Source organism: Streptomyces sp. NPDC001796 (genome assembly GCF_042892355.1).
Classification (GTDB): domain Bacteria; phylum Actinomycetota; class Actinomycetes; order Streptomycetales; family Streptomycetaceae; genus Streptomyces.
Genome location: NZ_JBIAUC010000008.1, coordinates 56,168 through 113,838 on the forward strand (window position 1 = coordinate 56,168; position 57,671 = coordinate 113,838).

Here is a 57,671-nt window from a genome sequence, read left to right on the forward strand (position 1 = left end):
CGCGTGTGGGCCGATCTCGTGGCACACTGCGGCAGCGTCCGCGACGACGCGACGATGCTCCTGCTGACCCCGGAGCCGAGGACATAAGTCCGCCTTATGAGGTCATAGAGCGGACCCGTGTACCAAGTAAGGATTGCCTTAGTTTAGGGTTCCCGACGAGCCGTCCATCCCCGCTCGAAGGGAACCTGATCATGCCCCGCCCCCTGCGGGTAGCCATCGTCGGAGCCGGTCCCGCCGGCATCTACGCCGCCGACGCCCTGCTGAAGTCCGAGGTGGCCGCCGAACCCGGTGTGTCCATCGACCTCTTCGAGCGGATGCCCGCCCCCTTCGGCCTCATCCGGTACGGCGTCGCCCCCGACCACCCGCGCATCAAGGGCATCGTCACGGCCCTGCACCAGGTGCTCGACAAGCCTCAGATACGCCTGTTCGGCAACGTCGCCTACCCGTCCGACATCAGCCTGGACGACCTGCGCGCCTTCTACGACGCCGTGATCTTCTCCACCGGCGCGATGGCCGACCGCCCCCTCGACATACCGGGCATCGGCCTCGACGGCTCCTACGGAGCGGCGGACTTCGTCTCCTGGTACGACGGACACCCGGACGTGCCGCGGACCTGGCCGCTGACGGCGGAGAAGGTCGCCGTGCTCGGCGTCGGCAACGTCGCACTGGACGTGGCCCGCGTCCTGGCCAAGACGGCCGACGAACTGCTGCCCACCGAGATCCCGCCGAACGTGTACGACGGGCTGAGGGCCAACCGGGCCCGGGAGATCCACGTCTTCGGCCGCCGCGGCCCGGCCCAGGCCAAGTTCAGCCCGATGGAACTGCGGGAGCTGGACCACTCCCCCTCCATCGAGGTCGTCGTCGACCCCGAGGACATCGACTACGACGAGGGCTCGATCGCGACCCGGCGCGGCAACAAGCAGGCGGACATGGTCGCCAAGACGCTGGAGAACTGGGCCATCCGCGACGTCGGCGACCGGCCGCACAAGCTGTTCCTGCACTTCTTCGAGTCCCCGGCCGAGATCCTCGGCGAGGACGGCCGGGTGGTCGGCCTGCGCACCGAGCGCACGGCCCTGGACGGCACCGGAAACGTCAAGGGCACCGGCACGTTCCGGGACTGGGACGTCACCGCCGTCTACCGTGCCGTGGGCTACCTCTCCGACCCGCTGCCGAAGCTGCCGTGGGACGTCGAGTCGGGCACGGTGCCGGACGAGGGCGGGCGGGTCGTCGAGGACAGCGGGGCACACCTGCAGTCGACGTACGTGACCGGCTGGATCCGCCGCGGTCCCGTGGGCCTCATCGGCCACACCAAGGGCGACGCCAACGAGACGGTGGCCAACCTGCTGGACGACCACGCGAACGGGCGTCTCCAAACACCGGCTTCGCCCGCCCCCGAGGCCGTGGACGCGTTCCTCGCCGAACGGAACGTCCGCTTCACCACCTGGGAGGGCTGGTACCGCCTGGACGCCGCGGAGAAGGCGCTCGGTGAACCCCAGGGCCGGGAACGCGTGAAGCTCGTCGAGCCGGAGGACATGCTCCGCGAGAGCGGCGCGTAGACGCACGCACCGACGGCGGAGGCGGTCCGGCATCCGGCCGGAGCAGTCCCGCGCGACAGCCGGGCGCGCTCGTACGAGGGTGGAGGGCATGATCGAGGCCCATTCCCTCACCAAGCGCTTCGGCGAGCGCACCGCCGTCGACAACCTGAGCTTCACCGTGCGGCCCGGCATCGTGACCGGGTTCCTCGGGCCGAACGGCGCCGGCAAGTCCACGACCATGCGGATGCTGCTGGGGCTGGACGCGCCCACCTCCGGCCGGGCGGTGGTCAACGGCAGGAACTACGCCGATCACCGGGCGCCCCTGCACGAGGTGGGGGCCATGCTGGAGGCGCGCTCGGTGCACACCGGGCGCAGCGCCTACCACCACTTGCTGGCGCTCGCCGCGACCCACGGGATCACCCGGCGCCGAGTCGAGGAAGTCATCGACCTGGTCGGGCTGCGCGCGGTGGCACGGCAACGGGTCGGCGCCTTCTCCCTGGGCATGGGGCAGCGTCTCGGCATCGCCGGGGCGCTGCTCGGCGACCCGGCGACGGTGATCCTCGACGAGCCGGTCAACGGCCTCGATCCGGAGGGGATCCGCTGGATCCGCGATCTGCTCAAGGGGCTGGCCGCCGAGGGGCGTACGGTCCTCGTCTCCTCGCATCTGATGTCGGAGATGGCGCTCACGGCCGAGCATCTGATCGTGATCGGGCGGGGACGGCTGATCGCGGACACGTCGGTCGCGGAGTTCGTCGCGCGGGCCGCCGGCGAGGTGGTGCGGGTACGCACCGAGGAGGCGGAGCGGCTGCACCGTCTGCTGGCCGGCCCGGACGTCTCCGTCACGGCCGGGGAACCGGGCGTGCTGACGGTGACCGGGCTCGGCAGCGAGCGGATCGGGCGGATCGCGGCCGAGCACGGTATCGCGCTGGCCGAACTCACGCCGCAGCAGGCCTCGTTGGAGGAGGCGTTCATGCAACTGACCGGGGACGCCGCGGAGTACCGGACACCGGCGGCTCACCTGGTCGGCGCGGAAGGACGTGCGGCATGACGACGGCATCGGTGATTCCCGCGGCGGAACGGGGTGAGGTCACCCAGCTGCGGGTGATCCGCTCGGAGTGGATCAAGCTGCGGTCACTGCGCTCCACCCTGTTCACGCTCCTCGCAGCCGTCGTCGCGATGGTCGGACTCGGCTGTGTGTTCAGCTACTTCACCGCCCACCGCTGGGACGAGCTGCCACCGCAGGAGCGGCTCGCCTTCGATCCGACGCTGGTCAGTCTGCGCGGCTTCTTCCTGGCTCAGCTTGCCGTCGGCGTGCTGGGGGTTCTGGTGATGAGCGGGGAGTACGCGACGGGCATGATCCGCGCCTCGCTGGCCGCGGTGCCGCGCCGCCTCCCGGTGCTGTGGGCGAAGGTCCTGGTGTACGCGGTGGTGGCCTGGGTGCTGATGACGGGCGCCGCGCTGGCCGCGTTCCTGCTGGGTCAGGCCGCGCTCTCCGGACGTCACCTTGGAACCTCGCTGAGCGCACCGGGAGTGCTGCGCGCGGTCCTCGGCGCGGGGCTGTATCTGACGGTCGTGGGTCTGATCGGGGTGGCGCTCGGCGCGCTGATCCGCAACACGGCGGGCGGGATCGCCACCCTCTTCGGCGTCCTGCTGGTGCTTCCGGTGCTCGCCCAGGCGTTGCCGTCGTCCTGGCTCGACGCGATCAACCCGTATCTGCCGAGCACGGCGGGCCAGGGCCTCGTCCACGTCCAGCAGCAGCCGCACACCCTGACGCCGTGGGCCGGGTTCGCGGTGTTCTGCCTGTACGCGCTGGCGACGCTGGCCGGGGCGGCAGTGACGCTCCGGCGCCGCGACGCCTGATGCGGTGCACCCGGGGCGCCCTCACCGGCTCGTTCACGTGCGCGCAACGATCACCTGCGAGAATCGGGCACAGCACCGGCGTACGGCAGACATGCCACGGACACTGGAGGAAGCCCTGTGCCGCCGACCTCGCAACCGCTGCGGAAGCTGGGCTTCCTGACCATCGGCCTGTTCGACGAGGCGGATCCGGGCCCCGGTCACGAGTCGACGCTGGAGATCATCGAGCTGGGTGAGCGGCTGGGGTTCGACAGTGCGTGGGTGCGGCACCGGCATCTGCAGTACGGCATATCCTCGCCCGTCGCCGTGCTGGCGGCTGCCTCCCAGCGCACGAGCCGGATAGAGCTGGGCACCGCGGTCATCCCGCTCGGCTGGGAGAACCCGCTGCGCCTCGCCGAGGACCTGGCGACCGTCGACATCCTCTCCGGAGGCCGTCTGAACCCGGGTGTGAGCGTCGGCCCGCCGATGCACTACGAGCAGGTGAAGCGGGCGCTCCACCCGGACACCGCCGACGTCGAGGACTTCAGCTACGAACGGGTGCAGCGGCTGCTGGACTTCGTGCGCGGCAAGCCCGCCACGGACTTCAGCGGTGTCGAGGGGTTCGAGGTCTTCTCCAACCGAGTGCAGCCGCATTCCCCCGGCCTGGGCAGGCGCCTGTGGTACGGCGGCGGGAGCCTGCGCTCGGCCCAGTGGGCGGGCGAGCACGGAATGAACCTGCTCACCTCCAGCGTGGTCAAGGCGGAGGAGTCGGAGGACTTCGCCGAGGTCCAGCTCTCCCACATCCGCACGTTCCGCGCCCACCATCCGGACGGTGAGCGTGCCCGGGTCTCACAGGGGCTGGTGGTCATCCCCACCGACAGCGCCACGGCTGAGCAGCGCGCCAAGTACGAGGCGTACGCTGCGAAGCGGCTGCCGCGTACGGCGACGCCGCAGGGTCCGGCGCGGATGATGTTCGCGCCGGACCTCGTGGGAACGTCCGAGCAGATAGCGGAGCAGTTGTACGCTCACGCGGCGTTCCGTGAAGTGGACGAAGTGGCGTTCGCGCTGCCGTTCACCTTCGAGCACGATGACTACGTGCAGATCCTCACCGACATCGCCACGCGCCTGGGGCCTGCGCTGGGCTGGCGGCCGGCCGGCTGACCAGCCGGCGGCGGCGGGGGCCGTCAGGCCGACATGAGCCCCCGCCCGAGCCAGTCCGAGGAGTCCTTCACGCCGGGCAGGGCGAAGAAATAGCCGCCGCCGGTCGGGGAGATGTAGTCCACGAGGGGCTCGTCGATCAGCCGGGTCTGGGTGGCCTCGAACTGGCGCTGGACGTCCTGCTGGTAGCAGCAGAACACGAGGCCCATGTCGAGGTTGCCGACGTTGTCGACGCCCCGGTCGTAGTTGTACCCGCGACGCAGGATGCGGGAGTCGTCGGTCTTCGCGGTGCGGGGGTTGGCGAGGCGTATGTGGGCGTCGAGCGGGATCGCCGTGCCCTGCGGGTCCTTGGCGTAGTTGGGGACGTCGGTCTCCTGTGCGCCGTCCAGCGGGGCGCCGGTGTCCTTGCGGCGTCCGAACATCTTCTCCTGCTCGGTCAGCGAGACCCGGTCCCAGAACTCCACGAGCATCCGGATGATGCGGATGACCTGGTAGCTGCCGCCGGTCGCCCAGGCGGGCTCGCCCTGTCCCTCTTCGACCCAGACGAGACGGTCCATCTCCCGGGAGGAGGTGACGTCGGGGTTGGCTATCCCGTCCTTGAAGCCGAGCAGGTTGCGCTGGGCGCCGCTCGGGCGGGGGGTGTTCTGGAAGCCGTCGATGCGCCACTTGATCTGCATGGCGCCGCGGGTGTGCCGGGCGATGTCGCGCAGCGCGTGCAGCACGGTGTCCTGCCGGTTGGCGCAGATCTGCAGCGACAGGTCACCGTGGCACTCGGCCGGCTGCAGGTTGTCGTTGGGGAACGTGCGCATGGGGGTGAGACGGCGCGGTGTGGCCTTGGCGAGGCCGTAGCGGTCGTCGAACAGGGAGGCGCCGACGCCTACGGTGACGGTGAGCGCGTCGGCGGGGACCTGGGGGCCGAGGATGCCGTTGTCGGAGGGCGGCGCACCCACGCCGAGGTCCTCCGGGGTGCCGCCGGAGGTGAGGAAGCGGGCCCGCTCGGTGATCGTTCGCAGCAGGTCGGTGAGGCCCTTGCGGTCCTCGGCTATGACGTTGAAGGAGACGAAGGTGGCGGCGGCCGGGGCGGGGGTGATGATGCCCGCCTGGTGGGCGCCGTGGAAGGGGACCTTCGTGGCGTTGGCGTCGTCCGCCGCGTGCGCCTCGCCGGTGCCGGCCTGGCCGAGGGCGAGGCCGCCGCCGGCCAGGACCGCTCCCGCGGCCCCTGCGCCCAGGGCCGTCTTCACGAAGGAGCGGCGACCGTGACCGGCGGGGCAGCCGCCCTGGGGGGCGGGCGTTTCGGCGGACGGCATGGAGCGGTTCCCTTCGGCGTGTGCGTTCTCGGCTTCGGTACGGGCGTTCGCGGCGCGCTTTCGCACCATCAGGCGGACTTCCGGATCTCGAGCAGGTCCGGAACGGGGGCGAGGTCCTCGAGGAGTTGCCCGGTGGCCCCGTTCAGCCGGTCACGGGCGGTCGCGTCGAGCCGGTCGACGGGGGTCCAGGAGTCGCCGTGGTGGGCGGCGTCGAGCAGCTTCTGCATCCGGGCGATGTCCGCGTCCACGGCGGGCAGGAGGCGCGGGGCGCGGCTGGTGAGCAGCGGCCGCAGCACGGTGAGGAGTTCGCGGGTGCCGGCCAGGTTGGCGTCCGCGGTGGCCAGTTCGGTGCCGCTGCCCTGGTCGGCGTGGCCGGTGAGCTCGAACTGGAGCGTGTTCTCCAGGATCTCGTGGGCGCGCAGGGGCAGGTCGCCAGGGTCGAAGGTCTGGGTGGGGAACGCCTTCCGCAGTCCCGCGGCGTCGTCGGCGAGCTGCTGGGCGGGGGCCTTGAGCCGGTCCGGGGACTGGCCGTGCCACAGCCCGTACTCCAGGCGGTGGAAGCCGGTGAAGCCGTTGTCGTTCACCCCGCCGGGCAGGCCGTCGGGGCGGCCGTTGATCTTCTGGTCGTAGTCCTCGAATGTGCCGTAGGCGGCGCCGAGCGAGGAGTAGGTGCGGTGGGCGGTCAGCCAGTCGGCGCGGGCCGCGTCGAGGTGGCCCGCGCCGATGTCGTCGCTGAGCTCGCGGGTCTGGGTGACGAGGGTGGCCAGGCCCTGTTCGACGTACGTCCTGTACGCGGCCAGGGGCGCGGCGAGGTCCTTCTCGGAGACGGGGACGACGGCCTTGGCGCCGGCGCCGCCGCTCACGCGGACCGCCTTGGAGGTGACGGCCCTGCCGCCGGTGGGCACACAGCGCCAGGCGTAGCTGCCGCCCGCGACGGTGGCGACGAGGTCGCGCGTGGTGCCGGGGGCGAGGCCCTCGATCTCGCCGTACACCGCGTTGCTGGCCGGGTCGACCAGGTACACCTCGGAGGTCTTGTCGCCGGTGTTGTGCATCTGGAAGGTCTGCCGGCCGGGCTCGGGCGCGGTGAAGCCCTTGCCGCACTCGGTCTCGGAGACGGCGACGGTCTGGGTGCCGACCGGCTTGGAGCCGCTGAGGGCGACGACCAGCCCGGCGACGACGGAGGGGACGGCGACGACGGCGACGGGGACGGCCCAGACGGGGCGGCGGCGGACCGGAGTGGCGGACGCGGTCCGCGGTGCCTCGGCGGCCGGCCCGGGCTGCTCCTCCTGCGCCTTGCCGTCCTCCTTCCCCTTCGCTTTCGCTGCGGGCTTCGCCCGGTCGGCCGCCGCGGGCCTCGACCGGGTGGCCGGGGTCCCGGCCCCGCGCACGCCTCGTACGAACAGCGTCATCACCACGGCGAGGTATCCGGCGTAGGCGACAGCCTGCAGCCACGTCATCGTCGGCGTCAGGTTGAACACCCCCTGGATGAGGGTGCTGTACCAGGAGCCCGCGTCGACGCTGCCGCCGAGGTCCACGGCATAGGCGGTGCCGCCGGGCAGGACCCCGCCCTCCTGCAGGTCGCGCAGGCCGTAGCCCAGCACTCCGGCGGCTATCACGATGAGGACGGCGCCGGTCGCGGTGAAGAACCTGGTCAGGTTGATCTTCAGGACGCGGCGGTACAGACCCCAGCACAGGCCGGCCGCCAGGACGAGGCCGATGCCGGCGCCCGCCATCGGACCCGCGGACTCCCCGGCCGCGCGCGCCGTGGTCCACAGGAACAGGGCCGTCTCCAGGCCCTCGCGGCCCACCGCGAGGAACGAGGTGAGGACCAGCATGCCCGCGCCCATCGCGAGCGCGCCGGTGACCTTCTCCTTGATCTCGCCGGAGAGGCTGCGGGCCGAGCGGCGCATCCAGAAGACCATCGCGGTGACGAACGCGACGGCGATCACGCTGAGAGTGCCGCCGAACGCCTCCTGGGCGGTCGCGGACAGCGACGCGGCGGTGAACGTCAGCACCGCGCCGAAGCTCATCGCGAGCGCGATCGCGGCGAGGACACCGGTCCACACCTGGGGCAGCCGGGACTTGGCACCCGCTCTCACGAGGGTCGCGACGAGGATGGAGACGATGAGTCCGCCTTCGAGCCCTTCCCTCAGTCCGATGAGAAAGCTCGGAAACGCGTCATCCCACATGCGGCCCTCCCCGGCACGCCCCCCGCCGTCGGTCGCGCAGGTTAGCGAAGGCATGCCTTACCAATGCCGAACCATCATGACGACCGCTGTGTCGCCAATTGCCCATGGGACGGTAATGGGACGGCAAAAGGACCGACGTGGCGAGGGCTGAAGGGTCACTCGTAGGCAGCCCGTGTGATCTTTCGCACGAGCCGGGGACGGGGGATGCTTGCCCGTGAGGTCCTGACCCACCGCGGACGGAGCCCGTATGACGACGGACAGTGGTACCGAGGTCGAGGTGAGGCCCGTCGCGGGCCACATCGGCGCCGAGATCACCGGGGTCGACCTGGCCGGCGACCTGCCGGACGCGGCGGTCTGCGCGATCAGGTCGGCCGTGCTGCGCTGGAAGGTGGTGTTCTTCCGGGACCAGAAACTGGACCACACGGCGCACGTCGCGCTCGCCCGCCGGTTCGGCGAGCCCGTCGTCCTGGGCAGGCGCGGCAGCGCCTCACCGCCGGACTTCCCGGAGGTGGAGACCACGGCCGACCGGCTGGAACTGGGCGGGCGCTACGGCATGGACCACGACGAGTGGCTGCGGCGCAGGCGCCACTCGCTGCTGCGGGGATGGCACTGCGATCACGGGGCACGCGTCGATCCGCCGGCCGCGACCATCCTGCGCGCCGAGAGCGTGCCCCCGTACGGCGGGGACACCCAGTGGTCCAACCTCGCCGCCGCCTACGCGGGTCTGTCGGAACCCGTCCGACGTTTCGTCGACGGCCTGCGCGCCGAGCACCGGCTCGGCGTCGGGTACCAGCCGCGGCCCGGCGACGACGCCTACGTGCGTCATCTGCTGGACCACCAGGTGGCCACGGAGCATCCGCTGGTGCGGGTCCACCCGGAGACGGGCGAACGGGTGCTGTTCGTCAACGGCTACTACGTGGAGCAGATCCTCGGCCTGTCACGGGCGGAGAGCGCGCACATCCTGGAGATGCTCCTGGAGCAGGCCACGCGCCCGGAGTACACGGCCCGTTTCCGCTGGGAGGCCGGCAGCGTGGCCTTCTGGGACAACCGGGCCACCGTCCATCTGGCCCCGAGCGATCTCGTCACCCCAGGGCATCCCCGGATCATGCACCGGGTGATGCTCGCCGGGAACGTCCCGGTCGGCCCGGACGGCCGGCCCTCGGCCCCGATCACCGGTACGGAACCCGGCCGCTGGTGACGCCACGGCATCCGGCGTGGGGGCCGCCCGCGGCAGGGCACGGCGGCACTCGGCAACGACGCGCACAGAGCGCGACCGCACCAGGCGAGGACCCGCCCCGGTTCGCCGCCGCTCCACCCGGCACCGCCGGAGCGGCGGCGGGGGTTCATCGCCGTTTCCGGCACGTCCGGCTGAAACCTGGGCTACATTCGAGCACCGCCGATGCCGCATCCATCGGCGATCGAGCAGGGAAGCTTCGGGGGGCGGCGCATGCGCGACTTTGGGAACGCCCGTCCGGCCGCCCCGGGCCCGGTGTCAGGGGCCGTGATGACGGGCGGACTCGCCGACAGCGTCTTCGACACGGCGAGCCGGGATCCGGGGCTCGCCCTGGTGGCACGCCGGAGCGACGACGGCTCCTGGATCCCCATGTCGGCGGCCGGGCTACGGGACGAAGTGGTCGATCTGGCGAGGGGACTCGTCGCCTCCGGCATCCGCCCCGGCAACCGCGTGGCCATCATGGCGCGCACCCGCTACGAGTGGACTCTGCTCAGCTGCGCGCTGTGGGCGGTCGGCGCGGAGGTGGTGCCGGTCTATCCCACGTCCTCGCACGAGCAGGTCGAGTGGATCCTGAGGGACGCCGGCTGCGTCGCCGTGGTCGTCGAGGACGAGCAGGGCGTGATGACCGTGGGGTCGGTGTGCGGCTCACTGCCCCGGCTGCGCCACGTCTGGCAACTGGACGCGGGCGCGCTGGACGACCTCGTGGAGCGTGGCCGCCCGGTCCCGGCCACGACGGTCGACTCGCTGCGCCGGATCGTGCTGCCGGACTCGACCGCGATCGTCGCCTACACCTCCGGCACCAGCGGGCACCCCCGCGGGTGCGCGCTCAGCCACCGCAACCTGGCGAGCCCCTGCGACACGCTGCTGGCCGGCTGGGGGCACACCGCGGCACCGCCCGGTGAGCAGCCCTCCATCCTCGTCTTCCTGCCCTTCTCGCATGTGTACGGGCTGATGCTCCAGGCGCTGTGTCTGCGCGGCGGCATCCTCATGGGTCACGAACCCGAGCTGACCGCGGACGCCCTGGCCTCGTCGTTGCTGACGTTCCGGCCCACGTACCTGTACGCGGTGCCGTTCGTCTTCGAGAAGCTGTACAAGAAGTTCCTCCAAACCGCCCAGCAGGCGGGCCGGGGCGCCGTGTTCGAGCGGGCCGTTCGCACCGCGCAGGACTACGCGCTCGCGGCCGAGCGACACCGGCTGGGCACCGGGCCCGGCCCCGGCTTCGACCTGAGACTGCAGCACGCCCTCTACGACAAGGCCGTGTACCGCAAGCTGCGCGCAGCGCTGGGCGGGCGGGTGTGCGGGGCGGTGTCCGGCGGATCGCCGCTGAACCGCGAACTCGCCCTCTTCTTCGCGGGCATCGGCATCCTCGTCCACGACGGCTACGGGCTCACCGAGACGAGCGGAGGCATCACAGCGCAGCCGGTCGGGCGGGAGAAGTCCGGCACGGTGGGGCGCCCGCTTCCGGGTGTCGACGTACGGGTGGCAGAGGACGGGGAGATCCTGGTGCGCGGCCCGTCGGTGTTCCAGGGATATGTGGGTGACGACCACGGCACCCGCACGGCGCTGCGCGACGGCTGGCTGGCCACGGGCGACATCGGGCGGCTGGACTCCGAGGGCTATCTGTCCATCACGGGCCGCAAGAAGGAGATCATCGTCACGAGTGGCGGCAAGAGCGTGGCCCCGGCGGCGCTGGAGGAGCGGCTGCGGGTGCATCCGCTCATTCACCAGGCGGTCGTCGTGGGGGACAACCGGCCCTGCGTGGGCGCCCTGATCACCCTGGACCCGGAATTCGTGGCGCACTGGCGCGGCGCCCTGTTCACGCGCGGGGACACCCGGGGCCGGGACGCCCGGGAGGAGAACGCGCTGCGGCAGGAGATCGCGCGGGCCGTGGCCGCCGCCAACAGCACGGTCTCGCGGTCCGAGTCGATCCGGGTCTTCCGGGTGCTCCCGGAGCCGTTCGACGTCGCGAACGGGTTGCTGACGCCGTCGATGAAGCTGCGCCGGGACGCCATCGCCCGCCGGTACGCGGTCGAGATCGACGCCATGTACCAGTCGGCGGCGCGCGTTCCACGGGAGCGGCGGCCGGAGGAACTGCCCATCTGGGACGACTCCGACGATGTGTTCCGGCGCGTGCGGTGACCGCTTCCCGGCCGCCGGTCCGCCGGGATGCGCGCGCACGGCGGGGCGGCGCATGCTGACTGTGGTACGGACCCGACGGCCGGGGACGAGGGCAGACCGATGCGAGGGAGCATCGACGACACGGGCAGCGCACTCGGGACGCCGGCCACGGCGCTGACCTGCGCGGTGGTGGACACGCTGCGTTCCGTGGGCGGTCTGGCCTGCGGCGTGTATCTGCGCTCCGGCACGCCGGGTGTGCTGCGCCTGGCCGTGCTGTCCGGGCTGCCCTCGAAACTCTTCCGACCGTGGTCGCGGCTGCACCAGGACCGGCCCTTCCCCGTCGCGGACGCCTACCGACTGGGCGTGCCGGTGGTGCTCACCGACGCCACGGAGACGATGCGGCGCTATCCGCAGCTGTCCGCCGGGCTGCCGTTCCGCTTCGGCTCGGTGTACGTGCCCGTGCGCGCCGGTGCCACCACCTACGGTGTGCTGACGGTGCTGCGGCCCGTGGCGCCGTCCGCGACCGAGGCGCTGCCCGACCGGGGCCGGCTGACGGCCATAGCGGATCGGCTGGGGCACACCCTGGCCGCCTTGGAGGGGGGCGGGGATCCGGTGGTGTGGGACGGGCCGTCGCTGTGTGTACGACCCCCCGCGGCAGGCCGGCCGCAGGGCCGCATCGGGCACTTCGTGTGGAACCCGGGCGACGGGACGGTCACCACGGACGACACCTTCCGGGGGCTGGCCGCGGTTTCCGCGGACGACGTCGTGCGGTCGCCGGAGGCGCTCGCCGAAGCCGTCTCCGCCGACGACGCGCAGTTGGTGCTGTCCGCGCTGCGCGAGACGGCCGCCGGCGGCTCGCCGGTGCGGCCGTTGCGGGTGCGGGCCAAGGACGGTGGAGAGCGGCTGCTGGAGTTCTGGACGGAGGGGCCGGAGCACGGGAAGCACCGGGTGGGCGGTCTCGTCATCGATCCGGGGCCCGGCCCGGCGGCGGAGGGCGCCACGGACCTGCTCCCGGACGGGGTGTTCGCGTTCGACCGGCTGGGCCTGATCACCTACATCAACCCGCGGGCCGCCGGTCTGCTGGCGCGGCCGGCGGCGGAACTGGTCGGCCGGCCGCTGCTGGAGGCCGTGCCATGGCTGGACCGGCCCGCCTACGAGGACCATCTGCGGGCGGCGCTGCTGTCGTCGGAGCCGGTGCACTTCCAGGTCGAGCGCCCCTCGACCGGGCCGCACGGAGAGCGGGACGGCGACTGGCTCACGCTGTCCGTCTATCCCGGCCCCGACGTGGTGACCTGCCGGGTGGTGCCGCTCGGGCACACGGCGGAGGCGGCCTCGGTGGAGGAGACGGCGGCGACGACCGCCGCGGGGACGCTCGGCGCGCAGGGTGCTCTGGCCCCGGTGTACCGCCCCGTCGTGCTCGCGATCGCGCTGTCCGAGGCGCTGACCGCCCGTCAGGTGTCCGAGGTGGTGATGCGGGAACTGCTGCCCGCGTTCGGGGGACGCCATCTCGCCATCTACCTGCTGCACGAGCGGCGTCTGTATCTGGCCTGGGAGACCGGCTTCCCGGCGAGGTTCCTCGACCAGTTCGAGGGGGTCGGGCTCGAGGCCAGGCTGCCGGGCGTGGAGACGCTCACCACCGGCCGCCCCCTGTTCTTCGAGTCCATGCAGCAGCTCGAGGCGACCTATCCGGGCATTCCGCTGGACGCCCAGGTGGGCTCGCGGGCCTACCTGCCACTGATCGCCTCCGGTCGGCCGGTCGGCTCGTGCATCCTGGGTTTCGAGCGACCGCGGACCTTCAGCTCCGAGGAGCGCACGGTGCTGACCGCGCTCGCCGGGCTGATCGCTCAGGCCCTGGAGCGGGCCCGCCGCTACGACTCCGAGGCGGCCCTGGCCCGCGGTCTGCAGGAGGCCCTGTTGCCGCAGCGGCTGTCCACACACCCGCAGGTGGAGACCGCGGGCCGTTATCTGCCGGGCACGCAGGGCATGGACGTGGGCGGCGACTGGTACGACGTGGTGGAGGCCGGGGACGGTCTCGCCCTGGTCATCGGCGATGTGCAGGGGCACGGCGTGCAGGCGGCGGCCACCATGGGTCAACTGCGCAGCGCGGTGCGGGCGTTCGCGCTGAGCGACCATTCTCCGGACCAGGTGATGAGCGGGACGAACCGGTTGCTCATCGGCCTCGACCCGGGGCAGTTCGCGAGCTGCTGCTACATCCGTCTGGACCCGGCCACGGGGGCGGCGCGGGCCGCGCGGGGCGGACATCCGCAGCCGCTGCTGGGCCACCCGGACGGGCGTACGGACGTGCTGGACCTGCGGGGTGGGGTGGTGCTCGGGGTGGACCCGGAGGCCCGGTATCCGGTGACGTGGCTGCGGCTGGAACCGGGGGCTGTGCTGGCGTTGTACACGGACGGGCTGGTCGAGCGGCCCGGGGCGGACATCGACGAGGGGGTCGGTGAACTGCGTGCCACGCTGTCGCAGGAGTGGGGGGCGTCCCGCCGGCGGGCGGGGCTCACCCTGGCGGAGCTCGGGGACCGGCTCACGGACCGGGCGCGGCGCGCGGCGGACCGGCCGGACGACATCGCGCTGCTGCTTGCGGCGCGTCGGGGTGGGGGCGACGGCGCGTCGTAGCTCCGGCGCGTCGCAGGCCCGGCGCGCGGGTGGTGGGGGCTTCTTCCCGTCCAAGATCCGGGCCGCCTGTTGACTCCGGTGCCGTGCTGGTGCGGTGATGCTCCTTGGTACGTCGGCCGACCGTGAGGCGAGGACAGTTCATCGATGGCTCTGCAGATCAGCGCGACCAATCCGGAGCACCCCGCGCTCCTGCTCGAACTGCCCTGGCAGGTGCCCCTGGAGGAGTGGCCGGAGCATTACCTGGTGCCGCTGCCCCGCGGTATCTCCCGGCACGTGGTGCGCTACGCACGCGCCGGTACGGAGGTGGTGGCCGTCAAGGAGCTCGCCGAGCGGCCCGCGGTGCGCGAGTTCGAACTGCTGCGGGACCTCGACCGGCTGGGTATCCCGGCGGTGGACCCGCTCGCCGTGGTCACCGGCCGTACCGGCAAGGACGGCGAGCCCCTGGAGCCGGTGCTGATCACCCGGCATCTGCGCGGCTCGATGCCGTACCGCTCGATGTTCGAGACGACCATGCGGCCGGCGACCATGCACCGGCTGATGGACGCGCTGGCCGTGCTGCTGGTCCGTCTGCACCTGGCGGGGTTCGCGTGGGGGGACTGCTCGCTGTCCAACACCCTGTTCAGGCGCGACGCGGGCGCCTACGCCGCGTACCTGGTGGACGCCGAGACCGGCGAGCTGCACCCCCGGCTGAGCCCGGGGCAGCGGGAGTACGACCTCGATCTGGCACGCGTCAACATCAGCGGCGAGCTGCTCGACCTGGAGGCCTCCGGGGCACTGCACCCGTCCGTCGATCCGGTCGCGTTCGGCACGGAGATCTGCGAGCGGTACTCGGGTCTGTGGGACGAGCTGACCCGCACCTCCGTGTACCCGGCGGGCAAGTACCACTACATCGACCGCCGTGTCCGCCGCCTGAACGACCTCGGGTTCGACGTGGCGGAGATGCAGATCTCGCACTCCTCCAACGGTGACACCGTGACCTTCGTGCCGAAGGTCGTCGACGCCGGGCACCATCAGCGGCAACTGCTCCGGCTGACCGGCCTGGACACCGAGGAGAACCAGGCGCGGCGGCTGCTGAACGACCTGGAGAGCTGGATGGCCACCCAGGACGACTACGCGCCCGGCGATCCCCTCGCCGCCCGGCCCGAGGTGCTCGCCCACCGCTGGGTGCGGGACGTGTTCCGGCCCACCGTGCGCGCGGTGCCGCCGGAGCTGCGGGGGTCGATGGATCCGGCGGAGCTCTATCACGAGCTGCTGGAACACCGGTGGTATCTGTCCGAGCGGGCCCAGCACGACATCGGTCTGGACGTCGCCGTGAAGGACTACGTGGACAACATCCTGCCCAGGGTCCGCGAGACGCTGGCCGATCCGCAGGAAGAGGAGGACGGTCCCGTTCGACCCTCCTGAGCGACCCGACGACCGGCGTTGCGATGATGATCGCAAGGCCCGGCCGGGGTCGTCGCCGGCCGGACGTCGACAGGCAGGAGAACCACACATGACCGCCACCCGTGGAACGTCCGTGGACATCCCCACCGAGGACGGCACGGCGGACGCGTACCTCGCCCACCCGGACGACCGCGGCCCCCACCCCGCGGTCCTGCTCTACATGGACGCCTTCGGACTGCGTCCGTCCCTGAAGAAGATGGCCGACCGCCTCGCCGGGCACGGCTACACGGTCCTGGTCCCCAACGTCTTCTACCGCCACGGCCGGTCGCCCGTGATCGAGCTGCCCGACTTCATCGACCCGTCGGCGCGCCCGGAGATCTTCCAGCAGGTCATGCCGATGGTGCGGGCGCTGACGCCCGAGCGTGCGGAGCGGGATGCCGACGCCTATCTGCGCCGGCTGGCCGACTGCCCGCAGGCCGCCGACGGCCCGGTCGGTGTCGTCGGCTACTGCATGGGCGCCCGACTGGCCCTGCGCATCGCGGGCACGCACCCGGAGCGGGTCGCCGCCGTGGCCGGCTTCCACGGCGGGCAGCTGGCGACCGACCAGCCGGACAGCCCCCATCTGCTGGCCGGCCGCATCACCGCGGAGGCGTACTTCGGACACGCCGACAAGGACCACTCCCTGCCGCCCGAGCAGATCGAGCGGCTGGAGAAGGCGCTCACCGACGCGGGTGTGCGTCACCGCTGCGAGGTCTACCCGGGCGCCCCGCACGGCTACACCCAGGAGGACACCTCCAGCTACCACGCCGAGGCGGCGGAACGGCACTGGCGGGAGCTGCTGGCCCTGCTCGGCCGCGCTCTGTGAGAGGGAGCCCGCATCAGGCGGGCGGTACGACCGCCACCGGGCAGGGTGCGTGGTGCAGCAGCGCGTGCGCCACCGATCCGATGCGGGGTCCGACGGCCCGGGTCGCACGGCGTCCCGCCACCACGAGCTGGGCGTCGCCGGCCGCGGAGAGCAGCACCTGGGCGGCGCTGCCCATCTCCACGTGCTCGGTCACCGGCACGTCGGGGTAGCGGTCCCGCCAGGGGCGCAGCGCCTCGTCGAGCGCTTTCCTCTCGAACTGTTCCAGCCCACCGGCCTCGTCGAGCAGCTTGAGCGAGCCGGGGCTGTAGGCGAACACGGGCGGCAGGCTCCAGGCCCGTACGACGCGGACGGCTGCGCCCCGGGCGGCGGCCGTCTCGAAGGCGAAGGCGAGCGCGGGCGCGCTGTCGTCCGGCCCTCCGTGCTGTCCCACGACGATGTGGTGACCCGCCGCCTCGGCGGCGGGCCGGTCGTCCGCGCGGACCAGCACCACGGGCCTGGTGGACTCGGCGATCACCTGCTGACCCACGGAGCCGATCAGGAACCCGACGACCGCGCCGTGCCCGCGTGAGCCCAGCACCAGCAATTCGGCCGTGGCCGCCTCGGCGACCAGCGACTCGACGGGCGCTCCCTGGAGCGCCTCGGCGGTCACGGTCAGCTCCGGGTGCCGCTCGGTGAGTGCGCCCCGGGCCGCGTCCACGACCTGGCGGGCCCATCGGGCCTGGGCGTCCTCGTCGGCCGGCAGGGCGACGTCCAGGGCCTGCCACTGCCAGGCGTGCACGATCCTCAGCGGCAGGCCCCGGCGCACGGCCTCCCGGCCCGCCCAGGCCGCCGCGGCGACGCTCTCCGGCGATCCGTCCACTCCCACGGTGATCGGGCGGGTCATGCTGCTGCCTTCCTGTCGCTGCTCCGGTGGAGGCGATCATGCCACCGGTCAGGTGCTCACCGGGTTCAGGAGCGAAACCGGGCGATCGAACATACGATGGCCGAGACGTGGATGAGCTCGGGGCGGGAGACCTCATGGCACAGGCTGCGGGGGCAGCTGCACGGACCGTCATCCTGACCGTGGACGACGACCCCGGAGTGTCGCGTGCCGTGGCGCGCGACCTGCGCCGCCGCTACGGCGAGTCGTACCGCATCGTGCGCGCCGAGTCCGGTGAGAGCGGGCTCGAGGCGCTTCGGGAGCTGAAGCTGCGCGGCGACCTGGTGGCGGTGATCCTGGCCGACTACCGGATGCCGCAGATGAACGGCATCGAGTTCCTGGAACAGGCCGTGGACGTCTACCCGGGCGCGCGGCGGGTGCTGCTGACGGCGTACGCGGACACCAACGCGGCCATCGACGCGATCAACGTGATCGACCTCGACCACTATCTCCTCAAGCCGTGGGACCCGCCCGAGGAGAAGCTCTACCCGGTCCTGGACGATCTGCTGGAGGCGTGGCGGACCTCCGACTACCGGCCGGTTCCCACCACGAAGGTGGTCGGCCACCGCTGGTCGGCTCGCTCCTCGGGCGTACGGGAGTTCCTGGCCCGGAACCAGGTGCCCTACCGCTGGTACTCGGTCGAGACCCCGGAGGGGCAGCGGCTGCTGGCGGCGGCCGGGCAGGACGGGGAGCGGCTGCCGCTCGTCGTCACCACGGACGGCACGCCGCTGGTCGAGCCGGAGGACCCGGAACTGGCCGCGCACGTGGGCCTGGCGACGACGCCGACCTCGGAGTTCTACGACCTGGTCGTGATAGGCGGCGGGCCCGCCGGGCTGGGGGCGGCGGTGTACGGGGCGTCGGAGGGCCTGCGGACGCTGCTCGTGGAGCGGTCCGCGACCGGCGGTCAGGCCGGGCAGAGTTCCCGGATCGAGAACTACCTCGGCTTCCCCGACGGCGTGTCGGGCGCGCAGCTGACGGACCGGGCGCGCCGGCAGGCGAAGAAGTTCGGCGCGGAGATCCTCACCGCGCGGGAGGTGTCCGCTCTCGAGGTCAACGGTGCGGCCCGGATCGTGCGGTTCTCGGACGGGACCGCGATCGGCGCGCACAGCGTGATCCTGGCGACCGGCGTGTCCTACCGGCAGCTCCAGGCGCCGGGGCTCGCGGAGCTGACGGGGTGCGGGGTGTTCTACGGTTCGGCGCTGACGGAGGCGCCGGCCTGTTCCGGGTACGACGTGTACATCGTGGGCGGCGCCAACTCGGCGGGCCAGGCGGCGATGTACCTGTCCCGGGGCTGCAAGTCCGTCAACCTCCTGGTGCGCGGCGAGTCGCTGTCGGCGTCGATGTCGCACTATCTGATCCAGCAGATCAACGACGCTCCGAACATTCACGTCCGCACCCGGACCGTGGTGGACGCGGCGCACGGCTCGGACCATCTGGAGAAGCTGACGCTGCGGGACGTGGCGACCGGGCAGACCGAACTCGTCGACGCGCAGTGGCTGTTCGTGTTCATCGGGGCGGCGCCGCTCACCGACTGGCTGGAGGGGACGGTGCTGCGGGACGAGCGGGGATTCATCCCGACCGGCCCCGACATGACGAGCGACGGGCAGCCGCCGAAGGGCTGGGAGCTTGACCGGCCCCCGTACCACCTGGAGACCAACGTCCCGGGCGTGTTCGTGGCGGGCGACGCGCGCGCCGAGTCCGCCAAGCGGGTGGCCTCCGCGGTGGGCGAGGGTGCCATGGCCGTGATGCTCGTCCACCGGTATCTGGAGCAGTCATGAACTCGACGCGCGGGGAGCGGTGATGGGCGGTCGGCCGATGACGTGCGACCGGGAGGAGCTGAAGACCCTCTTCCTGTTCGAGAAGCTGGACGACGAGCAGCTGGCGCGGCTGTGCCGGGAAGGCCGGGTGGAGGAGTTCGACCCCGGCCCGGTCTACACCGAGGGCGAGCCCGCCACCTGCTTCTTCGTCCTCCTCAAAGGGACGGTCGTGCTGTCGCGGCGGGTCGGCGCCGACGACGTGGAGGTCAACCGGACCTCGCAGCGCGGTGTGTACGCGGGCGCCTTCCAGGCGTATCTGGGCGACCGGGCCGCGGCGTCGTACAGCGGCTCGATGCGGGTCACCGAGCCTTCGCGGTTCTTCATCCTGCCCGCGGAGACGTTCGCCTCGATCATGCGGGACTGGTTCCCGATGGCGGTGCACCTGCTGGAGGGGTTGTTCTTCGGCTCCAAGAACACCCAGCAGGTCATCAACCAGCGGGAGCGCCTGCTGGCGCTCGGATCGCTGTCCGCCGGTCTCACCCATGAGCTCAACAACCCGGCCGCGGCGGCCGTGCGCGCCACCTCGGCGCTGCGCGAGCGGGTCGCCGGGATGCGGCACAAGCTGGGCGTGATCGCCGCCGGACGCTACGAGCCGGACGCGCTGCTGACACTGGTCGAGATCCAGGAGCGGACCGCCGAACAGGTCGCCAAGGCCGCGCCGGTCAGCCCGCTGGAGGCGTCCGACCGCGAGGACGAGATCACCGACTGGCTCGACGACCACGGCATCGACGGCGGCTGGCAGCTCGCGCCGACGTTCGTGCAGGCCGGGCTCGACACGGACTGGCTGGACCAGGTCGCGGCTGCCGTCGACGAGCGGACGCTGGAGGGTGCGGTCCGCTGGCTCAACTACACGGTCGAGACCGAGCTGCTGATGAACGAGATCGAGGACTCCACGACCCGGGTGTCCACGCTCGTCAACGCGGCCCGGCAGTACTCGCAGCTCGACCGGGCGCCGTACCGGACGGCCGATGTGCACGAACTCCTCGACAGCACCCTGATGATGCTGTCCGGGAAGATCGGCAAGCGGATCACCGTAGTCAAGGACTACGACCGGTCCTTGCCCGACATCCCCGCCTATCCGGGCGAGTTGAACCAGGTGTGGACCAACCTCATCGACAACGCGGTGTCGGCCATGAACGACGCGGGCGGAGAGGGCACGTTGACCGTTCGCACGGCCCTCGACCACGACCAGTTGCTCGTGGAGTTCCGCGACACGGGTCCGGGTGTGCCGGAGGAGATCCGCGACCGCATCTTCGACCCGTTCTTCACCACGAAGCCGGTCGGCCAGGGAACCGGGCTCGGTCTGGACATCTCCTGGCGCATCGTCGTCAACAAGCACCACGGCAGCCTGAGCGTGCGGTCCGAGCCTGGCGACACGCGGTTCCAGGTACGGCTGCCGCTCACTGCCGTGGATTCCGAGACAGCACCGGAGGCGTCGTCATGAGCACAGTGCAGGGGATCGACCCGAACGTCCCGCCGAGCGGTACCGGGTGCGTGGAGTGCGAGGCGGCGGGCGGATGGTGGTTCCATCTGCGACGGTGCGCGCAGTGCGGGCACATCGGGTGTTGCGACGACTCGCCCTCGAAGCACGCGACGGCGCACTTCCAAGCCACCGGGCATCCCGTGATCCGCAGTTTCGAGCCGGGCGAGGACTGGTTCTGGAACTACGAGACGTCCGAGCTGTACGAGGCCGGGCCCGAGTTGGCTCCTCCGGCCTGCCACCCCGAGGACCAGCCCGCGCCGGGGCCGCGGGGGCGGGTCCCGGCCAACTGGATGGAGACGCTCGGCTAGCCGGGCCGTCCCGCACGGGGCGCCCGGTGCCGGTTCAGTGGCCCCGCGTGCAGCGGTGTGGTGTGCCAGTGGGCGGTGAACGTGCCCGTGCCGGGCGTGCCCGTGATGGTCAGGCGGTGCGGGGTCTCCAGGAACAGGACGTCGGCGCTCAGGGTGTCCGGGGTCGTCCAGCCGCCGCTCGTCGCCGTGGGAAGCGAGTCCTCCTCGACCGCCCAGGCGGAGCCCGGAAGGCGGAGCACGAGGCGGTCCTCCCCCTCGACCAGGGTCATCCTCCAGCTGCCGTCCTCGGGGGCGACCTCGACCGCCGTCAACGTCGGCTGTTCCGGGCAGTGGCCGCCCTGCGGTGTGAGGCGGATTCCTGACGGGATCCCGGGTTCGGCCTCCGCCGCCACCGGCGGCAGCGCAAGGCGTTCGAGGCGGTCCTGGAGCGCCTTGTCCTCGCCGTCGTGGTCGGTCAGCGGGGCAGGACCGAACGCGGGCAGCAGGTGCCGCCACATCGCGTCCAGCAGCTGCTGCATCTGCTCGGTCGCCGCCGTCGTCGCGATCACCGCGTCGTGCTCGGGCAGGACGACGCAGAACTGGCCGTACGCCCCGTCGCCCCGGTATCCGTGCCGTGAGCCCCAGAACTGGTAGCCGTATCCCTGCTGCCAGTCCGGCACCGGGCCCCCGGCCTTGAAGCCGGCGGTGGCGATGTGCGGGCGTGTCGCCTCCACCACCCAGGACGACGGCAGCACGCGCCTGCCCTCCCAGACACCCTCCTGGAGGTACAGCTGGCCCAGGCGGGCGACCGCGTCCGTGGCGGCGTGCAGCCCGGCGAATCCGAGGTCGCGGCCTCGCGGGTGCTGAACCCAGGCGGTCTCCCCGATGCCGAGCGGATCGAAGAGCCTCGGACGCAGGTACTGGGTCAGTGACTGTCCGGACTGCCGCTGCACGATCGCGGCGAGCGTGTACGTCGCGGACTGGTTGTAGGCGAAGACCGTTCCCGGGTCGCCGTCCGGCGGGATCAGGAGAAAGCCGCGCACGGGCTCCGCACGGTCGTGTGCCAGCGCCTCGGCCCAGGTCTCGGCGACGTGTCCGCTCGCCATGGATGCGACGTGCCGGACCAGCATGGCCCGGCTGCGCGGGTCGGTGATGTCCGCCTCGAACTCGGGGAAGTACGAGACCACGGGCGCGTCCAGGTCGAGAATGCCCTCCGCGACGGCCAGCCCGGCGGCGGTCGAGGTGAAGCTCTTGCTGAGCGAGTACAGCAGGTGGGGGCGGTCGGCGGTGTACGGCGCCCACCAGCCGGAGGCCACCAGGCGGCCGTGGCGCAGGATCATCAGGCTGTGCGGCTCGATGTCCGGCGCCGCCTCCACCGCGTCGAGGAACGCCTGGATCCCACGGGCGTCGACCCCTTGCTCCGCGGGTGTGCTGACGGGCAACGGGCGGGCACTCATCGGGCGGCCTCCTGCACGGTCTCGGCGGGTGATCGGACAACTGCCGGCCAGGACTGCTGACCACACCTGCTGACCGGACGGCTGATCGCTGTACCCGCCATCCTTCCGCGTCCGCCCGGCGGGTGTCCACGGTGTCGTCGCACGGACCCCCGTAGCCAGTTTTCGTCCCTTCCAACCGGGAACCCGTGCTTTATGGTGCGAATCGGATACACGATGATGACCGAACAGGCGGGCCCGCGCGAGCTCGTCGACCATGTGGTGCGGGCCGAGGAGGCCGGGTTCGACTTCTCCGTGACCTCCGACCACTACTTCCCGTGGCTGCGGGAGCAGGGGCACGCCCCTTACGCGTGGAGCGTGCTGGGCGCCGCCGCCCAGGCCACCTCGCGCATCCCGCTGATGACCTATGTGACCTGTCCGACCGTCCGCTACCACCCGGCGGTGGTGGCCCAGAAGGCGGCGACGATGCAGCTGCTGTCCCTGGGCCGCTTCCGACTGGGGCTCGGCGCCGGCGAGAACCTCAACGAGCACGTGGTGGGCCGGGGTTGGCCCTCGGTCGAGGTGCGGCACGAGATGCTGGAAGAGGCGGTCGGCATCATCCGCGACCTGTTCGGCGGAGGCCATGTCAGCCGGCGGGGCAAGCACTTCAGCGTGGACTCGGCGCGGCTGTGGGACCTGCCGGACGAGCCGCCGCAGATCGGCGTCGCCGTCTCCGGCGAGCGGTCCTGCGCGCTCGCGGGCCGGCTCGCCGACCTGGTCATCGCCACAGAACCGAAACAGGAGCTGCTGACCGCGTTCGACCGGCACGGCGGCGAGGGCAAGCCGCGGGTCGGGCAGCTGCCGGTCTGCTACGACCGGGACCGGGACGCGGCGATCCGGCGGGCGCACGAGCAGTTCCGCTGGTTCGGCTGCGGCTGGAAGGTCAACTCCGAGCTGCCTCATCCGGATTCGTTCGCGTCGGCCACCCAGTTCGTGACGCCCGACGACGTGGCCGCCTCCATTCCGTGCGGCGACGACCCGGCGGACTTCGTGGAGGCCGTACGACCCTATGCCGAGGCCGGGTTCACGGAGATCGCGCTGGTGCAGATCGGTGGCGAGTCGCAGCCCGAGTACATCGAGTGGTCGAGCAAGGAGCTTCTGCCGGCCCTGCGGAGCGCCCTCGGCTGAGACCGCGACGACGGGGGCGGCTGCTTAACGGCGCCTGGCCTGTGAGGGGTTGACGGTACGCCGTCATAATGACCGGATGATCGACTCCTCCCCCGCCCCCGTTCCCCCGCCCGAGCCACGCGTTCCCGTCGTCATCGTCGGCGCCGGTCCCGCCGGGCTGACGCTCGCCAACATCCTGCGGGACGCCTCCGTGGACTGTGTCGTCCTGGAGGCGGAGAGCAGGGAGTTCATCGAACAGCGGCCCCGGGCGGGGTTCCTCGAGGAGTGGGCCGTGCGGGCGCTCGAGCGGCACGGGCTGGCCGGGCGGCTGCTGGAGACGGCGCAGACGCACAGCGAGTGCGAGTTCCGCGTCGACGGGGAGCGGATCCGGTTCCCGTACGCGGAGATCTCCGGCCACCACCACTTCGTGTACCCGCAGCCGTTGCTCGTCACCGACCTCGTGCGCGAGTACGCGGACGTCAAGAGGGGCGACATACGGTTCGGTGTGCGGGACGTGGAGGTGCACGGCATCGACACCGACGAGCCGTCCGTGTCGTACACGGATCCGGATTCCGGTGAGCACCGGCGCATCGCATGTGAGGTGATCGCCGGCTGCGACGGCGCCCGCGGTGTGACCCGGAGCGCTGTGCCGTCCGGGCGCGCGCACCTGGCGCGGCTCGACCACGGGGTCGGCTGGCTGGCACTGCTCGCCGAGGCGCCGCCGTCGTCGGACTGCGTCGTCTTCGGGGTCCATCCACGCGGCTTCGCCGCCCACATGGCGCGCAGCCCACAGGTCACCCGCTACTACCTCGAGGTGCCGCCCGGCGACGACCCGGAGAACTGGCCGCACGACCGTGTCTGGTCCGAGCTGCGCGAACGGCTGTCCGTCGCCGGGACACCGCCGCTGACCGAAGGGCGGCTGATCGAGAAGCGCGTCCTGGACATGCACAACTATGTGGTCCAGCCGATGACGTACGGGCGGCTGTTCCTCGCGGGCGACGCGGCGCACCTGGTCGCTCCGATCGCCGCGAAGGGCATGAACCTCGCCCTGCACGACGCGCTGCTGCTCGCGGACGCGCTCATCGCCTACCACCGCACGGGGGACACCGGCGGCCTGCGCGGCTACTCGGCGGCCTGCCTGCGGCGCGTGTGGCAGTACCAGGAGTTCTCCGAGTGGTTCGCGGAGTTGCTGCACGGGCCGTCGTCGGGTGATCCGTTCCGCGCGGGCAACGCCCTCGCGCGGCTGCGACGGCTGTTCCACTCCCCCGCGGCGGCGGCCGCGTTCGCGGAGTCGTACATCGGTGCGGCTGTAGAGGTAACCGACGGTAAACTACCGACCAGTAGCCAAGAGGAAGCATTTTCGCACGTGTGAGCGGTGTACGGCGGGCCGGGGAAATCCGGCTCGTAGAAAATCGCCTTTCTTTGAACACCCACCGTCACGTCCGCCGTACATCCGGGAAAGGGAGAGTCCGGTGCGCTGCGAGGGATGACGATGGACCACGGGCAGGTCTCCACACGGGAGTTGGTCGCCGGACGGTACCGGACGCTCGAAGTCGTCCACCGGGAGGAGGGGCGCACCGTCTGGCTCGGCGAGGACGCAAACTTCGCACGGCCGGTCACCCTCACCGAGTCGCGGCTCGCACCCCTGCGGCCCGAGGTCACCTCGCGTCGCACGATCGCCCGGATCCTGCGCGAGTCGGAGGCCATGGAGTTGCTGTGCCCCGGCCGGATCGCCACCGTCCTCGACGTGGTCGACGACAACGGTGTCCTGTGGACCGTGACGGACCGGATCGACGGCACGCCCCTCGGGGTGATCCTCGATCGCGGACCCCTGAACCACGTGCGTGCCGCCCGCATCGGCCTCGGGATCCTCGACGTCCTGGAGGCCGCCCACCGGCGGGGGGTGACCCACGGGGACCTGAGCCCCGGGCAGGTGTTCGTGCAGGAGGGGGGCCAGGTCGTGGTGACCGGGTTCGGACTGATCGGATCGTCCGTCACCCAGCGGGTCACCGCGCCGTCGTACGCCTCCCCCGAACAGGCCCGCGGCTCGAGCGCCGGGCCGGCGGCGGACCAGTGGGCGCTCGGAGCGCTGCTGTACGCGATGGTGGAGGGCCGTCCGCCGATCCGCGACCGGGGGCCGGCCGAGGCGACGCTGCGCGCCGTGGACCGGCTGCCGCTGCGCCCCCCGCTGAGCGCCGGGCCGCTGGCCCCTGCCATCACGGGGCTGCTGCGCCGCGACGCCCTGGAGCGGGTCCCGGAGTCCGCGGTCCGTGCCTCCCTGATGCGCATCGTGAGCGACGACCTCGAGGAGCCCACGCAGGAGGCACTGATGCCGCGCCTGAGGGGAGCGTGGCTGGTCGCCCACCGGGCGGGGCGGGCCTGGGGCGGACCGGCCGTGCGCCGGTCGGTGCTCGTGGGGGCGGGGCTCGTACTCGTGGCCTCCTCGGTCGCGGTCCTCGTCGCGGCGCTCGGCTCGGAGGGAGGCGGCGCGTCGGCGACCGGGACGGAGCCGTCGCGCTCCGTCGCGCCCTCGCGGCCGGCCGCGCCGTCCGGGCACGGCACCGACGGCACGGCCCTTCCTCCCACGACGACTACGGCACCGGCACCGTCCGCGCCCCCGTCGTCACCCGCCGCCAGGAACCCGGCGACGACCTTCCGCCGCTACGACGCTCCGGAGGGCTTCTCCATCGACCTGCCCCAGGGATGGGAGACCCTTGACACCCTCAAGGCCGCCGAGGGCACCTACCGGGTGACGTTCGGCGCGAGCGGGGACCCTCGCACGCTGGCGGTCACCTACAGCGTGCGGCTCGGTACGGATCCGGTCGCCGTGTGGCGGAAGCTGGAGCCGTCCCTGAGGAGCACGTACGCCGACTACACACGGGTAGGCGACATCCGCCCCGTGACCTACCAGGGCCACCCGGGCGCCGACATGGTGTGGTCGTCCACGGTGAACGGCGTCCGGGTGCGCACCTTCGGGCGGGGCTTCCTCCTCGGCGACGGCCGCGGCTGCTCCCTGCGCTGGACGACTCCGGCGGCGGACGCGCAGAGCGCCGCCAACAAGCAGGCACTGGACGTGTTCCTGAGAACGTTCCGGCCGCCGGCGGGGTGAGTGGAGGCCGGGGCCCCGTAGGAGGACGGGGCGGAGCGGATCCGTACGGATCCGCTCCGCCGCGTCGGCTCCACGCCTACCAGCGGCTTTCCGGAGGCCGCCGGTCGGGTGTCCGCCGGGCCAGCCAGTGGGCGATCGACTCCGCTATCGGCTGGCCGGTTTCCAGTTCGATGAAGCCGAACTGGCCGCCCTGGTTGCACTCCAGGAACCACCACACGCCCTCGCCGTCCTCGGCGAAGTCGAAGGCGGCGTACGCGAGACCGGCCGACGCCAGGTACTCGTGGACCGACTTCACGATGCGGTCGGGCACCACGGTGGGCTCCCAGGAGTACTCGGTGTCGCCGTACCGGCCGTCCACCTGCCCGGGCGCCGCTCTCTTGCGGGCACCGAACAGCCGCGCGCCGACGCAGGTCAGCCGGATGTCGGCGCGCTTGGGGATGTAGCGCTGCAACAGGGCCGGGCCGGCCGCGACCGCGGAGAAGTCGGCGTCCGGGCCGATCAGCGTCGTCGGCAGGGCGAGTTCGGGGTCGTCCGGCGGCGGCCCCGACGCCGACTTCACCACCACGTCCCGGTACTCCTCGGCGAACTGCTGGGCCACACGCGGCGCCGTGGTGACGACGGTCGGCGGCACGGCGAAGCCGCTGAGGTGGGCGATCCGCAGCTGCCACGGCTTGTAGCGGGCCTGCTCCGCGTTGCGGGGATGGTTCATCCACCGTGTGGACGCCGAGTAGAGCATGCCGTACAGGGCCTGGCGGGTCTCCGCGGTCAGCCAGGTCGAGGGCTCCGGGGCGTGGGCGGCCGGTTCGCCGGGCCGGCGTACCCACACCGAGCGCAGGCCACCCATGCTCAGGACGTGCCCGCCCAACGAGAGGTGGCCGTCGAAGTCGCCGTGGGCGTAGTCGGCCGACAGCACCGCCCTGCCGGGGAGGTCGGCGGGGTCCAGGCGCATCACGGGCACCGCCCGCTCGTGCAGCTCGGCCACCACCATGTCGGCCGTCACGTCCTGCTCCGACGTGAGGATGAGAACCGTCATCCGGTCCGTGCCGTCAGTCGTCGAAGTGCGTCTGGGAACCCGCCGTCGACGTCGTCGTGCCGGCCGCCAGCAGCAGGGCACGGTCACTGACGGCGGGGCGGCCGTCCGGGAGCACGTTCAACTGCCGCGAGGCGTCGAAGCGGTACGGCGTCACCGCGGCCTGAGCCCCCCTGGGCACGGCATAGTTGAGGGTGAACGGTCGCACGTGAAACCTCCACGGTCTTGGGTTGCCACTTCCCAAATCTTTACGTCTTCCCCCCGTAAGGAATTCATCACTTTCCGACACATGAGGGTGAAGGTCGTCACATACCCGAGACGCAACCCCGTGACGTCACGGGGCGTCCCCGGCACGCCGGATGCGCGCTGTCAGTGCCCTCGGCAACAATGCGGGGTAAAGATCATCTCGCCTTCCGGTCGGGAGGATCACCGCCCTGCCCCGGAAAGGCTGACCGCCCATGACGCGCCCTCGGCTCAGTTCCCGTGCTGCCGAAGTGCTGCGCCTGATCATGGACGAGCGCCTGGCGGTCTTCCTGACGGTGCATGGGAACGGGCGCCGCCGGTACGGCTATTGGCAGACCGACGGCCGTCCGGTGGCCCTGCCGACCGAGGAGTGCGACGCGTTGCGCGCGGCGGGGCGGATCGTGCTCGGCGACCCGGTCGTCGACCGGTCGAAGACCGTCCACCGGGTCCGGGCCGCCGCGCGCGGCACATCCCGCGCGACCCGTTCCGCCCTGACGGCGTGAGGCCGGAACAGGCCGACGGGTCGGGCGGCTACCAGCGGTCCTCGACGTGCTCCTTGATCCGGCGGTCGTACAGGTCCCGGATCGCGTCGAGCGTCTCGCGCGGCAGCGGGGGCAGCTTGGCGACCGCCGAGTTGGCACGGGCCTGGTCTGCGGAGCGGGCGCCGGGGATGACCGTGGTCACGCCGGGCTGCTGGAGGATCCAGGCGAGCGCAAGCTGGGCCGGCGTGCAACCCTCGGGCGCCAGCGCGGCGAACTCGGCCGCCGCCTCCACACCGGTGGCGAAGTCGACACCGGAGAAGGTCTCGCCCTGGTCGAAGGCCTCACCGTGCCGGTTGAAGGAGCGGTGGTCGTTCGCGGCGAAGACGGTGTCCTTGGTGTACTTGCCCGACAGCAGGCCGGAGGCGAGCGGCACCCGGGCGATGATGCCCACGCCGGCCTCCCGCGCGGCCGGGAGGACCTCACGCAGCGGCTTCATGCGGAACGGGTTCAGGATGATCTGCACGCTCGCCACGTTCGGGCGGGCGATCGCGGTCAGCGCCTCCTGGCACGTCTCGACGCTCACCCCGTAGGCGGCGACCCGGCCTTCCTCGACCAGGGTGTCCAGGGCGTCGTACACCTCGCCGGAGGAGTAGACCGGCGTCGGCGGGCAGTGCAGCTGCACCAGGTCGATGCGGTCGACGCCGAGGTTGCGGCGGGAGCGGTCGTTCCAGACCCGGAAGTTGTCGAGGACGTAGTTCTCCGGGATCTGGTCGACGCGGCGGCCCATCTTGGTCGCCACCAGCACGTGCAGGTCGGGCCTGCCGTGCAGGAAGGAGGCGATGGCCTGTTCGCTGCGCCCGTCGCCGTACACATCGGCGGTGTCGAAGAAGGTCACCCCGGACTCGGCCGCCGCCTCCAGCACTTCGTGGGCGTCCTTGTCGTCGACGTCGCCCCAGTCGGCCCCCAGCTGCCAGGTGCCGAGGCCGATCACCGATGCGTGCTGCCCCGACCTGCGGAATTCTCGCTCTTCCATGCGGTCAGTGTGTCATCCGCACCCGGCCGCAGCCGGAACGCCCCTCCCGGACCGGATACATCCACATCACCCGTACGGGTGAATCGATGCGACAGAAGGGAGACACGTGTCAACTGGCGCCTACCGTGGGCGACATGACCGAACCACCAGCCGGTCCCGATGCTGCCATAGGCGGCGGGGAAGCCTTCTGGACGCGCCGGGGTTTCCTGCTCACCGCCGCTTCGCTGGCCACCGCCACCGCGGCCCTGACGCAAGGCACCGCCGCCGCGGACGAGCTGCCCGGATTCCCGCCGGACATCGGCCTGTACCGCACGGCGTACCGCAACTGGGTGGGCGAGATCACCGCCGACGGACTGTGGGCCTGTGCGCCGGCGGACTCGCGAGAGGTCGTGGACGTGGTCAACTGGGCCCGACGGCAGGGCTGGACGGTCCGCGCCCGCGGCTGCTCCCACGGCTGGTCGCCCCTGACCATCCCCGACGGCACGGGGGCCGGGTCGCCCGTACTGCTCGTGGACACCGCCGCCCATCTCACGGGGCTGTCGCTGGAGTCCACCGATCCGGCCGCCGTCCGGGCCGGCACCGGCGTCACTCTCGAGGCCCTGCTCGGCTTCCTGGAGGACCACGGCCTGGGTCTGACCGCGGCGCCGGCGCCCGGTGACCTGACCCTCGGCGGCGCCCTGGCCATCGACGCCCACGGCACGGCGGTCCCGGCCCACGGCGAGAGCCGGCTGCCCGGGCACACCTACGGTTCGCTGAGCAATCTCGTACTGTCCCTGACCGCGGTGGTGTGGGACCAGGACACTGACGCCTACGTCCTGCGCACGTACCGGCGCGACGAGGCCGAAGGTGCCGCGCTGCTCACCCATCTCGGCCGCGCCCTGGTCACCGAGGTGGTGCTGCGCGTGGGCGTCGACACCAACCTCCGCTGCGTCAGCCGCACCGACGTCCCGGCCGCCGAGCTCTTCGCGGCGCCCGGCAGCGACGGCCGGACGTTCGCGCGCTTCCTGGACGAGACGGGCCGGGCGGAGGCGATCTGGTTCGCCTTCACGGAGTTCCCCTGGCTGAAGGTGTGGAGCGTCGCCCCGCGGCGCCCGCTCACCTCGCGGCCGGTGACCTCGCCGTACAACTACCCGTTCTCCGACCACGTGCCCACGCTCGTGGCGGACCTCGCGGGACGGATGGTGTCCGACGCCGCCTGGTACCTCGCGCCCGAGCTGGGCAACGCGCAGCTGGACGCCGCCGTGCTCGGCCTGACCGCCACGCTCTCCGCGGACCTGTGGGGGCCGTCCAAGAACACGCTGCTGTACATCAGACCCACGACGCTGCGGGTCACCGCCAACGGGTACGCGGTCCTCACCTCACGCGACGGGGTGCAGCGCGTCGTCCACGAGTTCACCACCTTCTACCGGGAACGGCTCACCGCGTACGCCGCACGCGGGCGCTTCCCGGTCAACGGCCAGGTCGAGATCCGCGTGACGGGCCTCGACGATCCCGCCGACGTCGGGCTCACCGGCGCCCGGGCCCCGTCGCTGTCGGCGTTGCGGCCGCGCGCCGATCACCCGGAGTGGGACACCGCGGTCTGGCTCGACGTGCTCACCCTGCCGGGCACGCCCTACGCCGAGGAGTTCTACCGGGAGTTGGAGCGGTTTCTGCTCGACACCTACGACGGTGGGGTGGGCCTCGTGCGCGTGGAGTGGTCCAAGGGGTGGGCGTACACGGACCAGGCGGCGTGGTCGGACCCGGACGTGCTGCACGACGCCGTGCCCGGCTCGTTCGGCGACGGGCCGTCCTGGCCCCAGACGTCCGCGGTGCTCTCCCGGCTGGACCCGCACCGCGTGTTCGGGAACGCCTTTCTGGACCGGCTGTTCGCCTAGGAGGGCAGTCGGCGGTCTCGGGCGTGGAGCGCCGCAGTCTCCTTGTCGCCAGGGCGAGTTGCAGGCGCAGTCGGCTGTGCGGGGCGTGCACGTCCCAGCCGAGGACGTGCTCCAGCTGGGCCAGGCGTTCCTGCAGCGTGGAGTGGTGCACCGTCAGCTCCGCGGCGGCGGACCGCAGACTGGGCGCGGACGCCACGGCGTGCAGGGTCACCGCGGCCCACGGGGCCTCGGCGACGGCACGCTCCAGCGCCAGCACGTCCGGGATCGGCGGCGTGTCCGGGCCGACCGCACCGGCGAGCAGGGCCAGTCCGCCCAGGTCGTCCGCGTGGACGGTGCGGGGGCCGGGGTCGTGCGCGGTGCCCTCGGCGGTGAAGCGGAGCGCGGTGCGGGCCGCAGCCCATGACTCGGGCAGCCGTACGGGCTCCACAGCGGGACCTATCCCGGCCCGCGGCTCCTCCCCTGCCGGCCCTCGCACGGGTTCGGCGGGCTCCACTCGGGCGCCGCCGCCGTACAGCGCGACGGCCCGTACCCGCTGTTCGGCGTGGAGTCCCAGCCGGGCCGCCGCGCTGAGCCGTACCGCGGGTGGCGCGGAGGCGTCCAGCAGCGTCTCCAGGAGCGCCGGGTCGTCGGCCGCTGCCCGGCCCCGGGTGCGGTCCAGGACCAGGCGAACGGCTGCCACGGCCCGCTCCAGGATCATGGCGTGGACGCCGTCGGCCGGGCCGGGGTGCTCCAACCACAGCCCGGCTTGCTCCGGGTCGTCCGCAGGGGCATCGGCGCCCGTCGCCAGGGGCGCCCACGGCAAGGCGGGATCGGGCGGGTCCGCCGTGTCGTGGCGGCCCCCGTCGGGTTCGACACGGACGCGGACGCCGCGCCGTTCGTCGGCCAGCCGGGCCGGGCTGCCGGACAGGACCGCGGCGCCGCGCACCAGGGCCTCCAGGCCCGCACGCTCCTCCGTCAGGCGGTCGAAGTACGCGATGACGCGCAGCGCGGCGCCCGCGTCGGGATCGAGCGCCGCGAGCCGTCCTGCCAGCTCTTTCACGGGCCCCATCCTGCGGGTGCGCACGGCCCCTGCCAAGCTCCGGGGGCCGGATCCACCGCCGCCTCCCCGGCACGGCGGACCGCTCGCCCCGCACGGGGAGGGGCGTAGAGGGTGCCTTGTGAATCCGCGACGCCGCGCCGAACCGCAAGGCACCCCTACCCGGTCAGGCGCTCAGCAGCCGCCGCAGCCAGCGCAACCGGGCCGCCCGTGCCTCCTGGGAGAGCAGGGCCTGCGGGGCGAAGCCGTCGAAGCCGTGGAACCCGCCGGGCCACACATGGAGTTCGGCGCGTCCGCCCGCCTGCCAGATACGGGTGGCGTACGCGACGTCCTCGTCGCGGAAGGTCTCCGCGGAGCCGACGTCGATGAAGGCGGGCGGCAGACCGGACAGGTCGGTGGCGCGGGCCGGGGCGGCGTACGGGGAGACGTCCGGTCCGCCGCGCGCGTCGCCGAGGAGCGCGCCCCAGCCGGTGGCGTTGGCGGTGCGGTCCCATGTGCCCCGCCCGGCCATCTGGTGGGCGGAGACCGAGTCGTTGCGGTCGTCCAGCATCGGGCACATGAGCATCTGGCCCAGCAGTGCCGGTCCGCCGCGGTCCCGTGCGAGCAGTGCCAGCGCCGCGGTGAGGCCGCCGCCCGCGCTGCCGCCTGCGAGGATGATGCGCTCGGGGTCGACGCCGAGCTCCTTGGCGTTCTCGGCGGTCCACTTCAGGCCTGCGTAGCAGTCCTCGATCGGCGCCGGGTGCGGATGCTCGGGGGCCAGCCGGTACTCGACGGAGACCACGACCAGCCCCAGCTCCTCGGCCCAGTCGAGCGCCTCGTCCACGCCGAACCGGTTGGTGCCGAGGATCATCCCGCCCCCGTGCGCGTGGTAGATGGCCGGCAGCGGACCGGTCGCACCCGTGGGCCGGCAGATGAGCAGGGAGACGTCGGGCGCGCCGGCCGGTCCCGGTACCGCCCGCTCCTCCACCTCGAAGGCGCCGCCGCGGCGCAGCTCGTCGTCGGAGGGCGGGGGGACGATCATGCCGGCGCGTACGTCGGGGATGGCCTCGGGCGGGAAGCCCGGGGACAACTGCTCGCCGATCAGCTCCAGCGCGGCCGCCAGCTCCGGATCGAAGGGTGGCGGCGGAAAGGCGCGCTCGGCGTCTGTGGACGCCGGGGAGGTCGTCGGCTCGGCGGTCATGGCTGCTCCTCGCGTCGTGGCCACGCCCGTGTGGCCAGTGCCGTTCATGGTGTCCGCCGCCCCGTCGCCGTGGCACGCGCCGTTCGGCGGGAATCCCCCGCCGAACGGCGGGGCGGCACCTGGAACGAGCCGTCGGTGCCGGGCGCGGGGGCGCAGCCGCGGACGAGGGCAGTCCGCGGGCGGGGGCGGGGCGTTCGGGGCGGCCGCAAACCGAGGGCGGACGGGGCGGCCGCGCACCGAGGGCGGACGCGGACGGTTCACTTCCGTCCGCGCCCGCCCCACTGGTGCCCCGCGGCGGCACCGGCATGACGCCAAGGTGTGACGCTCAGGGCCGCGCCCGGCTCTCCAGGAGCAGCTCGACGTCGATCTCCTGGTCCCCGGCGACGACGCCGAGCTGGTGGACGGCGTACAGCTCGTCCAGGGCGCGGCGCAGTCGCTCCACGGCCCTGGGCTCACCCTGCAGCTCGGCCTTGACCGGGCCGGACAGCGGCGGTGGCGGCGACGGGCGCTCGTCCGTGCCGCGCGTGGCCGACGTGTCGAACGTCCCGGTCCACATCGTGGGCCTGGACGTGTGCGCCTCATGGGGCGCCTCCTCGGCGGTGCGGTCCGAGCCGAACTGCCGGCACAGCTCGGCGAACAGGTTCCCGGCGTCCGTCGCCGAGCAGTCGCTGACCACTACTTCGACCTGTGGTGCGTGCGTTTCGGACGCGTTCACGGCCGCTCCTCTCCTCGCGATGGCAGACCGATGGGCCGACCGGACGGCCGACGCGGGTACCCCGCACCAAGGGGCCCATGCACGACGGTACGGCGCGTGTCCCCGGCCCGCCTGTCGGGGAGCAGTCCGCGATATGGGCGGTAAGCCCCCTGGTCAGCGCTGTTGGTGAGCTATGTTGAAGGCCTCGGGACACGACGGAGGAGGTCCGGTGCCATCGCCGCAGCAGACACGCGCGCAGGCGTCTGCGATCACTGCGGGCAAGACGGCCCCGGAAGCGGGTGCCAGCCCGACGTCCCAGCTCAGAGAGTTGTTCGACGGTCCCCGGCTGTCCCCGGGGCACCGCCGGATCGCCCAGTACCTGATCGAGCACATCACCGAGGCCGCGTTCCTGTCGATCACGGATCTGGCCGAGCGGGTGGGAGTGAGTCAGCCTTCGGTGACCCGATTCGCCGCGGCCGTCGGCTTCAGCGGCTACCCCGCGCTGCGGGAGAAGTTGCAGTCCATCGCCCTGGGCACCCTGGGCAGCCCGGGCACTCCGGCGGAGCAGCGCGCCAACGAGTTGCAGGCGGCCGTGGACGCCGAGATCGAGAACCTGGAGAACCTGCGCCGGGACTTCGCCGACCCGGACCAGGTGATCCGGATCGGGCGGGCACTGTCGGCGTCGACGCCGCTGACCGTGATGGGCCTGAGGATCTCCGCCTCCCTCGCCGAGTACTTCGCCTACGGCGCCCGGCGTATCCACCCCGACGTACGGCTGGTGACGCGCGGCGGGACCGTCGCCTACGACGCGATGTTGCAGTCGCGGGAGGCCGGCGGCACCTGGGTGCTGGCCTTCGGGATGCCCCGGCACGCCCAGGAGAGCCTGACCGCGGTGCGGGTGGCGCGCAGCGCGGGGCTCAGGGTGGCCCTGATCACGGATCTGGGACTGGGTCCGCTCGCGGACGAGGCCGACGTCGTGTTCGCCACCGGCACCGGCTCCCGCCTGGTGTTCGACTCCTACGCCGCCCCCGGTCTGATGGCCGCGGCGTTGCTGCAGGCGATGACCGACGCCGATCCGGAGCGGACGCAGGCCCGCCTGGAGGAGTACGAGCAGATCGCCGACCAGCACCAGTTCTTCCTCAAGGACTGACCGGCCCGGGCGCCGGACCGAGGAACCTGCCAAACCGGATCTCTCGCACCAAACACAACATGAATTTTTTCATGTCCTTGCGTATCCGCCGGTATATATAAATACTTCTCGCGGATCGCGGACCGGTACGGCCGGGACGCGCCGTACGGACATCCGGAGTCGTCCGCTCCTACCCACGGGCCCCGGGTGTCCGGCCGGGCCCCGCTGCGCGGGCATCCGTGGTGGCGGCTCCGGCCCTCCCCTAGACCGGAGCCGCCCCCGAAGTCGCCGCAGCACCCTGAGCCGACGTGACCCGGAAGCGAACATCATGGCCTTGACGACGTACTCGCCGATCAGCTCGGACTGGCCGTGCCAGGTCAAAACCCCCGGCAGCTACGACTGGGAGCGGTCGGCGGCCAAGTGGCTGCGGGAACTGGTGCCCGCGCGCTACGGCAGCTACCCGGCCCTGATCCGTCATCCCGTCCTGCTCGCGCGGCACGCCCAGATCCAGGTGCAGAACGAGGTCCGGGTGGCCCGCACCGCACTGCAGACGGCCCGCGCGGAGTTGCCGGCTCTCGGTCTGCCGGAGTCGGTCATCGAGCACACGATCAGGATGTACGCCGCCGAGGTCATGCAGCTGCAGCACATCGCGCGCAGCGTACGCGCCGTCAGCCAGGCGCTGATGGACAGCAACGGGGCACGCCCCGGGCACTGACGCACCGGCACCACCGCCTTCCTCCGCGGCCGTCCGGGGCGTTCGGCCGGGCACGCGCACAGTCCACCGCGAAGCGGGCATCCGTAGGAGAGGACGACTCCTACGGATGCCCGGAGCTGTGCATGGACTCCACGACCTGGGCCGCGCTCGCCGTCGCCGCCGTCCTCGCGGCGGCCCTGCTCGGCGTGGCCCTCGCCCTGCTGCGACGGCTGGTCCGCACGCGCCGCGACCTGCGCCGTGCCGGGCTGCCCACCGGCCCGCGCTGGCTGTTCTGGGGCGCGGTCCTGTACCTGGTGCTGCCCACCGACCTGTTGCCGGATCCCGTCTACCTGGACGACATCGGCGTCCTGCTGCTGGCGCTGAGGTCGATGCGGGCCGCCGTACCGGCACGCGAACCCTGGCGCGAGGGCGGCACGTTGCCCGACTGAGGGGGCGACGGGTGCCCGCCCGCGCCGTGGCGGCTGTCGGCCGAGCGGGCCGCAGGTTGGGAGAATTGCCGGGATCCCGACGTGGTCACCCTGGCCCCGGCGACCTGTCAGCACGTGGGACACCTCGTGCTTCGCCTGCGATCGGAAGCACGGTGGTCCCGTCCGGCTCGGGCACACCGACCAGGAGCAGCGTCACGTCGTCGTCATGGGCGGCCGTGTCCGGGATGAGGGTCGCGATCAACCGGTCCGTGGCCTGATCGAGGATTTCCGGGTCGGCCGGAGCGCCCTTCAGCGCCGTGCCGAGGGTGTGGGCGAGGACGTCGATCTGGGTGTCGATGTCGGTGCCAGGTCTCTCGACCAGTCCGTCGGTGTAGAGGGCGAGTGTGCTGCCCGGTGACAGCCGATGGGTCGTCTCCCGGAACGGCAGCCCGCCGCCACACGAGTCGTTGACGCCCAGCGGCACGCTGACCGGAGCCCGCCGCCGCCGGGCGGAGCCTTCGCGGTTCACTGCGATGACCGGCAGGTGCCCGGCCGAGCACAGGGTGACCTCGCGGGCGCCCTGGTCGATCACGAGGTAGCAGCATGTGACGAGCTGGTCCGCCAGGTCGTCGACGAACGCGTCCAGCCCGGTCATGAGCCGCCACGGCGGTGTACCCGTACGGGCCAGCGCATGGGCGGCGGCGCGCAGCTGGCCCATGACGGCCGCCGCGTCCAGGCCCCGGCCCATCACGTCGCCGATGACGACGCCGGTGCGGTTCTGGTCCAGGGGGATGATGTCGAACCAGTCGCCGCCGACCCCGGGGTCCTGGACGGATGCCAGGTACCGGTGCGCGCTGGGCAGGTGCGGCAGGCGGGGAGGATCGCCCATGAGGCTGTGCTGCAGCGTGTAGGCGATGCGTCGTTGCTGCTCGTAGCGCTCGGCGCGTTCGGCCTCGGCCTGCTTGCGTTCGGTGATGTCCCGAACGGTGAGGAAGACCAGAGTTTCCTGTTCGGCCTGGAAGGTGCTGATGCTGACTTCCACGGGGAACTCACTGCCGTCGCTGTGCAGCCCGTACAGGCCCCTGTCCAGTACCGTCGGCTTCGGGTCGGGCAGGTGCAGATACCGGCGCAGGAGCGCGCTGTGCACTGGGCGCTGCGGGCCGGGCACCAGGTCCTCGACCTTGGTGCCGACGACACCGGCCGGCGCACGGCCGAACAGTGGCTCCACCTGTGCGTTGGCCATGACGATGACACCGTCGCCGTCCGTGATCAGGGTGGCGTCGGGTGCGGATTCCAGCAGCGCGAGGAAGCGCCGGTTGGCCCGCTCCACCTCGCGCTGGGCCGCCACCCGTTCGGTGATGTCGGTGAGCACACCGGCCACGGCGTAGGGCGCGCCGTGCGGATCGTTGAGCGGGAACACAGTGGTGAGGAAGTCCCGTGGCCCTCCCGGCAGGTCGAAATGCTCCTGCCGCTGCACGGGGGTGCCCCGTGCCAGCATGTCGAGGTCGGCAGCCCGCGCGTGACGGGCTACGTCCGGCGGCAGGACATCCTGGTCCCGCCGGCCCAGTAGCCGTTCGCGGGACAGTCCGATGCTCTCCTCGAACTTCGTGTTGAGCGCCAGCAGGCGACCGTCCAGGTCCTTGATGAACATCACCGCGGGCGTGTGGTCCATGAACGCCTGGAGCAGTTCGTTCTGCCGCACCTGATATTCGGCACGCGCGTGCGCCACCTCGATACGCCGGCCCACGGCCAAGGCGGAGAAGACGACCACGGTGAACACGATCAGGTGGCCGCACACCAGCAGCGCGGTGCCCAGACGCCTCCCGTACAGACCTGCGTCCTCACCGGCCAGGACGCCCCAGCCCAGCAGCGGCGGCGCGACCAGGATGGTGGCGAACAGCCGGCGGCCCAGCGCGCCCGTGGTGCCCGCGTTCATCAGCAGTCCCGCGGGGCCTTGGTCCGGCCGGGTCAGGAAGGCGGCGATTCCGAGCAGCACCAGGGCCAGCGCGGTGTGCAGGGCCATGCTGGTGTACCCGCCGAACCGCTCCAGCTGAGGCACGGCGTAGGCGAAGCCGTAGAGCCGCAGCATGCCCAGGGTGAGGACGGCCAGTGCCGGGATCTGACTCGTCCAGGCGGGCAGCCGGAAGGTGCTCGCGCACAGTGACGCCACGCTCCCGACCGTCAGTGCCACAGCCGTGTTCGGGGCCATCCGTCCCGGCGCCCCGGTCGCCACCCGCGCGGTGTCATCCCTGAAGAGAAGCTGATCGATGCCTGCGTTCGCCCTGGTCAGGTACTCGAGAAGGGTGACCCCGCCGATCACCGCGGCCAGGACCGCGGCCGCACGGGCCGCGTTGGTCTTCAGCGGCGTCACGGGCCGGTGAGCCACCATGAACACGGAGAGGCCCAGCGCGAGCAGTCCCACGGCGGCGTTCGGCTTCATGGACGCGGCGACGCCGGGCAGCACGCTCTTCAGCACGCCGATGCCGAAGACCCAGCCGGACAGGCCCATGACGCCGAACGCGGCAGTCATCAGGGCCGCCACCTGAGCCACGGCACGGACACCGGCCACAGCGGGCTCGTGGAACCGCAGTCCCTCGGCCTGCTCTCTGCGTGTCACCAGATCATCACCTTGTGGACAAATAGCCAAATCGGCTTAATTGGCCCAAGTATCGCAAAGAGGCAAGTCTGGTCCAGCCCATCGGAGGGGCCCCGCGGACAGGCGTTCGAGGCCGGCCGGCGCAGGACAGCGGTCACTGCCGTGCGGCCGGCGGCTCTCAGCTGGACTCGCGCACCACCAGCCGGCACGGCACCGTGTGCAGGCCAGGCACCGGTTCGGCGTCGATGGCCTCCAGCAGGCGCAGGGCGGCGATCCTGCCGATCTCGGCGAGGTTCATGTCGATGGTGGTCAGGGGCGGGCGGCTGGCCAGCGCCATCGTGTCCCAGTTGTCATAGCCCACGACCGCGATGTCACCGGGCACGCTCACCCCGCGTTCGCGCAGCGTGTCGGTGACACCCCGGGCGATCTGGTCGTTGCCGCAGAAGAAGGCGTCCGTGTCCGGTGCCGTGCGCAGGACGGCGTCGGCGGCGCGGCGGCCCCACGCCTCGCTCCACTCGCCGAAGTGGGCCCGCCCGGTCGCCAGCCGCAGCGAGGATCGCTCCAGGTGCTCGATGGTGTGCCGGGCCCGGTCGCGGGCCGCCGCGTGGTGCTCCGGGCCGGTGACGTGCGCGATCCGGGTACGGCCGGTGGCCAGCAGGTGGTCCACGGCGAGGTGTGCCCCGCCCTGGTCGTCGGATACCACCGAGGTGTCGGCCGGGTCGGTCGAGGGCGAGAGCGCGTAGACGATGGGGACCGACTCGATGCCGGTCAGCGGGGGGCGGGGGTCCGTGCGGCGGCCGGTGACGATGATGCCGTCGACGCGGCGGTCCATGAGGTTGCGCAGATGGTGCTGCTCCCGGATGGCATCGCCGCGCGTGTCGCACAGCAGCACGGAGATCTTCCCGGCCCCGAGGGCGTCCTCCGCGCCGAGCAGCACCGGGGTACTGAACCGGCCGATGCCGTCCGTCGTCATCAGCCCGACCGTCCAACTGCGGCCGGTGTGCAGGCTCTGGGCGTGCTGGTTGGGCCGGAACCCCAGTGCTTCCACCGCTTCCAGCACCCGCTGCCGGGTCTCGGGACGCATCCTGCCGCCGCCGTTCAGCGCCTTCGACGCCGTGCCGACGCTGACACCCGCCAGGGCGGCGACATCGGCGAGCCTGGCCCGGCCGGCGGAGGGGATGCCTGCAGCAGGGGTCACGGGCAAACCTTTTCCTCGAGGGTAACGGTACGCACCATCCTGGCAGCAGCGCGGGCCCGAGCGCCAGCCCGTGAGCAAGCGGAAAAATATCGCGTCATCCCCCTTGACCGCCGCCTGCTGCCGTCCACTACTTTCACCGAAGAAAAACGGTTGCTCAAACATGCACCGCTTCGCGTCTCAGTCTCCTTGTCTCCTTGTCTCCTCGCAGCCGAAGCGACCGCGTCGGCTGCTCCCGTCCCGCGACGCACCCCGGAGAACCATGCCCCGCACACGCACAGCCCCGCCCTCCCCGGGCCCCGTCCGCCCGGGTACGGGTGCCCACACCGCGCTGCGTCCCGCCGCCGTCGGCATCCGCGAGGGCTTCTGGCACGCCCGGCGCGAGGTCAACGCGCGCACCTCCATCCCGCAGGGCCCACACCTGCTGGAGTCGGCGGGAAACCTGCACAACCTGCGGGTGGTGGCGGGCACCGCCGAGGGCGAGTTCCAGGGCACCTACCCGTTCCAGGACTCCGACGTCTACAAGTGGCTGGAGGCCGCCTCCTGGCAGCTCGCCCAGCGGGCGGAGCCCGAGGACGACGGTGAACTCGCCCACGCGGTGGACCGGATCGTCGCGCTGGTCGCGGACGCCCAGCAGCCCGACGGCTATCTCAACACCTGGCTCCAGCTCCGCGAGGGCGGCAGGCGCTACGAGGACCTCCGCTGGGGCCACGAGCTGTACTGCGCCGGCCATCTGATCCAGGCCGCGGTGGCCCACCACCGGGCGACCGGAGGGACAGAACTGCTCGATGTGGCCCGCCGTTTCGCCGACCACATCGACTCGGTCTTCGGTCCGCCCGGCAGCGGCAAGCCCGTCGACGGCATCGACGGTCACCCCGAGGTGGAGACCGCCCTGGTCGAGCTCTACCGGGAGACCGGCGAACAGCGCTACCTGGACCTCGCGGCCTACTTCGTCGACCGCCACGGCCACGGCCTGCTCGGCAACGAGGCGTACTGCCAGGACCGCGTGCCGTTGCGCGAGGCCACCGACGTGGAGGGGCACGCCGTACGCCAGCTCTACCTGCTGGCCGCCGCGGCCGACCTGGCGACCGAGACCGGGGAGGCCGAGCTGCGCGCCGCCGCCGAACGGTTGTGGCAGGCGATGACCGCCACCAAGACCCACGTGACCGGCGGCCTCGGCGCCCACCACGACAAAGAGGACTTCGGCGACCCGTACGAGCTGCCCAACGAGCGCGCATACTGCGAGACCTGCGCCGCCATCGCCTCCGTGCAGTGGAGCTGGCGCATGGCCCTGCTCACCGGTGAGGCCCGCTACTCGGACCTGATCGAGCGCACCCTGTACAACGGTTTCCTCGCCGGGGTCTCCCTGGACGGCGAGCGCTGGCTGTACGTCAACCCGCTGCAGGTGCGCGACGGTCACACCGACACAGGTGGCGACCAGTCGGCCCGCCGCACCCGCTGGTTCCGCTGCGCCTGCTGCCCGCCGAACGTCATGCGGCTGCTGGCCTCCCTGGAGCACTACCTCGCCTCGACCGACGCGGGCGGCCTGCAGATCCACCAGTACGTCACCGGGCGCTACGAGGGCGAGATCGACGGCGTCCCGATCGCCGTGAGCGCCGTGACGGACTACCCCTGGCACGGCGCGATCGCCCTCATGGTCGAGGAGGCCCCTGAGGAGCGACCCTGGACGCTGTCCCTGCGCGTCCCGCAGTGGTGCCGCCAGTACCGGGTCCGGGTCGGGGACACGGCGTACGACCACACCGACGCGCCCGTCGACGACGGCTGGCTGAGGCTGGAGCGCAGCTGGGCGTCCGGAGACCAGGTCGTCCTCGAACTCGCCCTCGAACCACGCCTCACCGCGGCCGACCCGCGCGTGGACGCCGTACGCGGCTGTGTGGCGATCGAACGCGGACCGCTCGTGTACTGCCTGGAGCAGGTCGACCACCCCGGCGGCGGTCTGGACGACGTCGTCATCGACACCACCCGCCCGCTCGCCGTGAAGCACCGCCCGGACCTGCTCGGCGGTGTCACCACCGTCGTGGCCGCCGGGCACCGCCGGCACATCCCCGACGCCGGCTGGTGGCCGTACCGGACCGCGGAGGGCGCCGACGACCCCTCGGCCGGCGAGCCCCTCGAGCTGACGGCGATCCCCTACTACGCCTGGGCCAACCGCCAGGACGGCAGCATGCGCGTCTGGCTGCCGACCTCCTGAGCGCGCTCCTCCTCCACTCCCCTCCCCCAGCCCCGCGCCACCCCAAGACATCGAGGTCACCCGTGAGACACACCCGCCGCACCCTGCTCGCCGCCGTCGCCGTCATCGGCACCCTCGCCTCCGCCACCGCCTGCGGCGGCGGTTCGGGCTCCTCCTCGTCCTCGTCCGGCAAGTCGGGTGCGACCTACACCTTCTGGGACCCGTACCCGCAGTTCGACGCCTCCTCGGCATGGGGCAAGCTCGTCACCAGGTGCGGTACCGACGCCGGGGTCAAGGTCAAGCGCACCGGGATGGACACCACGGACCTCGGCAACAAAGCGCTGCTGGCCGCGCAGCAGGGCAACGCCCCCGACGTCATGCTCGTGGACAACCCGGTCGTCTCCACGCTGGTGGAGGCGGGCATCCTCAACAAGACCAGCGACCTCGGCCTGGACACGTCCGCGATCCAGAAGAACATCATCGGCGCGGGCACCATCGACGGCTCCGCCTACGGGGTCCCGATCGGCGCCAACACGCTCGCCCTTTACTACAACAAGAAGGTCCTGTCCGCCGCCCACGTCGACCCCGCCTCCGTCACGGACTGGGCCTCCCTGACCGAGGCCTTGAAGAAGGTCAAGGCGGCCGGCATGAAGGGCATCACGTTCTCCGCGATCAACACGGAAGAGGGCAGCTTCCAGTTCCTGCCCTGGTTCTGGGGCGCGGGTGGCGACCTCACCAAGCTCGACTCGCCCAAGGGCGTGGCCGCCCTGTCGCTGTGGAAGCAGTGGGTCGACGAGGGCTACGCGCCCAAGGACGTCCTGCAGAACACCCAGACCACGAGCTGGCAGGAGTTCGCCACGGGCGACTACGCGTTCGGCGAGAACGGCACCTGGCAGCTCGGCAACGCCGCGAAGGCCGGGTTCCCGTACGGGGTCATCGGCATCCCGGGGCAGAACGGCGGTTCGGCGCCGGTACCGACCGGCGGCGAGTTCGTCACCGTCCCGGTGCAGAAGGACAGCTCGCGCTACGAGGCCGACAAGAAGATCGTCACGTGTCTGACCAGCTCCGCCAACCTGCTCTCGACGGACAACACCCTGATGTACGTCGCCCCCACCCAGGAGGTCCAGGCCCAGCAGGTGAAGGCGAACCCGGAGCTGAAGCCGTGGGTGACTGCGGTGGGCGCGGCGCGCGGTCGCACCAGCGGCGGTCTGGGCACCAAGTACCCGACGATCTCCCAGCCGATGTGGACCGCCGTGCAGTCCGCCCTGTCCGGCAGCAAGAGCCCGCAGGACGCCCTCGACACCGCGCAGACGGCCGCCGCCAACGGCAAGAGCTGACACCCGGACGCCTCCGCCCCGGACACGCCACCCGCATCCAGGAGTTCGCATGACCATCGCCCGCGTCGACCGCCGCTCCCAGCGGTCCCCGGCCAGGTCCGGGGCGACCGGCGCCACCTACGGGAAGGACTCGTCGGCACTGCGGCGCCGTCAGCGCCGCAGGAGCCGGCTCACCGCGCTGGCCTTCCTCGCTCCGCTGGTCGTCTACCTCGCCGCCTTCTACCTCTACCCGCTCTACCGCAACCTCGACCTGAGCCTGCGCAACTACACCGTCCGTTCGTTCGTGGCGGGCGACGCGCCGTTCTCCGGGTTGGACAACTTCAGAACGGTCCTCGGCGATCCGACGTTCGGCCCGGCGATGCGCCACACCATGATCTTCACCTTCGTGTCGATCGCCTTCCAGTACGCGGCCGGGCTCGCCCTCGCGGTCTTCTTCAACCGGCACTTCCGGCTGGCCGGCACGCTCCGGGCGCTGTTCCTGATCCCGTGGCTGCTTCCGCTGATCGTGTCGGCGTCGACCTGGTCGTGGATGTTCAACAGCGAGTCCGGTGTCATCAACTACGCCCTGCACCTCGTCGGTGCGTCCCCCGTCGACTGGCTCAACTCCCCCGACTGGGCACTGACGTCGGTCGTCATCGCGAACATCTGGATCGGCATCCCGTTCAACCTGGTCATCCTCTACAGCGGTCTGCAGAACATCCCCGCGGAGCTGTACGAGGCGGCGTCCCTGGACGGGGCCGGCGCCTGGCAGCAGTTCCGGCGCGTCACCTTTCCGCTGCTGCGCCCGGTCTCGGCGATCACGCTGCTGCTCGGTCTGGTCTACACCCTCAAGGTGTTCGACCTGATCTGGATCATGACCAAGGGCGGTCCCGGTGACGCCTCGTCCACCCTGGCGACGTGGTCCTACCAGCTCGGTTTCGGCACGCTCCTGCCGGAGTTCGGCCCCGGCGCCGCGGTCGGCAACATCCTCATCCTCATCGCCCTCGTCTTCGGGCTGCTGTACATCCGCGTCCAGAGGAGGCAGGAAGCATGACCGCCCACCGCGGCTCCGCCCGGCGCTCGCGCCTCTACACCGTCATCGGCGTCCTGCTCACCGCCGTGATGCTGTTCCCGGTGTACTGGATGCTGAACGTGTCCCTCACCCCGCAGCAGGACATGCGCAAGAGCCCGCCCGACCTCCTCCCGCTGCACCCCACCTTCGAGGGCTACCGGGCCGTCCTCGACGACCAGATGCCGTACCTGGGCACCAGTCTGCTGATCGGCCTGGGCACGGTCGTCCTCACCCTGGTCCTCGCCGCGCCGGCCGGCTTCGCGCTGGCCAAGCTGCGGCCCCGGGGCGGCGGCTTCCTCGGTCTCGCCCTGCTGGTGGCCCAGATGATCCCGGGCATCGTCATGGCGATGGGCTTCTACGGGATCTTCCTCGACCTCGGGCTGCTCAACTCCTGGTGGGGGCTCATCATCGCGGACTCCACCATCGCCGTGCCCTTCGGCGTCATGATCTTCACGGCGTTCATGTCCGGTATCCCCGGTGAGCTCATCGCCGCGGCCCGCATCGACGGCGCCGGCACCTGGCGCACCTTCCGGTCCGTCGTGCTTCCGGTGAGCCGCAACGCCGTGGTCACCGTCTCGCTCTTCAGCTTCCTGTGGGCCTGGTCCGACTTCGTCTTCGCCAACACCCTCGACGGCGGCGGCGATCTGCGCCCGATCACCCTCGGCATCTACCACTACATCGGCAACAACAACCAGGAATGGAACGCGATCATGGCCACCGCCGTCGTCGCGTCGATCCCCGCAGCCGTTCTGCTGGTCCTCGCACAGCGCTACGTGGCCGCGGGTGTGACCGCGGGCGCGGTGAAGGACTGAGTCCGACCAGGACGGACATCCCCCCGATTCCCTCTGCTCAGGAGACAGACTTTCATGAGCCGCACTCGCAGACGCGTCGGCCTGACCGCCGCCGTCGGCACAGCCGTCCTCGCCGCCGGCCTCGCCACCGCCTCCCCCGTCCAGGCGTCCCCGACGTCCTCGACCACCCTGGTGGTGAGCGCGAACCAGACCCTCCGCCCGGTCACCCACGTCGCCACCGGCAGCCTTTACGGCCTCGCCGACGACACCACCCCCGCCGACAGCCTGGTCACCCCGCTGAAGCCGAACACCTTCGTGCAGATGGCCCCGGGCGGCTCCCAGTTGCCCAACGGCGAGCCCAAGCCCGCCGGGGACGCGCTGGTCGTGGCGCCCAAGGCCGCCAGGGCCGGCGCCAAGGTCGTCGTCCGCATGCCGGACTGGTACCCGAACTTCCCCTACAAGTGGGTCAGTTGGAGCGACTGGCTGTCAGCCGTGGACAAGCAGGTCGCGTCCGTGCGGGCGTCGGGTGCCACCGACATCGCCGCGTACGAGTTGTGGAACGAGCCCGACTGGACGTGGGACACCACCGACGCGGGCGCCTTCGACGCCGGCTGGGCGCGCACGTACAAGGAGGTCCGCAGCAAGGACAGCAAGACCCCCATCCAGGGGCCGAGTCACTCGGGGTGGAACCAGAGCTGGATGAGCACCTTCCTCACCGACGCCAAGGCCTCCGGCACCCTGCCGGAGATCATCTCCTGGCATGAGCTGCAGGGGTCGAGCAACATCGCCGCGCACGTGTCGGCGTACCGCGCCCTCGAGTCCAGCCTCGGCATCAGCCCGCGCCCGATCGCCATCGAGGAGTACGGCACCACGAGCGAGGTCGGCGTGCCCGGGCCGCTGATCGGGTACGTGGCCAAGTTCGAGCGGGCCGGGGTGCACGACGCCGAGCTGGCCTTCTGGGACCACTACGGCACCCTCGGTGACACCCTCACCGACACCGGCGGCTCACCCAACGGCGCGTACTGGGCGTACAAGTGGTACGGCGACATGTCCGGCAACATGCTCGTCACCACGCCCCCGGCCCAGACGGGCATCGACGGCATCGCCTCCCTCAACGGCTCCGGCAACCAGATCAGCGTCGTGGCCGGCGGCTGCACCAATTCCTGCGCGGTGACGGTCAACGGCCTGAACTCCCTGTCGGCCTTCGGCAGCACGGTCCACGTCAAGCTGGAGTACACGCCCTCGAAGGGCCGCACGACCGCGGTGTCCGGCCCGATCACCATCTCCGACACCGACTACACGGTCTCGAACGGCTCGATCACGGTGCCGGTGACCATGAACGCCTCCGACGGCTACCACATCGTCGTCACCCCCACCGGCACCTCCACCTCGCTGGCCGGGCGCTACCAGATCACCAACAAGAACAGCGGCCTGGCACTGGACACCCAGAACGCGGGCACCGCGCAGGGCACGTCCGTCGTCCAGGCGACCGCCACCACCGGCACTGACCAGAACTGGAGCCTGGTGTCCGCGGGCCGTGGCCTCTACAAGATCGTCCAGCAGTCCAGCGGTCTGCTGCTCGGCATCCAGAGCATGACCACCAGTAACGGCGGCACGGCCCTGATCTGGGGCGACAACGGCACGGACGACCACCTCTGGCAGCTCGTCCCGTCCGGCGACGGCTACTACAAGATCGCCGACTACAACAGCGGTCTGCTGCTCGGCGTGAACAATATGAGCACCTCTTCCGGCGCCCAGGTTCTGCAGTGGTCCGACAACGGCACCGCCGACCACCTGTGGAAGCTGACCTCGCGCTGAGGTCAGGGGCAGTCGCTGCTCACTGTGCCCGACGGCATGGTGAGCAGCGGCGTGTGCGGCCTCATGCCTCGTTCGGGTCCGGGTGGTTCGGGCGCCGGTGCGGTGGCTGGTCCGGAGCCGGCCGGGGCTTGAGCGGCGGGATGTCCAGGGTCTGCGGCTTGTCCGCGTCGACCGTGAGCGGCTCGCCGTGGTGGTGGATGGTCAGCGGGTCGCCGTTCTGCAGCGTGTAGGTGGCCGCGCTGCGGCCGATCTCCACCCGTAGTCGGCGGCCCCGCAGTTGCAGCGTGAAGGCGAGGCGGCCGAACCTCTCCGGCAGGCGTGGGGCGAAATCCATCCGCTGCCCGTGGTGGCGCATACCGCCGAAGCCCGCGACGAGCGCCATCCAGGTGCCCGCCAGGGACGCGATGTGCAGGCCGTCGCGCGTGTTGTGCTCCAGGTCGTGCAGGTCCATCAGCGCGGCCTCGTGCAGATAGTCGTAGGCGAGCCGCATATGGCCCGTCTCGGCCGCCATGACCGCCTGGCAGCAGGCGGACAGCGACGAGTCGCGAACGGTGAGGGGTTCGTAGTAGGCGAAGTTGCGGGCCTTGTGCTCCGCGTCGAAGAAGGTACTGCACGTGTATATCGCCAGCACCAGGTCCGCCTGCTTGATGACCTGCTTGCGGTACAGGTCGAAGTACGGGAAGTGCAGCATCAGCGGATACTGGTCGGCGCCGGTGGAGGCGAAGTCCCAGCGCTGGTAGCGGGTGAACCCGGCGTGCTGCTCGTGCACGCCGAGCTCCTGGTTGTACGGGATGTGCATGGCCTCGGCGGCGTCCCGCCAGGCCGCGGCCTCCTCGTCGTCGACGCCGAGTTCCTCGGCGCGGCGCGGATGGCGCTCGACCACGTCGGCGGCGGCCAGCAGGTTCGCACGGGCCATCAGGTTGGTGTACGTGTTGTCGTCGGCGATGGCGCTGTACTCGTCGGGGCCGGTCACCCCGTCGATGTGGAAGGTGCCGTGGTGGTCGTGGTGGCCCAGCGACCGCCACAGCCGGGCCGTCTCCACCAGGAGTTCCACTCCGGTGTCGCGTTCGAAGCGTTCGTCGCCGGTGGCGGCGACGTAGCGGACGACGGCGTCGGCGATGTCCGCGTTGACGTGGAACGCGGCGGTACCGGCCGGCCAGTACGCCGAACCCTCCGAGCCGTCGATGGTCCGCCACGGGAACGCCGCTCCCCGCAGCCCCAGTTGGACGGCGCGCTCGCGGGCGGCGGGCAGGGTGTTCTGCCGCCAGCGCAGCGCTTCGGCGACGGCTCCGGGTGAGGTGTAGGTGAGCGGGGGCAGCACGAACATCTCGGTGTCCCAGAAGGCGTGTCCGTCGTACCCGGAGCCGGTGAGTCCCTTGGCGGGGATCGCGCGCTGCTCGGCGCGGGCCCCGGCCTGCAGGACGTGGAAGAGGGCGAAGCGGACCGCTTGCTGGATCTGCTCGTCCCCGTCGATCTCGACGTCCGAGCGCGCCCAGAACTCGTCCAGGTACTCCCGTTGTTCGGCGACGAGCCCCGACCAGCCGACGCTGGTGGCGGCGGCGAGCGCCGCGTCCACCTGGTCGCTGATCGCGGGCAGGGACCGGGTGCCGGACCAGCCGTAGGAGACGAACTTCTCCACCCGCAGCGTCTGGCCCGGGGCGAGCGCGGAGGCGACCGTGAGGCGGGCGAGGTCGTCGGTCGCCTCGCTCTCGGTCGTGGTGGGGTCGGGGCCGGAGACGACGTGGTCGGCCGCGGCGCCGACCCTCAGGCCGCTGCGCCGGGTGCGGTGCACCAGCCGCAGCCGGGTGCTTTTCGCGAAGTTCTCCTCGGCCTCAAGCGGCGACTCGAGCACGATCGCGGCACGTGGGTCGCGGTCACGACCGGGCAGTTGTTCGTTGGCGACCAGCTCGGACTGGACGACGATCCGGGCGGGTTTGCCGACCGGTTCCACCTCGTAGGCGACGGCGGCTATGGCGCGCTGGGTGAAGGAGACGAGGCGGGTGGAGCGCACGCGGACCGTGGAGCCGGCCGGTGAGGTCCACTCGCAGGTCCGGGTGAGCAGTCCGGTGCGCAGGTCGAGGACGCGTTCGTGAGAACTCAGCCGGCCGTAGCGCAGGTCGAAGGGCTCGTCGTCCACGAGCAGCCGGATGATCTTGCCGTTGGTGACGTTGATGACGGTCTGCCCGGACTCGGGGTAGCCGTATCCCGCCTCGGCGTAGGGCAGGGGGTGGGTCTCGTGGACGCCGTTGAGATAGGTGCCCGGCAGTCCGTGCGGTTCGCCCTCGTCGAGGTTGCCGCGCCAGCCGACATGCCCGTTGGACAGCGCGAACACCGATTCGCTCTGGGGCAGGACGTCCAGGTTCAGGCCGCGTTCACGCAGGGTCCAGGGCTCGACGGTGTACGAGTTGTGCGTGATCACGACCACTCCCCCAGGTTCACCAGGTCCGCTACGACGACGTCGGCGCCGTGGGCGCGCAGCGCGTCCGCCTGGCCGACGCGGTCCAGGCCGACGACGTATCCGAAGTGGCCGGAGCGCCCGGCGTCCATGCCGGCGAGCGCGTCCTCGAAGAGGGCGGCGGCCTTGGGCTCCACGCCGAGGTCGTGTGCGGCGGCGAGGAAGGTGTCCGGCTGCGGTTTGCCGGGCAGGTGCCGTTCGGCGGCGACGACCCCGTCGATGCGTACGTCGAAGAGGTGCTCGGCGTTGATCGACCGCAGCACGTCACGGCAGTTGGCGCTGGAGGAGACCACGGCCGTGCGCAGGCCCTCGGCCCGTGCGACCCCGATGTACCGGATCGTGCCGTCGTAGGCCTCGACGCCGCGGGTTCGGATCAGCTCCAGGAGCAGCTCGTTCTTGCGGTTGCCGAGGCCGTGCACGGTCTGCCGGTCGGGCGGGTCGTCAGGGGCGCCCTCCGGCAGCTGGATGCCGCGGGAGGCCAGGAAGGTGCGGACGCCGTCGGCGCGGGGGCGTCCGTCGACGTACTCGTCATAGTCGGTGTCGTCGAAGGGGCGGAAGTCCGCACCGTCCCGCGCGCGCAGGAAGTCGTCGAACGTCTGTTTCCACGCAGCCGCGTGGACGACGGCGGTCTTGGTGATGACCCCGTCGAGGTCGAAGAGGCAGGCCTGGATACCGTCCGGAAGACCGAGCTTCGTCATAGGAGCCACCTTCCCTCATGAACGCCGGGCAGAGGGTGGCGAATGCCACATTGCGCCTTCTCGACACTCCGTCGGCGCCGGCCGGGGCCGCCGACGGGCGTACGGACGGTGCGTCAGGACCGCGTGAACCGCCTGCCGGTGCGGGCGCGGCCGAGTGCGTGCAGGTACTCAAGGGCGTTCACGACCACCGTGTGGTCGTACCAGGCCAGCCACTGGCCCGCCTCGGTGCCGACGGCCTCGACCGCCTTGGTCTGCGCGGGACGTCAGCCCCTCGAGCCTGCGGTCGAGGTGGGCCGAGACCATGCCGACGCACACCCCGGAGGCAGTCGTCAGCGGCACGCTGCGGCAGGCACGCCAGGTGGCGCCATGAACGCGCCTTCCCCGTCCCTCACCCCGCACACCAGTGACTTCTCCGGACAAATCAACGGATGGACGTCTCGCAGGATCACCAGCCTCGCGATCGGGCGCGACCTCTGGTGCAATGGCGGAGACCCGGCCCGCCCCCGCGGGCCACCGCCCACCACCCGACAGCGAGCGACGTACTCCATGACCTTCGACGATCTCCTCGAGCGGGCCGCGGCCCTCGTCGGTCCCGGCCGCCGTGCGGTCCTCGGCGTCACCGGCAGCCCGGGAGCAGGCAAGACGACGCTCGCCGAGCATCTGGTCCGCGAGCTGAACGGGGACGGGCCGGCATGGGTGGCGCACGTCCCCATGGACGGCTTCCACCTGGCCGACGTCGAACTGGACCGGCTGGGCCGCCGCGACCGCAAGGGCGCGCCCGACACGTTCGACGCGGCGGGGTACGCCGCGCTGCTGCGGCGGCTGCACGAGGAGCAGGAGGGCGAGACCGTGTACGCGCCCGGCTTCGAACGGGTCCTGGAGCAGCCGATCGCGGGTGCGATCCCGGTGCCGCCGTCGGCCCGGCTGGTCGTGACGGAGGGCAACTATCTGCTGCTCGGCACGGGGGCGTGGGCCCGTGTGCGCGCACACCTGGACGAGGTGTGGTACTGCGAGACCACGGAGGAGGAGCGCGTCCGGCGACTGGTGGCCCGGCACGAGGAGTTCGGCAAGGACCACGAAGCGGCGGTGGCGTGGGCGCTGGGCACGGATCAGCGCAACGCGAACCTGATCGCGGCGACCCGGGACCGGGCGGACCTGATCGTGCCCGGGACGGCTCTGCCGGCACCGTACGGGCCGCCCCCGGCCATGCCGGGCCGGGAGCCGCTCACCCGCTCGAAACACTGAGCGTCCCGGGCGGGTCGGCCGAGCGGGCCCTCCGGTGTGCCGGGGCCGGCTCGGCCTCCTGCGCGGTGGACGCGGCCAGGTGGCTCCGGCCCCCGTCCGGGTCGCCGCGCCCCCACCGCGTCAAGACCCGCAGGACTACCGGCCGACCGCCAGGTCAACGGTAGTGAGGCTGCGCGACAGGTTCGGGTCGGCGAGCACGCAGTGCGACGCTCAGTGTGTGCGGGCCGTATCCACCGACGTAGACACGTTCCCCGGTCATCGCATCGGTTCCGCCCAGCAAGGTGTAGTCCTGACCCGGGTCGTAGCGCAGGATGTCGGTCCGGTCCGGCTCTGCGAGCGGCTCCCCCGCGTGGACGCCGACCTCGACGCGGATCTCACTGTCGCCCGCCCGGTAGGTCATCGGCCCGGTCCCGAGACACCAGTGTCCGTCGCCGATCGGTACGGCCCCGTGCAGCACCCCTCCCGGCCGGAAGGTCAGTTCGAGCGCCCACGGCACCCGTGGTCCGCTCATCTCGATCCGGAGGTCGGCACCGTCTTCGCGAAGGTCCACGTCGATGCCGGTCGTCAGTGCGACCTCGTCCCGCGGCCGGTCCGGGAAAGCCATCGCGGCCGAGAAACGTCCCTCGTCCGCCATCCGGTAGGCACCGTCGGGTCGCCGCTTGCCCGTCGGGAGCGGCTGGTAGTAGGCGGCCGTCAGGGTTTCGGTGAGCCGGTACCGGCCGTCGGCGAGCTGTCGCATGTCCGTGGCACGGAAGGGGCCCATGTCGAAGAATCCGCGCGAGAGCCGGACCGCGTCCAGGATCGCGTCGCCGGCGAACAGCCGCAGGAATGTCGGGTTGTTGGCGAGTCCCGAGCGAATGCGCCGGTGCTCCGGCACGTCCGAGCCGCCGTACACGACGGTGTGCGCGGCCGCGCAGGCGCGTGAGACAAGGCGCGCAGTGGTGATGTACCGCTCGCGAGGAAGGGCTTCCGGCGTCGGCGCCGGCAGCGCACGGCACAGGTCCGGGGTCAGGATGGTCTCGGCGAGCAGGTTGGCGTCGTCGATGCCGCAGGCCGCAGCCAGCCGCGCCGCTCGGCTGAAGTCGCCCCGGCCGGTACGAATCGCGAGCAGCCGGAACTGCGGCAGACAGGGCGCCAACGAGAACCGCTGGCTCTGGTCCTGCCGCCGAGAGTGGACGGTCTCCACCGTGCCGTCCGGTCTGATGAGGTCCAGGGTCGTGCTGAGATTGCGTTCGACGGCGTCCTGCAGGTCGGTGCGGCCGAGGGTGTCGGCCAGCAGCAGCAGTGACGGGTTGGACACGTGGGCCGCGTAGTTGGCGCTCCGCTCCGAGTACAGGCCCTCCGCATCGATGTCGACACCCTCGGTGAGCCATGCCTCGATGCGGTCGAGCAGCCGGCCGTCCGGGAACGACCGGTGCAGCCGGGCCAGCGCCGCGCACAGCTCCCATCGGTGGTTGGGGGTGTGCACCCCGCCCGTGCGGAGGCTCTCGGAAGCGGCGCAGGCGATCTCGGCGAGTGCGGCGGCGACCTCACGCAGTTCCGCCCCCGCGCTCGCCGCGATGAGGTGCGCGTCGCACACGTCGTTGATGGTGAACGCGGAATCCGGGGGTGACTGCACGTTGTCACCGCCGGCGAAGAGGCCGGAGGGGGTCTGCAGGGCCCGAAGGGCACGGAGGTGGGTCATCGTGGCGGCGATCGCCTGACCGCTGCCGTGCAGCGTCGAGTCCGGCGAACGGTAGGCCGCGAGCAGAGTCTTCACCCGGCGTGCCAGACCACGGTGGGCCACGCCTGCGGGTTCTTCCTCGGGCCGTGCCGCCAAGGGGACGGCCAGCCGATCCGCGGCGCGGGCGACCGTGCGGACGAACTCGCGGTCGAGTGTCATCTGCACGGTCAGTCCTTCAGTCCGGCGTTGATGTCGGCGTTCATGACGTAGCGCTGGAACACCAGGAAGACGGCGATCAGCGGGATCATGGAGATGACCGATGCGCCGAGCAGCACCGACCAGTTGATGTTCTGCGCCCCGACGATGCTCTGGATGCCGATCTGCACGGTGAACTTGCTGGGGTCGTTGAGCATCAGCAGCGGCCAGATGTAGTCGTTCCACCGCCACTGGAACGACAGGATGGCGAGCGTCAGCATGATGGGCCGGGAGAGCGGCACCATGATCCTCAGGAAGATCGACAGCTCACGCGCGCCGTCGATGCGGGCGGCCTCGACGAGGTCGTCGGGGACCGTCTTGAAGAACTGGCGGAACATGAAGCATCCGGTCGCGGTGAGCACGGCCGGGAGGATGACGCCGCCGAACGAGTTGTACAGGCCGAGGTTGCGGACCACGAGGAACTCGGGGGCGAGCATGACCTCGGACGGCAGCATCGTGGTGGCCAGGATGCAGATGAAGAACGCCTTGAGCCATTTGTTGTCGTATTTCGCCAGCGCGTACCCGGTGCAGCAGCTCGCCCCCACGGTGAGGATCGTGGTGATCACGCACACGATGGCCGAGTTGGTGAAGTACTGGTAGAAGTTGGCGCTGCGCCACGCCTGCAGGTACCCCGACAGGGTGGGGTGGTGCGGAAACGCTGTCAGCGGATAGGAGAACAGTTCACCGGCCGGCTTGAAGGAGCTGAGGACGAACCACAGCACCGGCAGCCCGTAGAGGAACGCCAGGACCCAGAGCAGTGTCGTGGCGGATATCACGCGCCGAAGCCCACCGCCGCCCCCGCTGTGGCGCCGCTTTCCGGCGACGGCCCGCACCGAACCGGCGTCGACCGGGCGCGGCATGTCAGTGGTTGTCATCGGTTCTCCATCCGCCGGTTGGCGATCAGCTGGATGATCGCGACGGCCATCAGGATGAGCATGAGAATGAACGACGCGGCGCTCGCGTAGCCGATCTGGCCCCGGCTGAAGCCGGTCTGGTAGATGTACTGGACGAGCAGGTTGTTCGACGTTCCCGGTCCGCCGTTGTTGAGGGAGACGAAGAGCGGGTATTCCTTCATCGCGTTGATCGTGTTGAGCAGGATGACGATGAACGAGGTCGGCGCGATGCTCGGCAGCGTGATGCTGATGAACTGGCGCCAGGGTCCCGCACCGTCGAGCGAGGCCGCCTCGTAGTACGACGCGGGCACGTTCTTGATCGCCGCGATGAACAGCAGCATCGAGAAGGCCGTTCCGGTCCAGGCGCCCGCCATCACCACCACCCCCAGCGACAGGTCCGCGTTCGACTGCCACGGAATCGCGTGCCCGCCGAGTGACTCGACGACGTAGTTGACCAGTCCGAAGTTCTCACCGAACAGCCACCGCCACAGGACACCCACGACGATGGGCGAGATGAGCCAGGGGATGAAGAAGACGACACGGGCCACCGACTTGCCCTTGGCGTGCCTGCTCACCAGCAGGTTGGCGATGAGCAGCGAGAACACGAAGTTCAGCGGAACGACGAGCACGGTGTACAGCAGCGTCCGTGTCAGCGCGTCGTAGAAGGAGGAGTCCCCGAACAGGTTCTTGTAGTTGGCCAGTCCGACGAACTGGAACGGACCTACGCCCGTGTAGTTCGTGAAGGAGTAGATGAGCCCGATCACCGCCGGCCAGACGAAGAAGAGAGCGAAGAGCACGACATTGGCCGAGACGAGGGTGAGCGGCGCGATGGTGTAGCTGTTGCGTCTCCTGGGCGGGCTCGCGGACACGTCCGAGGCGCGTTCTGTCATCTTCCTGACTCCGTGCTGGTGGAATGGATTCCTCTGGGCGGACTCACGCCATTGGCTCGACATCGCATGGACGCCGAAGGCCCGGGCGGCGGTGACTCGGCACCCACCGCCCGGGCCTTGTCCTACGACCCTCCGCCGACCTGCTGGTTGTAGCCGGCCACGATGTTGTCCAGGGCCTTGTCGACCGACTGCTGGCCATTGATCGCCTTGCCGATCTCCGTCTTGGTCGGGTCGGTGGTGAGGCTCCTGCCCTTCAGCACCCAGTCCGTCTGCGCGTTGTTGAAGTAGCCGGAGATCGGGGCGTAGAGCGGGATCTCCTCGTTGTACAGCTTGAACGCCGCTTGCGCCGCCTCGGAAGTGAACGGGTACTTCGGGTTCAGACCGCTCTCGACGGGCAGGAACCCGGACGTCTCACACAGCTCGCGGTAGTGGTCCGGCTCGTACACCCACGACATGAACTTCTTCGCGGCGGCGGCCGCGGCGCCGTTGTTGTTGAAACCCACCATCAGGCCGCCGCTGTTGACGTCACTGGCCTGCACCGGCTGGGCGGGCGTCGGGACGCTCGCCCAGTCGAACTTCTTGATGCTCTCGGCGAAGGCGGGAACCTGCCACACACCGGACCAGTAGGCGACCACGTCGCCGCTCTGGAACATCGCCGACGGATCGGCGCCGCTGGTCCACACCGACTTCGGCATGGTCTTGTCGTCGTTCAGCCCGACGAAGAAGTTCACGGCCTTCTTGGTCGCGTCGTCCACCGAGAACTTGCCGGAGGAGTCCGCGTGGACGTACTTGCCGCCGAACTCGTACACCATGGCGCGCAGCCGGGAAGGCGACTGGTCGAACGTCAGGGAGTACTTGGCGCCGGTCTTCTCCCGGACCGTGTTCGCCGCCTTGATGAAGTCGGTCCACGTCCAGGTGCTCTGGGGGGAGGTCGGGAAGGAGACGCCGGCCTTCTTGAACAGCGTCTCGTTGATGAACAAGCCGGACGCGGTGACGTCCGAGGGGATGGACAGCACCTTCCCGGACGAGTCCTTGGCGAGGAAGTTGGCGTTGATGTTGTTGCTCTTGTCGTTCGCGATGGAGCCGAGGTCGATCAGCTTGCTCGACCAGATCGGGTCCAGCGCGGGCACATCCGCCACGTCGGGCAGAGCGTTCGCCTGAGCGGCGTTGTGCAGCTTCGTCGTGTAGCCGTCGTAGGGGATGTTGACGAGCTTGACGTCGACGCCGGTTTCCTTCTTGTACTCCGCAACCAGCTTCTTCCAGCCCGCGTCCTGCCCCGGAACCGTGGACAGCCAGAACGTCAGCGACTTCTCGTTGCCGCCCGACCCGGACCCGGAGCCGCAGGCGGAGAGGAGGAGGGCGGCCGCCGTGGCCACCGCGGCGAGGGGCGCCATGCGACGCATACTGCCGCGGCCGAGCAGGCGGGAGCGCCGCACACCCACACAGGTCATCTTGGATCCCTTTCCGTCGTAGCGGACGGAGCACGGCGCCGGCCGCTAGCAGTAGCAGGTCCCCGTTTCTTATCACTGTGATTAAATACCCACAAGGGTTGGCGACATCTCCTTTGCGCATTGACGCCCTTGGCATGCAGCGGGCGGCTGGGTAGTCTCCGAGTCAGCCACGAAACGAGCGGACGAGACTTATCCTCAGTCCGATGGCTATTGGGGAGGGTTGTGAACCGACGGGCGCCGCGCACCGCGACAACACGGCACGTCACCGAGATCAACCGGACCGCGATCCTGGACGTCCTGCGTGAGCACGGACCACTGTCTCGGCGTGACATCCAGGAGCGCACCGGACTCGGCTCGGCCACCATCGAGCGGCTGTGCTCGGCGCTCATAGAGGAAGGCGCGGTCGAACTCGCGGGCCAGGTGCGCCCCTCGGTCGGCCGGCCCTCGACGCTGCTGCGTTTCGCGTCGTCGGCACGCGCCATCGTCGCCGTCGACGTCACCGAGTACACGGCACGGGGACGCGTGGTGAACCTGGGCGGAACCACGCTGTACGAGGAGAGCCAGACCTTCGATCTCGACGGTGGAGACGCAGGTTCGGTCCGTTTGAACGGGCTGCTCCACCTTGTGGACCGGCTGACCTCCCCGCAGACGGGGGTGACGGCGCCGATCGTCGCCGTCGGCATCACGGTTCCCGGCATCGTGCACTCAGGGGTGGTGTCGAAGGCGGTCGAACTCGACTGGCGGGAGGTGCCGCTCGCCGACATCGTCTCGGCTCGGTGCGGTCTCCCGATCCATGTCGAGAACGACGCCAACGCGACGGCCTACGGCGAGTGGACCAGCGGTGCCCTCGC

Annotated in this window: 45 protein-coding genes and 1 pseudogene (2 of these 46 running past the window's edge); 28 read left to right on the plus strand and 18 right to left on the minus strand. The window is 71.3% G+C overall.

Going from position 1 to position 57,671, the window contains the following annotated elements; all coding sequences use genetic code 11:
* From ACFYZE_RS18285 to ACFYZE_RS18305, 5 genes are all read left to right on the plus strand, one after another.
* Nucleotides 1-87 carry the 3' end of a PP2C family protein-serine/threonine phosphatase gene (locus tag ACFYZE_RS18285; protein ID WP_388994566.1) on the plus strand. 1,017 nt of this gene lie to the left of the window's left edge, so only the last 87 of its 1,104 coding nucleotides appear in the window; its start codon lies off the left edge, out of view; it ends in the stop codon at nt 85-87.
* Nucleotides 88-191: 104 nt separating this feature from the next.
* On the plus strand, nt 192-1,556 hold the full coding sequence (locus ACFYZE_RS18290) for an FAD-dependent oxidoreductase (protein WP_388994569.1): 1,365 nt from the start codon (nt 192-194) through the stop codon (nt 1,554-1,556).
* A gap of 88 nt (nt 1,557-1,644) precedes the next feature.
* Complete coding sequence (locus ACFYZE_RS18295) at nt 1,645-2,583, plus strand: ABC transporter ATP-binding protein (RefSeq protein WP_388994572.1); 939 nt, start codon at nt 1,645-1,647, stop codon at nt 2,581-2,583.
* A complete protein-coding gene (locus tag ACFYZE_RS18300) occupies nt 2,580-3,395 on the plus strand; it encodes an ABC transporter permease (RefSeq protein WP_388994575.1) in 816 nt (271 codons plus the stop codon). Before ACFYZE_RS18295 ends, ACFYZE_RS18300 begins: the two co-directional genes overlap by 4 nt.
* Before the next feature lie 117 nt (nt 3,396-3,512).
* Entirely contained in the window at nt 3,513-4,532 is a 1,020-nt protein-coding gene (locus tag ACFYZE_RS18305; protein WP_388994578.1) for an LLM class flavin-dependent oxidoreductase, read from the plus strand.
* A gap of 23 nt (nt 4,533-4,555) precedes the next feature.
* Here ACFYZE_RS18305 and efeB read toward each other — a convergent pair whose 3' ends face one another.
* Together efeB and efeU are read right to left on the minus strand one after the other, a co-directional pair.
* Nucleotides 4,556-5,836 (minus strand): iron uptake transporter deferrochelatase/peroxidase subunit, encoded by a 1,281-nt coding sequence (gene efeB / locus ACFYZE_RS18310; protein ID WP_388994581.1) that lies wholly within the window; start codon nt 5,834-5,836, stop codon nt 4,556-4,558.
* A 68-nt stretch (nt 5,837-5,904) separates the two neighbouring features.
* Nucleotides 5,905-8,025: an iron uptake transporter permease EfeU gene (efeU, locus tag ACFYZE_RS18315; RefSeq protein WP_388994583.1), complete on the minus strand. Its 2,121-nt coding sequence runs from the start codon at nt 8,023-8,025 to the stop codon at nt 5,905-5,907.
* 247 nt (nt 8,026-8,272) lie between these two features.
* Between efeU and ACFYZE_RS18320 the strand changes: the two genes are divergently transcribed.
* From ACFYZE_RS18320 to ACFYZE_RS18340, 5 genes are all read left to right on the plus strand, one after another.
* Nucleotides 8,273-9,223, plus strand: a complete 951-nt coding sequence (locus ACFYZE_RS18320) for a TauD/TfdA dioxygenase family protein (RefSeq protein WP_388994586.1) — start codon at nt 8,273-8,275, stop codon at nt 9,221-9,223.
* 249 nt (nt 9,224-9,472) lie between these two features.
* Entirely contained in the window at nt 9,473-11,398 is a 1,926-nt protein-coding gene (locus ACFYZE_RS18325) for an AMP-dependent synthetase/ligase (protein WP_388994589.1), read from the plus strand.
* Between the two features lie 99 nt (nt 11,399-11,497).
* A complete protein-coding gene (locus tag ACFYZE_RS18330; RefSeq protein ID WP_388994592.1) occupies nt 11,498-14,005 on the plus strand; it encodes a SpoIIE family protein phosphatase in 2,508 nt (835 codons plus the stop codon).
* Nucleotides 14,006-14,149: 144 nt separating this feature from the next.
* Nucleotides 14,150-15,409, plus strand: coding sequence for a DUF4032 domain-containing protein (locus ACFYZE_RS18335; protein ID WP_388994595.1), 1,260 nt, complete (start codon nt 14,150-14,152; stop codon nt 15,407-15,409).
* 88 nt (nt 15,410-15,497) lie between these two features.
* Nucleotides 15,498-16,253, plus strand: a complete 756-nt coding sequence (locus tag ACFYZE_RS18340; protein ID WP_388994597.1) for a dienelactone hydrolase family protein — start codon at nt 15,498-15,500, stop codon at nt 16,251-16,253.
* Nucleotides 16,254-16,266: 13 nt separating this feature from the next.
* Here ACFYZE_RS18340 and ACFYZE_RS18345 read toward each other — a convergent pair whose 3' ends face one another.
* On the minus strand, nt 16,267-17,136 hold the full coding sequence (locus ACFYZE_RS18345) for a universal stress protein (RefSeq protein WP_388994599.1): 870 nt from the start codon (nt 17,134-17,136) through the stop codon (nt 16,267-16,269).
* A gap of 134 nt (nt 17,137-17,270) precedes the next feature.
* On the opposite strand from ACFYZE_RS18345, the gene ACFYZE_RS18350 reads away from it, so the two are divergent.
* From ACFYZE_RS18350 to ACFYZE_RS18360, 3 genes are read left to right on the plus strand one after another with little or no spacing between them, the layout of a single operon-like run.
* Entirely contained in the window at nt 17,271-18,950 is a 1,680-nt protein-coding gene (locus ACFYZE_RS18350; RefSeq protein ID WP_388994601.1) for an FAD-dependent oxidoreductase, read from the plus strand.
* Between the two features lie 22 nt (nt 18,951-18,972).
* Complete coding sequence (locus tag ACFYZE_RS18355) at nt 18,973-20,433, plus strand: ATP-binding protein (RefSeq protein WP_388994604.1); 1,461 nt, start codon at nt 18,973-18,975, stop codon at nt 20,431-20,433.
* Complete coding sequence (locus ACFYZE_RS18360) at nt 20,430-20,780, plus strand: UBP-type zinc finger domain-containing protein (protein WP_388994608.1); 351 nt, start codon at nt 20,430-20,432, stop codon at nt 20,778-20,780. The genes ACFYZE_RS18355 and ACFYZE_RS18360 overlap by 4 nt, the downstream gene beginning before the upstream one ends.
* Here ACFYZE_RS18360 and ACFYZE_RS18365 read toward each other — a convergent pair.
* Nucleotides 20,777-22,216, minus strand: a complete 1,440-nt coding sequence (locus tag ACFYZE_RS18365; RefSeq protein WP_388994611.1) for a serine hydrolase domain-containing protein — start codon at nt 22,214-22,216, stop codon at nt 20,777-20,779. The two genes, ACFYZE_RS18360 and ACFYZE_RS18365, sit on opposite strands and share 4 nt — an antisense overlap.
* Nucleotides 22,217-22,408: 192 nt before the next feature.
* Between ACFYZE_RS18365 and ACFYZE_RS18370 the strand changes: the two genes are divergently transcribed.
* From ACFYZE_RS18370 to ACFYZE_RS18380, 3 genes are all read left to right on the plus strand, one after another.
* Entirely contained in the window at nt 22,409-23,380 is a 972-nt protein-coding gene (locus ACFYZE_RS18370; protein ID WP_388994614.1) for an LLM class F420-dependent oxidoreductase, read from the plus strand.
* A gap of 76 nt (nt 23,381-23,456) precedes the next feature.
* Nucleotides 23,457-24,731: a 4-hydroxybenzoate 3-monooxygenase gene (locus ACFYZE_RS18375; protein ID WP_388994617.1), complete on the plus strand. Its 1,275-nt coding sequence runs from the start codon at nt 23,457-23,459 to the stop codon at nt 24,729-24,731.
* A 114-nt stretch (nt 24,732-24,845) separates the two neighbouring features.
* The gene (locus tag ACFYZE_RS18380) at nt 24,846-26,468 is read left to right on the plus strand and encodes a serine/threonine protein kinase (protein ID WP_388994620.1); all 1,623 of its coding nucleotides are present in this window, start codon (nt 24,846-24,848) and stop codon (nt 26,466-26,468) included.
* A gap of 76 nt (nt 26,469-26,544) precedes the next feature.
* Here the strand turns inward: ACFYZE_RS18380 and tgmB are convergent, their stop codons facing one another.
* Both tgmB and tgmA read right to left on the minus strand, forming a co-directional pair.
* On the minus strand, nt 26,545-27,501 hold the full coding sequence (tgmB, locus tag ACFYZE_RS18385; protein ID WP_388994623.1) for an ATP-grasp ribosomal peptide maturase: 957 nt from the start codon (nt 27,499-27,501) through the stop codon (nt 26,545-26,547).
* A 13-nt stretch (nt 27,502-27,514) separates the two neighbouring features.
* Nucleotides 27,515-27,706 (minus strand): putative ATP-grasp-modified RiPP, encoded by a 192-nt coding sequence (gene tgmA, locus ACFYZE_RS18390; RefSeq protein ID WP_388994626.1) that lies wholly within the window; start codon nt 27,704-27,706, stop codon nt 27,515-27,517.
* 250 nt (nt 27,707-27,956) lie between these two features.
* Between tgmA and ACFYZE_RS18395 the strand changes: the two genes are divergently transcribed.
* The gene (locus ACFYZE_RS18395; RefSeq protein ID WP_388994629.1) at nt 27,957-28,244 is read left to right on the plus strand and encodes a hypothetical protein; all 288 of its coding nucleotides are present in this window, start codon (nt 27,957-27,959) and stop codon (nt 28,242-28,244) included.
* A 28-nt stretch (nt 28,245-28,272) separates the two neighbouring features.
* On the opposite strand, the gene ACFYZE_RS18400 is transcribed toward ACFYZE_RS18395, so the two are convergent.
* Nucleotides 28,273-29,256 carry an aldo/keto reductase gene (locus tag ACFYZE_RS18400; protein WP_388994632.1) on the minus strand — a complete coding sequence of 328 codons (984 nt, stop codon included), beginning with the start codon at nt 29,254-29,256 and terminating at the stop codon, nt 28,273-28,275.
* A 134-nt stretch (nt 29,257-29,390) separates the two neighbouring features.
* On the opposite strand from ACFYZE_RS18400, the gene ACFYZE_RS18405 reads away from it, so the two are divergent.
* The gene (locus ACFYZE_RS18405; RefSeq protein ID WP_388994635.1) at nt 29,391-31,130 is read left to right on the plus strand and encodes a cholesterol oxidase substrate-binding domain-containing protein; all 1,740 of its coding nucleotides are present in this window, start codon (nt 29,391-29,393) and stop codon (nt 31,128-31,130) included.
* Between the two features lie 25 nt (nt 31,131-31,155).
* On the opposite strand, the pseudogene ACFYZE_RS18410 reads toward ACFYZE_RS18405, so the two are convergent.
* The 3 genes and pseudogenes from ACFYZE_RS18410 to ACFYZE_RS18420 form a co-directional block, all read right to left on the minus strand.
* A pseudogene (locus ACFYZE_RS18410) lies at nt 31,156-32,169 on the minus strand (helix-turn-helix domain-containing protein); the annotation flags it as partial.
* Between the two features lie 163 nt (nt 32,170-32,332).
* On the minus strand, nt 32,333-33,346 hold the full coding sequence (locus ACFYZE_RS18415) for an alpha/beta hydrolase (protein WP_388994638.1): 1,014 nt from the start codon (nt 33,344-33,346) through the stop codon (nt 32,333-32,335).
* 325 nt (nt 33,347-33,671) lie between these two features.
* The gene (locus ACFYZE_RS18420; RefSeq protein ID WP_388994641.1) at nt 33,672-34,061 is read right to left on the minus strand and encodes a hypothetical protein; all 390 of its coding nucleotides are present in this window, start codon (nt 34,059-34,061) and stop codon (nt 33,672-33,674) included.
* 208 nt (nt 34,062-34,269) lie between these two features.
* Between ACFYZE_RS18420 and ACFYZE_RS18425 the strand changes: the two genes are divergently transcribed.
* The 3 genes from ACFYZE_RS18425 (at nt 34,270) to ACFYZE_RS18435 (ending at nt 36,312) form a co-directional block, all read left to right on the plus strand.
* Nucleotides 34,270-35,190 carry a MurR/RpiR family transcriptional regulator gene (locus ACFYZE_RS18425; protein ID WP_388994643.1) on the plus strand — a complete coding sequence of 307 codons (921 nt, stop codon included), beginning with the start codon at nt 34,270-34,272 and terminating at the stop codon, nt 35,188-35,190.
* Between the two features lie 307 nt (nt 35,191-35,497).
* Nucleotides 35,498-35,884, plus strand: coding sequence for a hypothetical protein (locus tag ACFYZE_RS18430; protein ID WP_388994646.1), 387 nt, complete (start codon nt 35,498-35,500; stop codon nt 35,882-35,884).
* Between the two features lie 122 nt (nt 35,885-36,006).
* A complete protein-coding gene (locus tag ACFYZE_RS18435) occupies nt 36,007-36,312 on the plus strand; it encodes a YkvA family protein (protein ID WP_388994649.1) in 306 nt (101 codons plus the stop codon).
* 85 nt (nt 36,313-36,397) lie between these two features.
* Here ACFYZE_RS18435 and ACFYZE_RS18440 read toward each other — a convergent pair whose 3' ends face one another.
* Entirely contained in the window at nt 36,398-38,908 is a 2,511-nt protein-coding gene (locus ACFYZE_RS18440; RefSeq protein ID WP_388994652.1) for a SpoIIE family protein phosphatase, read from the minus strand.
* A gap of 157 nt (nt 38,909-39,065) precedes the next feature.
* Nucleotides 39,066-40,085, minus strand: coding sequence for a LacI family DNA-binding transcriptional regulator (locus tag ACFYZE_RS18445; protein WP_388994655.1), 1,020 nt, complete (start codon nt 40,083-40,085; stop codon nt 39,066-39,068).
* A 259-nt stretch (nt 40,086-40,344) separates the two neighbouring features.
* On the opposite strand from ACFYZE_RS18445, the gene ACFYZE_RS18450 reads away from it, so the two are divergent.
* The 5 genes from ACFYZE_RS18450 (at nt 40,345) to ACFYZE_RS18470 (ending at nt 47,270) form a co-directional block, all read left to right on the plus strand.
* Nucleotides 40,345-42,294, plus strand: coding sequence for a glycoside hydrolase family 127 protein (locus tag ACFYZE_RS18450; RefSeq protein WP_388994658.1), 1,950 nt, complete (start codon nt 40,345-40,347; stop codon nt 42,292-42,294).
* Nucleotides 42,295-42,356: 62 nt separating this feature from the next.
* Nucleotides 42,357-43,610: an extracellular solute-binding protein gene (locus tag ACFYZE_RS18455; RefSeq protein WP_388994661.1), complete on the plus strand. Its 1,254-nt coding sequence runs from the start codon at nt 42,357-42,359 to the stop codon at nt 43,608-43,610.
* 49 nt (nt 43,611-43,659) lie between these two features.
* Nucleotides 43,660-44,643, plus strand: coding sequence for a carbohydrate ABC transporter permease (locus tag ACFYZE_RS18460; RefSeq protein ID WP_388994664.1), 984 nt, complete (start codon nt 43,660-43,662; stop codon nt 44,641-44,643).
* Nucleotides 44,640-45,473, plus strand: a complete 834-nt coding sequence (locus ACFYZE_RS18465) for a carbohydrate ABC transporter permease (RefSeq protein WP_388994667.1) — start codon at nt 44,640-44,642, stop codon at nt 45,471-45,473. Before ACFYZE_RS18460 ends, ACFYZE_RS18465 begins: the two co-directional genes overlap by 4 nt.
* Nucleotides 45,474-45,527: 54 nt before the next feature.
* Nucleotides 45,528-47,270: an RICIN domain-containing protein gene (locus ACFYZE_RS18470; protein WP_388994670.1), complete on the plus strand. Its 1,743-nt coding sequence runs from the start codon at nt 45,528-45,530 to the stop codon at nt 47,268-47,270.
* Nucleotides 47,271-47,331: 61 nt separating this feature from the next.
* Here ACFYZE_RS18470 and ACFYZE_RS18475 read toward each other — a convergent pair whose 3' ends face one another.
* Together ACFYZE_RS18475 and ACFYZE_RS18480 are read right to left on the minus strand one after the other, a co-directional pair.
* Complete coding sequence (locus ACFYZE_RS18475; protein WP_388994673.1) at nt 47,332-49,689, minus strand: glycoside hydrolase family 65 protein; 2,358 nt, start codon at nt 49,687-49,689, stop codon at nt 47,332-47,334.
* Nucleotides 49,686-50,423, minus strand: coding sequence for a beta-phosphoglucomutase family hydrolase (locus ACFYZE_RS18480; RefSeq protein ID WP_388994676.1), 738 nt, complete (start codon nt 50,421-50,423; stop codon nt 49,686-49,688). The genes ACFYZE_RS18475 and ACFYZE_RS18480 overlap by 4 nt, the downstream gene beginning before the upstream one ends.
* Nucleotides 50,424-50,789: 366 nt before the next feature.
* Between ACFYZE_RS18480 and ACFYZE_RS18485 the strand changes: the two genes are divergently transcribed.
* The gene (locus ACFYZE_RS18485; protein ID WP_388994679.1) at nt 50,790-51,668 is read left to right on the plus strand and encodes a nucleoside/nucleotide kinase family protein; all 879 of its coding nucleotides are present in this window, start codon (nt 50,790-50,792) and stop codon (nt 51,666-51,668) included.
* Nucleotides 51,669-51,822: 154 nt separating this feature from the next.
* On the opposite strand, the gene ACFYZE_RS18490 is transcribed toward ACFYZE_RS18485, so the two are convergent.
* The 4 genes from ACFYZE_RS18490 to ACFYZE_RS18505 all read right to left on the minus strand — a co-directional run bounded on the left by ACFYZE_RS18490 (nt 51,823) and on the right by ACFYZE_RS18505 (nt 56,820).
* Nucleotides 51,823-53,550 (minus strand): hypothetical protein, encoded by a 1,728-nt coding sequence (locus tag ACFYZE_RS18490; RefSeq protein ID WP_388995279.1) that lies wholly within the window; start codon nt 53,548-53,550, stop codon nt 51,823-51,825.
* Between the two features lie 8 nt (nt 53,551-53,558).
* A complete protein-coding gene (locus ACFYZE_RS18495) occupies nt 53,559-54,461 on the minus strand; it encodes a carbohydrate ABC transporter permease (protein ID WP_388994682.1) in 903 nt (300 codons plus the stop codon).
* Nucleotides 54,458-55,369: a carbohydrate ABC transporter permease gene (locus tag ACFYZE_RS18500; RefSeq protein WP_388994685.1), complete on the minus strand. Its 912-nt coding sequence runs from the start codon at nt 55,367-55,369 to the stop codon at nt 54,458-54,460. Before ACFYZE_RS18500 ends, ACFYZE_RS18495 begins: the two co-directional genes overlap by 4 nt.
* A gap of 122 nt (nt 55,370-55,491) precedes the next feature.
* Nucleotides 55,492-56,820: an ABC transporter substrate-binding protein gene (locus tag ACFYZE_RS18505; RefSeq protein WP_388994688.1), complete on the minus strand. Its 1,329-nt coding sequence runs from the start codon at nt 56,818-56,820 to the stop codon at nt 55,492-55,494.
* Nucleotides 56,821-57,042: 222 nt separating this feature from the next.
* On the opposite strand from ACFYZE_RS18505, the gene ACFYZE_RS18510 reads away from it, so the two are divergent.
* Nucleotides 57,043-57,671, plus strand: partial view of an ROK family protein gene (locus tag ACFYZE_RS18510; protein WP_388994691.1) — the 5' portion only. It continues 550 nt past the right edge of the window; the window shows 629 of its 1,179 coding nt (coding positions 1-629); its start codon is at nt 57,043-57,045; its stop codon lies off the right edge, out of view.

Coding starts and splice junctions, on each gene's coding strand:
- ACFYZE_RS18295 (WP_388994572.1), top strand. CDS start 1,645: ATGATCGAGGCCCATTCCCTCACCAAGCGCTTCGGCGAGCGCACCGCC.
- ACFYZE_RS18430 (WP_388994646.1), top strand. CDS start 35,498: ATGGCCTTGACGACGTACTCGCCGATCAGCTCGGACTGGCCGTGCCAG.
- ACFYZE_RS18400 (WP_388994632.1), bottom strand. CDS start 29,256: ATGGAAGAGCGAGAATTCCGCAGGTCGGGGCAGCACGCATCGGTGATC.
- efeU (WP_388994583.1), bottom strand. CDS start 8,025: ATGTGGGATGACGCGTTTCCGAGCTTTCTCATCGGACTGAGGGAAGGG.
- ACFYZE_RS18345 (WP_388994599.1), bottom strand. CDS start 17,136: ATGACCCGCCCGATCACCGTGGGAGTGGACGGATCGCCGGAGAGCGTC.
- ACFYZE_RS18335 (WP_388994595.1), top strand. CDS start 14,150: ATGGCTCTGCAGATCAGCGCGACCAATCCGGAGCACCCCGCGCTCCTG.
- efeB (WP_388994581.1), bottom strand. CDS start 5,836: ATGCCGTCCGCCGAAACGCCCGCCCCCCAGGGCGGCTGCCCCGCCGGT.
- ACFYZE_RS18340 (WP_388994597.1), top strand. CDS start 15,498: ATGACCGCCACCCGTGGAACGTCCGTGGACATCCCCACCGAGGACGGC.
- ACFYZE_RS18395 (WP_388994629.1), top strand. CDS start 27,957: ATGACGCGCCCTCGGCTCAGTTCCCGTGCTGCCGAAGTGCTGCGCCTG.
- ACFYZE_RS18380 (WP_388994620.1), top strand. CDS start 24,846: ATGACGATGGACCACGGGCAGGTCTCCACACGGGAGTTGGTCGCCGGA.
- ACFYZE_RS18330 (WP_388994592.1), top strand. CDS start 11,498: ATGCGAGGGAGCATCGACGACACGGGCAGCGCACTCGGGACGCCGGCC.
- ACFYZE_RS18505 (WP_388994688.1), bottom strand. CDS start 56,820: ATGACCTGTGTGGGTGTGCGGCGCTCCCGCCTGCTCGGCCGCGGCAGT.
- ACFYZE_RS18485 (WP_388994679.1), top strand. CDS start 50,790: ATGAACGCGCCTTCCCCGTCCCTCACCCCGCACACCAGTGACTTCTCC.
- ACFYZE_RS18465 (WP_388994667.1), top strand. CDS start 44,640: ATGACCGCCCACCGCGGCTCCGCCCGGCGCTCGCGCCTCTACACCGTC.
- ACFYZE_RS18370 (WP_388994614.1), top strand. CDS start 22,409: ATGGTGCGAATCGGATACACGATGATGACCGAACAGGCGGGCCCGCGC.
- ACFYZE_RS18500 (WP_388994685.1), bottom strand. CDS start 55,369: ATGACAGAACGCGCCTCGGACGTGTCCGCGAGCCCGCCCAGGAGACGC.
- ACFYZE_RS18435 (WP_388994649.1), top strand. CDS start 36,007: ATGGACTCCACGACCTGGGCCGCGCTCGCCGTCGCCGCCGTCCTCGCG.
- ACFYZE_RS18290 (WP_388994569.1), top strand. CDS start 192: ATGCCCCGCCCCCTGCGGGTAGCCATCGTCGGAGCCGGTCCCGCCGGC.
- ACFYZE_RS18415 (WP_388994638.1), bottom strand. CDS start 33,346: ATGACCGCCGAGCCGACGACCTCCCCGGCGTCCACAGACGCCGAGCGC.
- ACFYZE_RS18355 (WP_388994604.1), top strand. CDS start 18,973: ATGGGCGGTCGGCCGATGACGTGCGACCGGGAGGAGCTGAAGACCCTC.
- ACFYZE_RS18300 (WP_388994575.1), top strand. CDS start 2,580: ATGACGACGGCATCGGTGATTCCCGCGGCGGAACGGGGTGAGGTCACC.
- ACFYZE_RS18365 (WP_388994611.1), bottom strand. CDS start 22,216: ATGAGTGCCCGCCCGTTGCCCGTCAGCACACCCGCGGAGCAAGGGGTC.
- ACFYZE_RS18450 (WP_388994658.1), top strand. CDS start 40,345: ATGCCCCGCACACGCACAGCCCCGCCCTCCCCGGGCCCCGTCCGCCCG.
- ACFYZE_RS18360 (WP_388994608.1), top strand. CDS start 20,430: ATGAGCACAGTGCAGGGGATCGACCCGAACGTCCCGCCGAGCGGTACC.
- ACFYZE_RS18325 (WP_388994589.1), top strand. CDS start 9,473: ATGCGCGACTTTGGGAACGCCCGTCCGGCCGCCCCGGGCCCGGTGTCA.
- ACFYZE_RS18375 (WP_388994617.1), top strand. CDS start 23,457: ATGATCGACTCCTCCCCCGCCCCCGTTCCCCCGCCCGAGCCACGCGTT.
- ACFYZE_RS18320 (WP_388994586.1), top strand. CDS start 8,273: ATGACGACGGACAGTGGTACCGAGGTCGAGGTGAGGCCCGTCGCGGGC.
- tgmB (WP_388994623.1), bottom strand. CDS start 27,501: ATGACGGTTCTCATCCTCACGTCGGAGCAGGACGTGACGGCCGACATG.
- ACFYZE_RS18405 (WP_388994635.1), top strand. CDS start 29,391: ATGACCGAACCACCAGCCGGTCCCGATGCTGCCATAGGCGGCGGGGAA.
- ACFYZE_RS18470 (WP_388994670.1), top strand. CDS start 45,528: ATGAGCCGCACTCGCAGACGCGTCGGCCTGACCGCCGCCGTCGGCACA.
- ACFYZE_RS18490 (WP_388995279.1), bottom strand. CDS start 53,550: ATGACACTCGACCGCGAGTTCGTCCGCACGGTCGCCCGCGCCGCGGAT.
- ACFYZE_RS18480 (WP_388994676.1), bottom strand. CDS start 50,423: ATGACGAAGCTCGGTCTTCCGGACGGTATCCAGGCCTGCCTCTTCGAC.
- ACFYZE_RS18495 (WP_388994682.1), bottom strand. CDS start 54,461: ATGACAACCACTGACATGCCGCGCCCGGTCGACGCCGGTTCGGTGCGG.
- ACFYZE_RS18460 (WP_388994664.1), top strand. CDS start 43,660: ATGACCATCGCCCGCGTCGACCGCCGCTCCCAGCGGTCCCCGGCCAGG.
- ACFYZE_RS18350 (WP_388994601.1), top strand. CDS start 17,271: ATGGCACAGGCTGCGGGGGCAGCTGCACGGACCGTCATCCTGACCGTG.